Source organism: Gluconobacter sp. DsW_056, assembly GCF_002153595.1.
In the GTDB taxonomy this organism is placed as follows: domain Bacteria; phylum Pseudomonadota; class Alphaproteobacteria; order Acetobacterales; family Acetobacteraceae; genus Gluconobacter; species Gluconobacter albidus.
On the sequence record NZ_JOPF01000010.1, the window covers coordinates 344149 to 392557 of the forward strand.

Sequence of the window (48409 nt, forward strand, 5' to 3'; positions counted from 1 at the left end):
CCGATGACCAGAAAACCAAGCTGGCCATGATCGAGGACACCGCCTCCATCCTCCTGCCGACCATCACGGTGGCAAGCCCTGAACCCGCGCCTGACGCCGCCGCCATCCGCGCCGCCGCCATCGCTGCCGTGCAGAAGCTGGACGCCGTAAAGGAGCAGCTTCCCGCACCGCTGGAGAAAATCCGTCAGGCGCTGCACACGCTGTCCACAGCTCCGGACAACACACTGCTTCAGGCCAGCACCGCCCTGACGCGGTTCCTGCCGGACGAGCTTTCGATGCTGCGGATGGCGCTTCAGCCCACGCCCGTCACGATGGAGAACATTCCGCAGGATGTGCGCCAGGATTACGTCCTTCCGGATGGCCGTGCACGGCTGACGATCCATCCCAAGGGCCAGATGTCCGAAACGCCGGTGCTGCACCGCTTCGTCAGCGAACTGCGTTCGGTCAATCCGGATGTCGCCGGCCCCGCGATGGAAATCACGGAAAGCGCCAATACGATCGTGCATGCCTTCAAGGTGGCGGCCATCTGCGCGCTCATCATGATCGCCATCATCCTGCTGGTCGTGCTGCGTCGCCTGCTGGATGCAGCACTTGTCATGGCGCCGCTGCTGATGTCGGCGCTCCTGACCGTCATCCTGATCGTCACGGTGCCGGAGACGCTGAACTACGCCAACATCATCGCCCTGCCGCTGCTTCTGGGTGTGGGTGTGTCGTTCAACATCTATTTCGTCATGAACTGGCGTGAAGGCGTGAAGGGCCCGCTGACGTCCCCGACGGCGCGCGCGGTGCTGTTCTCCGCCCTGACAACCGCCACGGCTTTCGGCTCGCTCGCCCGCTCGGGCCATCCGGGGACCGCAAGCATGGGGCGGCTGCTTCTGATGTCGCTTGGCTGCACGCTGCTCTGCACGATGGTGTTCGTCCCGGCCCTGCTGCCCAAACGCCCCACCGACGAGGCCTGAACACAGGCCCCCTCTGCTGACACGGTTTGCCGTAATGTGACGGACATTCTGGCAACCGTGCGTTTCCTCAGGGGTTGAGATCTTCTGCAACGGAGGATCTTCCCTTGACCACAGAACATTCAGGTCTGCCGCGTGGCATCGACCATGTTGGCGTCACCGTCCCGGACATCAACGCCGCCATCCGCTTTCTTGAAGAAGCGTTCGGCGCAGTTGCCCTCTACCGGAACGTCACCCGCACCGCGCCACAGCAAGGCCCGGAGACGGAAAAAATCCTTGGTCTGCCGCAGGGCACCGTCGTCATTGAAATGTGCATGATGGCGCTCGGCCAGGGCCCGGGCATCGAACTGTTCGAAATGAAAGGCCCCGACCAGCACGAGGCCGCACGCCCGTGCGACTGGGGTCTTCAGCATTTCGCGGTCTATGTCGATGACATCCAAGCCGCCTGCCACCGTTTTCACGAAGCGGGCGGCACGCTCCTGACCGAACCACAGGGCCAGCCCTCGCTCGAAGCAGCGCCGGGGAACATGTTCTGCTACGGCCGCACGCCCTGGGGCATGATCGTGGAACTGGTTTGCACGCCGCATCAGGAACGCTTCAACGACATCGCTCCCATGAACCGTTATCAGCCACCCCCGCTTGAAGGATGAGACGCATGACACGACTTCTTCCCCTTGCTGCGGCACTCCTGTCGGTCACGGCCTTCGGTGCCGCACACGCCGCTGATCCCACCCCGCCAACAGCCTGGTACTGGCACAACTGGACGGATCATGACGGCATCAGTCACATGACCCGCTGCCCGTTGCACAACTACAACCTGAAAACCATGTCCAAACCCGCCGGGCCGCAATGGCAGGATCATGTGCATGAAGGCAACGCACAGATCATTTCCACCGTGCAGCCCGCACACTGGGACGGAAGCTGGCATCCTGATCCCAAAGTCCAGTGGATTATCCCGCTGAAGGGCTCCTGGTACGTAACGGCCATGGATGGAAAAAAGGTCGTCATGGGCCCGGGCGACGTCTCCCTCGGCGAAGACCAGATGAGCCGCAAGGACGCAAAAGGGCATATCGGCCATTTCGCAGGTAATATCGGCGACGGCCCCGTCACTTTGATGGTTATCCAGACGGACGAACAACCGACCACGGATCAACCCTGCCGTTTTCATTGAGGTTCAGCAATGGTTGCCCCCTCTGGCATCAGGAGGGGAAACCACCCCTAAAGAAAGATCAGGCACATATACCTTAACAACTTTTATATTTCGTTATTAAGGCTGGAAAAATGCCTCCCGAATCGTTTTCCCTTTGTTTTTCATGGGATAAAGACGACGAAAATTTTCAATATGAACTATTTTAAATCGCTACTAAGTTACTTTTCAGATTTTGCGATAAATTACCAACGGCTTTCAGGGATCAAAAAAGAATTTGAGAGATACATGAGGATTTTTTCAAAGTACCAAAAAACAAAAATACAGATTTATGGAATATTTTTAATTTAATGATTATTAAAATTTTTACCATACAAATTCAGAAACACGATGATGTTTCTTTGTTTATTTAATTATTCCCAGTTTTTATGTTTGTCTTTTGTATTTATATTTACTTTATTCTTTTTGAATTTATTTGAAACAAAACTTTGAAATTCAAGAATGTGACATAAGCGCAACGCCTTTCATGACATGTGTCAAACATGTTGCATTTTCGTAGCAGAAGCATTGCACACCGTTTCGATTTTCGATGAACATGTCGCCAGAGATACAAAAATTTCATGCGACCTTATCAAGAAGGGACAACGGCCGCGATGACCACCTCTGTGCTACATTCATTGAAAAAGCGCACTCCTGCGCCCCGGACAGTCGTCCGGATGTTCCTGATGGCCGGCATTTCCTACAGTGTCCTGCCTTGCGTGAACGCTCATGCCCAGAGCACCACGACCGCACCCGCAAAGCACGTTTCCGCTCACAAGAGCGCAGCCAAGAAAAAGGCTCCGGTAAAAGCTGCCACGACAGCCAGAACTGCACCCATCGCAGCTCCGGCAGCCATTGCCGCAGCCCCGGTTGCAACCGCGACGGCGACGGCTCCCGCAGCCCAGTCGAACAGCAAGGTGCTGCAGCAGGGAACGGAAGCTGCAAACACAGCTGAAGTTGTCACGGTCACCGGTACACGCCTGTCCCAGACACGCCTGACAAATGTCATGGCTGGAACAACACTCAGCGCAGACCAGATCAAGAAGCGTGGTTACACCGATATCGGTATCGCGCTGATGCGTGAAAATCCCGCTTTCGGTGTCGGCGACAACACACCGATCGGTAGCCAGGGCAGCTTCGGTGCAGGTCAGTCCTTCACCTCCCTGCTCAATCTCGGCAGTGACCGAACCCTGACGCTGGTCGACGGTATGCGCATGGTGGGCGGGTCAACGGCATCCCTTTACGGTGCGGGATCAGGGTCGCAGGTTGATATCAGTGCCATTCCGACCTCAATCCTGAAAGGTGTGGAAACCAAGCTGGGTGGCGCAGGCGCAGCCTATGGCGCGGACGCTGTGGCTGGTGTGGTCAACTACCAACTTGACGATCACTTCACTGGCGTAGACTTCAATGCCCAGGGTAACTGGAGCCAGAAGCTCGATGCCCCCGGTGAAAAAATCACCTTCAAAGTTGGTCACGACTTTGATCACGGCAAAGGCGGCATGGTATTCGATGTTGAATACCGAAATAACGGCGGTATGGTCGACAATGACCGGCCTTATCTGACCGGTCGCAACGCCACCACATATGTTCGTCAGCCGATTGGCGGAACAGGAAAGTATACTTATAATCTTGCACAAGGTGCGCGTAACGTCATCGCATCTGTCACTGGCGTTCCGCAGTTGACTGCTGGAGATCCGCCGATCTACGGTGGTCAGATACTGAGCGGCATCTCCAATGCTGCCGGTCAGCCCCTGATGTTCAGTGGCAATGGCCAGTCCCTCGTCCCGATGACGTGGAACTATGCGACCAAAAGCCCAACTACGGTCGTGGGTGGCAACGGAACGGCACTTCAGGATTATAGCCAGCTTTACACCCCCACCAACAAGCTGAACCTGACGCTGCTCGGTCATTACGACATCACCGACCATATCCATGCAACATGGCAGGGTTGGTACGCTCGCGGCACTGCATCCAGCACCGTTGGGCAAGGCACCTGGAATACTCCGCTCTTTGCCTCAGACCCTCTGACACTGTCCAATTACCACAACAATGCTGAAGTGAACGGCGCTTATGCGCTGAGCACCAACAATCCGTATCTCTCTTCTTCTGCACGCAGCACGATCGTGAATGCCCTGTCCGCAGCTGGATTGCCGACTGACACGTTCTACATGTCGCGCCTGAATCAGGATCTGGATGCGGGCATGTATCAGACAACGATGCAGATGTATCGCTTCCAAGGGGGGCTGAACGGTGACTTCGATGCCGTCGGTCGTCACTTCAACTGGAAAGTTCGCGGAGAATACAGCCGCTATCTGAACGATACATGGCAGCCTTCCATCGTCACACAAAACCTCGTCAACGCGCTTAATGCCACGACGGACGCCAGCGGCAATATCGTCTGCGCCCCCGGCTACACCAGCGCCCCTATCAAGACCCGCAGCTCCACCTGCGCACCGTTCAACCCGTTCGGTACCGGTCAGTCCACACCTGCAGCACGGAATTACATCCTGGCTGATGCCCACCAGAAGAATGCCAACGCACAACGCGACATTCAGGCTGAAATTTCCAGCACGGTCATGCGCCTTCCCGCTGGCGATATCCGCTGGGATATCGGTTACGAACATCGACGCGAAGGTTATCGCTTCAATCCAGGCGCTTTCTCCCGCGGATGGGAACAGTCTGACGGTTCATATCTGCAGTATGGCAACTCAACCTCGCTGCCGCCCACAGGCGGCTCCTACCACACGCATGAAGTCTTCGGGGAACTTGAAGTTCCGCTGGTCTCACCCAGCATGCATGTGCCTGGCATCTATAACCTGTCCGCTTCAGCAAACGGTCGTTACATCAATAACAGCATGACCGGTGGCTATTGGACTTATATGTTTGGTGGTGCTTGGTGGCCGACACAAGACTTCGGCCTGAGCGGTAACTATTCCCGTTCGGTCCGTAACCCGTCCGTCACCGAACTGTTCGCGCCCAAGAGCACAGATTACGAGGATGGTATCGACCCCTGCTCGTCGGCTGGTGTCGATGCTGGTCCGAATCCCGCTGTGCGTGCCGCCAACTGCGCCAAAGCCGGGATCAAGCAGCCGTTCGAGTCAAACTTCAACAACTTCACTGTTCAGGGCACCGCAGGTGGCAATAACAAGCTGAAGAACGAAGTTTCCACCAGCTATACCGGCAACCTTGAATTCCACCCGCACTTTATTCGCGGCCTCGATTTTATGGGCTCCTTCGTAGACGTAAAGATCAACAACGCGATCACATATCTTGGTGCTCAAGATATCATGGACGGTTGCTACGACTCGACGTCCTACGGGCCAAGCAATACCTACTGCGCCGCTTTTACACGTGGAGCAGATGGCCAGCTCCAGAACTACCAGGCTGGTTATTATAATATTGCCAACTACGAGACACAGGCTCTGCAAGCTCATCTCGAATATAACAGCCCACTGTCGCGCTTTGGTCTGCCATCATCTTCGGGTGAGGTCGGCCTGACAGGCACCTATGTCCACTATCTCAAGAGCCAGCAGAGCTATCTGGGCAACACCTATCTGCTCAGCGGTACGACAGCAGCACCCAACGACAACTTCACGCTGAATGCGAACTATATCCGTGGTCCGTTCAGCCTGCAGTGGCAGACCCTCTGGTATGGCCCTTCGCACTACGCAGTGCAGGTGCCGGCCACCCAATACTTTGCCAACAAACGTCCGTCCTTTGCCATGTTCAACCTGACGCTTGGCTACGATATCACCAAGAACTTCAGCGCCAACTTCATGGTGAACAACATCACCAATGCGCTGCCGAAGTATCCCGGTACGGTCAGCCTGAATCGCTACTACGACGCGATCATCGGCCGTTCGTTCCAGATGAACCTCGGCGTTCATTTCTGATCTTCCAATCAGGCAGAACACTGAAAGAGAGGGGCTTCGGCCCCTCTTTTTTTGTCTGAAGTCCAGCGTTCACGCGCAAAAAAAAACGGGGCGGATTTTGATCCGCCCCGCTTCGGTTTTCAGTAACCCTGAAAGATTCAGCCCGTTTTTCTGGGCGTATGCTTGATCCTGATGTTGTAGCCCCTGAGCATTCCGTACCAGTAGAGCTTCGGAAACACTTCGGTCTTGAGAAACCAGGCGAAACGGCTGGGTTTTCGCTGGTCGTAGGGGAAGCTCGGCGCGACCTTGCCGCCGTAAAGGAACTCGGCCAGCACGACCTTGCCGTAGGACACCGTCAGCGGGCAGGCGCCATAGCCGTCATAGCTGCCTGTCTGCGGTCGGCCATCGAGTGAGGCCAGAAGGTTTTCCACAATGACTGGAGCCTGTTCGCGGGCAGCCGCGGCGGTCTTGGCGTTGCTGGTGCCCAGGACGTCTCCGGCACCGAAAATATTGTCATAGGTCTTGTGACGCAGACTGGCCGGATCGACGTCCAGCCACCCGGCTTCATTGGCCAGCGGGCTTGCCTTGATGAAATCCGGCGCACTCTGTGGCGGCACAACATGCAGCATGTCGAACGCACGCACGATGGTCTCGTCCGTCCCGACAATCTGGAACGTGGCTTCCCGCTTTTCGCCGTCCACCTTGATCAGGTTTTCCTGCTTGTGAAGGTTTACGCCGTAATAGTCGATCTGGCGCTGAAGCGACGGGACATAATAGGACACGCCGAACAGCGCATTGCCCTCCATCGAGAAATCGACCTCCGTGCGGTGCAGGGAGCCTTCGCGGCGCCAGTGATCGCAGGCCAGATAAACGATTTTCTGCGGTGCGCCCGCGCATTTGATGGGCATGGGCGGCTGCGTGAACAGGGCCTTGCCGCCATCGAGATGGCGGATACATTCCCATGTATAGGCAGCCGTCTCGCGCGAATAGTTCGACGTCACACCATTGCGGCCCAGCGTTTCGGGCAGACCTTCGATCTTGTCCCAGTCCAGCTGAAGACCGGGGCAGACAATCAGGCGGCGGTATTCGACAACGCGGCCGCCTTTCAGTGTCACGGTATTGGCTTCGGGCTGGAAGCTCTCAACGCTGTCCCGCAGCCATTCGACATTGCGCGGGATCAACCCGCCTTCCTGCCGGAGTGTTTCGGGGAGCGTCATCACGCCGGCACCCACCAGCGTCCAGCCAGGCTGATAGGCATGGGTCGTGGACGGTTCGATAATGGCGATCGAGAGATTGGCGCGTTCGCGTCTGAGCTGGGCTGCGATGGTGATGCCAGCGGCACCACCGCCGACGATGACGACTGAAAAGCGGTCGGACCGGGTCGGGTCGAGCATCGGGTCTGCCATGTTCGGTTCCTCCAACGTCATTGTGCGACGGCAAAAAGTCTAGACCAGAAGGGCAAGTCTTTCCGTCAGCAGGGAATAGAAGGCATCTGCCTCAACGTCATTGACCCATAACGCGTTCGGAACGCGATTGGTTACGTTCCACAGATCCACCACACTCTGGCCCACGCACAGCGGCGCGTCGACCTCGATCTCCACATTGCAGCGCAGTCCCGAGAAAAGCTCCGGCCACAGCAGGAAGCCGATGGTGAGGGGATCGTGCAACGCACCGCCCTCCCAGCCATATTTGAACTTCTCGAACCTGTCTTCCGCCCCCAGCATCCGGACGACCATGTCCGTCACGGGCGAGCCAAACGCCGCAATCGGCTTCAGGCGGGCCGGTGTGGCGATGGCGCGATGCGTCACATCCAGCGGCAGGAGCGTGATGGGGATGCCGGAACGCATGACGATGCGGGCGGCATGAGGGTCCACGAAGAAATTGAATTCGGCGGTCGGCGTGATGTTGCCGCCCTCGCGCTGTGCACCGCCCATGGCCACGATCCCCGCGATCCGGGGGGCGATGTCCGGTGCATGGGTCAGGGCCAGCGCCAGATTCGTCATGGGGCCGAGGCAGACCAGCGTAATCGTGCCCTCGGGCTCACGCCGCAGCAGGTCCACGAGATGCGTTGCAGCATCAATTGCCTGGGGACGCAGCGTCGGTTCCGGAAGATCGGCTCCCGCCATGCCCGTTTCGCCGTGCACATGCTCGGCGCTGATGGGCGCGCGATGCAGCGGACGGGCCGCGCCCGCGAACACCGGAATATCGGTCCGGCCCGTCAGTTCGAGCAGGGCGCAGGCGTTTTTCGTCGTCAGAGCGACGGGAACATTGCCGGCGACGGTCGTGATGGCCTCGACCGCCAGTTCCGGCGAGGCCAGCGCCAGCAGGATGGCCACGGCATCGTCCTGACCCGGATCGGTGTCGATAACGATGCGGCGGGGTGCGGTCCCGGTGGAGCTGGCATGTGTCATCATGCGTCTTCTTCGGAATCCTTGATCCAGACCTCGACCGGCCCCGTGACCTTGATCGTCATCGGGCGGCCACGGCGGTCCATGGACTTGCCAACGGCCAGACGCACCCAGCCTTCGCTGATGCAGTATTCCTCGACGGTGGTGCGCTCTTCGCCCTTGAAGCGGACACCGATGCCGCGCGACAGCAGCTCTTCGTTGTAATACGGGCTGTCGGGGCTGGCGGAGAGACGATCGGGAATGGTGTCGGTCATGGCTATCCTCGTTGTATCAGATCCGATCAGGTCGGACCGGCGCGTCAGAGGTCTTCTCTGTAGCGCCGGATGGGCGGCTCTCCAAGTCCGGCCCCGGAGACAACACCGGATATGGCTCCTCCCACAGGACGCGGAGCACTGCTATGAGAGACGCTTCTTGTCGGAGACAGACCGCCCATGCCGTACCGCTCTTTTCGCCATAAACCGCTGACCGCCCTGACATCGCTCGTCATGCTTCTGACGGCCGGAGCCGCCCTCTCCGGCTGCGCCTCGGATGACGACGGCGACAACTGGTCCATCAGCGCGCCCGTCTCGGCCGGGCAGGCGATCCGGCTGGATTCCGTGCCGTCCCATGAGCCTGCTTCCGTCTATCGTCTGACCTATCGCAGTACGGATGCGCGCAACCCGCATCAGCTCGTGCGCGTCTCGGCACAGGTTCTGGTCCCGCGCGGTCCGGCTCCGGCGGGGGGCTGGCCTGTTCTGGCCTGGGCGCATGGAGAGAGCGGCCTGCACCTGACCTGCGCGCCGTCCGTGATGGGAATCGGTACCGTTCAGGCCCGTTTCTATGACGGATGGCTGCGTCAGGGCTTTGCGATCGTCGCGACCGACTATCCCGGCATGGGCGAGCCCGGCGCACCGCTTCTGCTGAACGCGCGTTCGGAAGGCATGAGCGTGCTGGATTCCGTGCGCGCGGCCCGCGAACGCCTCCCGGACCTGTCAGACAATGTGGTGCTGAATGGTCATGCACAAGGTGGGCAGGCGGCTCTGGCGGCTGCGGCCATGGCTTCGACCTATGCCCCGCATCTGCATATTCTGGGCACGATTGCTGCTGCCCCGCCCTATCTGGACGAACAGACGGCGCAGGAGCTTCTGCATCCCGCCAATCCGCGCAGCTTCTCCCCGGCCGTGCCTGAACTTTTGACACTCGGGCAGTCGCTGGTCGAGGCTGATCCGTCCACCGACATCAACGAGGCTTTCACGCCCCGTGGGCAGCGCCTTTTGCGTGATGCAGGCTCCATGTGCGCTTCGGATTTCTTCCCGATCGCCAAACGCTCCGGCCTGACACCCGCGACCCTGCTCGAACCCGAAGCGGGGCGTGTGCTGGCGCCCGTGTTCGACTGGGCGAAATATCCGGGCTTCTCCCTGCCCTCACCTGTTCTGATCGAATCCGGCGCACAGGATCTGCACACATCCACCGGCCAGCAGAAACGCCTCGTCGCGCGTCTCTGTGCCGCTGGAACACCCGTGACACACCGGATTCATGATGCCAGCCACAACGGCACACTTGCCGCCATGGTCACGGAAGCCCACAGCTTCGCCGGACAGCTTCTTGCGGGCACAAGCCCCCGTTCGGACTGTAATTCCCCGAAGTAACCTCACGGAGAAGAGATGTTTTCGCCCCTTCGGGGGTCGCATCGCGGAAACACTCTGTTAGACTCCGCCCCATGAATATCCTGATTACAGGGGCCGCATCCGGGATCGGACGCGGTCTTGCCCTGAAACTGGCCCGTCCGGGCGTTTCCCTGCATCTGTGCGATCACGCTGAAGACGGCCTGATGGAAACGGCCCGGCGCTGCGACGGACAGGGGGCCAGAGCGGTCCCGGCCGTGCTGGACACGCGTGACCGTCAGGGTATGGTAGAGTGGATCGCCGCCGCGTCGGAAGACCGGCTCGACATGGCGTTTCTCTGTGCAGGCATCACGGGCGGCCTGCCTCATACGGCCAGCGACGGTCTGCTTCTGGAGCGTGAAGAGCGCGTCCGCGACATGCTGGACATCAACCTGACTGGAACGCTCAACACGTTCTTTCCGGTCGTCAAGGCCATGCGTGGGCAGGAGCGGAATGGCGAAGACCTGCGCGGGCGGATCTGCGTGATGGCGTCCGTCGCGGGGTTCGTGTGCTACCCCGGCACGCCATCCTATTCCGCTTCCAAGGCCGCTCTCGACCGCTTCATCGTGGCCAATGCAGCCCGGCTGGGCGGTTTCGGCATCAGCCTGACCAGCGTGTGCTGCGGATTTGTCGATACGTCCATGGTGAAGGGAAACCGCTTTGCCATGCCGGGTCTGGTGTCCACGGAAGAAGCCGTGCGCCGGATCCTGCGCGGAACGCTGCGCCAGACGCGCCGGGTGACCTTTCCGGCATGGCTGGTCATGGGATCCCGCCTGATGGATCTTCTCCCGCCCCGCCTGGCAGAACGCTATTACGTCACCCAGCCCTCCGCCCAACCGGCAGGCATGCCGGACTTCTGACGGCCCGCACACTGAAGAACTGACATTTTGTGTCCTATCAGTAATGACCTGAAACGCGGTTTTGTGGATAAACTGACCGCATGAATTTCTGCCGCCTGTTCATAGACCGCCCGGTCGCGACGACACTGATGTCCATTGCCATCTTCATGGCGGGACTGATCTGCTATCCGCTCCTGCCCGTCGCCACGATGCCGGACATGACCACGACATCCATCATGGTCGTGGCGACCCAGCCGGGCGCTGACCCGCAGCAGATGGCAACCTCCGTCACAACGCCTCTGGAGCGCAGGCTCGGGTCGATCGCGGATCTGGAAAGCATCGAATCCGACACCAGTGCCGGACAGGCCCAGATTTTTCTGGAGTTCTCATCGTCGCGGAACATCGACGGCGCCCTGCGTGACACGCAGGCGGCCCTGCGCGCCGCGCGCGCCGACCTGCCGACGGGGACCATGGATGCCGATCCGCAGGCCTTCAAAATGGATGGCGGCGGCTTCCCGGTCTATCTGATGAGCCTGACCGGGGACCAGAAAACACAGCCCGAGCTCTACGATATCGCCAATATCCGCATCAAGCCGCTGCTCGCCGAGGTGAAGGGCGTGGGGCGTGTGGAAGTCGTGGGATCGACGAATCCCGCCGTGCGCGTCGAACTCAATCCCAATCCGCTTTATAAATGGGGCATTGGCTTGGAGGACATCCGTACGGCTCTCGCCTCGGCCAATGCCTTCACACCCAAGGGTTTCATCGACAGCCACGGCCAGCGGATGATGCTGTCCACCAACGATCAGGCCATCAACGCGGCCCAGTACCGGGACCTGATCGTCGGCTACCGCAACGACTTCTATCCCGTCCGTCTGAGCGACATCGCCACCGTCACCGACAGCGTTCAGGACGTCTACCAGACCAGCTACATCAACGGACATCGCGCCGTCACGCTGGTCGTCACAGCCCAGCCGCACGCCAATACCGTGGCTATTGTGGACGGCATCAACGCCAACCTGACGCATCTGCGCGATGCCCTGCCTGCGGACGTCAATCTGGTCGTGGGCCTCGACACGTCCCGGTCCATCCGCGCGTCTCTGGCGGATGCGCGGCTGACGCTGATCCTGTCTGTCGTGCTGGTCGTGCTCGTGATCCTGCTGTTCTTCCGCAGGATGATCACGACACTGATCCCTGCCGTAACGGTCCCCATCGCGCTCTCCGGCACACTGGCGGCGATGGCAGCATTCAACTTCACGCTCGATGTCCTGTCGCTCATGTCCCTGACCATTGCGGTCGGTTTCGTGGTCGATGACGCCATCGTCGTGCTTGAGAACATCGCGCGGCACATGGAGGAAGGAAAGGACCGTTACACGGCCAGTCTGGTCGGCTCTTCGGAGATCGGCTTTACGGTCCTGTCGATCAGCGCCTCTCTGGTCGCGGTTTTCATCCCGCTGCTGTTCCTGCCGGGCGGAGCGGGTTCGATCATGTTCGAGTTCTGCATGACGATGATTTCCGCCATCGTCATCTCCATGTGGCTGTCCCTGACGCTGACGCCGATGATGTGCGCACGGATGCTGGAAATCGACCATGGCGATCAGCCCCGCAAAGGTGTGGTCGGCTCCATCGCTTTCGTGACGGAAGCCTCTCTGGACTGGACGCTGAAGCAGTATGGCCGCTCCATGCACTGGTGCCTGCGCCATCCCGTCCTGATGGGCCTGACCCTGCCGCTGAGCTTCGTGGTGCTGATCGGCTCCGTCATGCTGATGCCCAAGGAATTCATCCCGTCCCAGGACATGTCGCTGCTGGCAGGACGCATCAAGGGCGACCCCACGATGTCCTTTCAGGAGATCGACCGGCGCCTGAGAGAAATCGGCGCCATCGCCCAGACGGACCCCGATGTCACGTCCACCACCATTTTCAGCGACGACAAAAACAGCGGCGAGCTTTACATCCATCTGAAAGAAAAAGACGAGCGCGCTTCCGCGGAGACCATTCTGGACCGCATCCGCAAACGCCTGCCCACCGAGCCCGGAGCGGACGTGTCGTTCTGGAGCGTTGGGGGAAGCAGTCAGGGCGGCAGCAGTTCCAAGAATACCGGCAGCTATCGCTACGTCCTGCGCGGAGACAACGTCTCGGATCTGTTCGGCTACGTTCCGATCCTGCTGAACGCCCTGCGCGCTTCGGGCAAGCTGGTCAACATCTCCTCCACGACCGAGGGGCAGTCCGCAGCCGCCTACATCACCGTCCAGCGCGATACGGAAGCACGCTATGGCGTTACCCCGCAGTTGATCCAGAACGTCCTGTACGATTCCTACGGTCAGGCCATCGTTTCCACGATCCACCTCCCCACGACCGAACACCGCGTAGTCATGGTGCTGGCGCCGAAATACCGGATGGACCCAGAGACGCTCCGGCAGGTCTGGATTTCCACCTCCGCAGGCACGGCAGCCGGTGGCGTGGCCTCCAACCTGATCCGCGCCCACAGCGACGCCAGCACCTCCGCCAGCAGTTTCACGTCTCTCGCGACAGCCTCCATCCAGAACTCGCTGGCCAACCAGCTTTCCGGCAATACCTCCAGCGGTTCCGCCGTCTCCTCCGCGATCGAGACCATGATCCCGCTGATGAACGTCGCGTCCATCCTGTGGAAACCGCAGCCCTTGGATATCACCCATCGCGGCAATTACTATTCCGCCAACATCTCGTTCGATCTGGCAACGGGCGTGAGCTACAACGATGCGGTCGCCCTCATCAAACAGACCATGCAGAGCACGCACGCTCCCGATGGCGTGCTGGGCGACTTCACCGGAACGGCCGGCGACACGCGCAAGCTCATGATCAATGGCGCACTGGCGTTTCTCGCCGCCATTGCCGTGATGTATATCGTGCTGGGCATTCTTTATGAGAGCCTGATCCATCCCATCACGATCCTTTCCACCCTGCCCTCCGCCGGGATCGGCGCGGTTCTGGGGCTGTGGATCGCGGGAGAGTCTTTCAGCATCATCGCCATGATCGGCATCATCCTGCTGACGGGCATCGTCAAGAAAAACGCCATTCTCGTCATCGACTTCGCCATCCATGCCGAGCGTGTCGAGAAGCTTTCCCCGAAGGATGCCATCTTCAAGGCCTCCATCACCCGTTTCCGCCCCATCCTGATGACATCCCTCGCCGCCGCACTCGGCGCGGTCCCGCTCATCATCAGCAATGGCTATGGTGCGGAAATGCGCCGTCCACTGGGTGTCTCCATCCTCGGCGGCATGGTTGTGAGCCAGCTTCTGACGCTTTACACCACGCCGATCGTCTATCTGTGGATGGACGCCATCGGTACGAGAACGAAGCGTCTGTGCCACTGGCTGCTCGGCCTGCTGCGCCGCCACAACACCTCCGCCCCTTCTGCCAGACGGACCTGAAAACCATGATCCTTCCCCGTCGCATCGCCCTGCTGGCCGCGCTGTTCCCCCTGACGGCTCTGGCCGCCCCCGTGCAGCTCTACACCCATCTTGCCATCTCCCCGGACGGAACACGGCTGCTCTCGCTCGAACACCCTGCCGGACAGCCGGGTCAGGACGTGCCGTCACAGCCGGTCCTGTATGCCGTTCCGTCCGGAGCCCGCAGTTCCCTGCCTTTGTGTCATGGCTGCGTGGCCAACTCCTTTGCATGGCGGCAGGACGGACAGGCGATGGCCTATGTGCTGAAAAATCCGTCGGCAAAAGCCCTGTCGATCTGGCAGGCGGACCGCGACGGCCATCACGCCGTACAGATTCTGAGCTTCACGGGCACGCTTCAGTCCCTGTCCTATGGACCGCAGGGACAGCTTGGCGTTCTGGCGATCGAGAACGCCCATCGTCAGCCCGGCGCGCTGGAAGCCGGAGCGCCGCCGTCCGGCGAAATCAATACGCAGGTGGACGAACAGCGGATCGGCGTCATCGAAAACGGACGCCTGAACTGGCAGTCCCCGGCGGATCTGTATGTTTACGAATATGACTGGCGACCGGATGGGCGGGGTTTCGTCGCCACGGCCGCTCCCGGTAACGGGGACGATCACTGGTGGATTGCAAAACTCCATGCCTTCGCAAACGGCACGGACAGCGTCCTCTACACCCCGCCCCAGCAACAGCAGCTCAATCTGCCCCGCGTTTCCCCGGACGGAAAACAGGTCTCCTTCATCGGCGGCCTGATGAGCGATTATGGAGCAATCGGCGGAGACGCCTTTACTCTGGATCTGACGAAGCCCGGCGCCCGCCCCGTCAACCTGACACCAGACCTCAAAGCCACCGTGACCGATCTGTCCTGGGCGTGCGGTCCGGGTCTGATCGCCGCAGGCATCAAAGGCGACCGGAGTGCGATCTGGTCCTTGCAGGGCGGCGTGCGATCGCTCTGGGAAGATCCCACCATGATTTCGGATGGCCGGTCCGAACCCAGCCTGTCCTGTGCGGGACAGCATACCGCCATCGTCCGGCAGAGCTTTGAAAAGGCGCCTGAAATCGCCACAGGCCCCATTACGCTCTGGAAGCCCGTCAACCGCGACAACGCCGCACAGCTGCCCCATCTCAAAGCCCGCAGCCTGACATGGAAAAGCGATGGCTATTCCGTTCAGGGCTGGCTGCTGGAGCCTCTCAAACGCAAGCTTGGCATAGAGCAGAACGGGAAGGTTCCGATGATCGTCTCTGTGCATGGCGGACCGTCCAGCGCGTCCGGCCCTCGCTATCTGCACGACCACGGATACATGGCGATGGCGCTTGTGGATGCGGGCTATGACGTCTTCATGCCCAATCCGCGCGGCAGCTTCGGACAGGGCGAAACCTTCACTTCGGCAAACCGCAGGGACTTCGGACATGGCGATCTGCGCGATGTGCTGCGCGGGATTAATGCGGTCGAGAAGATCGCTCCTGTCGACGACCATCGTCTGGGCCTGACCGGATTTTCCTATGGCGGCTACATGACGATGTGGACTGTCACCCAGACGGATCGCTTCCGGGCAGCCGTCGCCGGAGCAGGAATTTCAAACTGGCTTTCCTATTACGGGGAAAACAACATCGACAGCTGGATGCTGCCTTTCTTCGGAAAATCCGTCTACGACGACCCCGACATCTACGCCCATTCCTCTCCCATCCTCTATATCCGGCAGGCCCATACCCCGACTTTCATTTTCGTCGGCTCTGCGGATGAAGAATGCCCGATGCCCCAGAGCCAGGAGTTCTTCCATGCGCTCCAGACCCTGCATGTGCCCAGTTCGCTCGTCATCTATCCGGGACAGGGCCACGGTATGCGCAACCCGCAGGCCTGGGAGGATGCCGTACAGCGGACCATCCACTGGTTCGACACCTATCTGACGAAATGAAAAACCGACCTGACGGGTGGCGGACGCTGCCCGTCAGAGAGACGGGAGAGCCGTCGTCTGCTGATGGAGTCTGTTGTCGGCGGAAAGCGGCATGATGCCAGGAATGACTTCCACTTCCGTCCGGTCCACGACACGCCCTGTCAGGACCATGTGACTGCTGGCATTGTAAACATGCACGGTATCGCCCTTCCCGCCTGTTTCCAGAACGGTTCCGGACACCGTCAGATGAAGGCTCTGGCCGGAAAACGTCGCCACGACGGGCGACCCACGATGCACAAGCTGGGGATGGGCAAGTTCCGAAACGCTCAGAACCTGACCGGCCGCAAGCACACCCCGCGCCTCCAGACCAACCGCATCCTCAGGGTTCTGTAACGCATCATCCGGAATCAGACCGACCCGGACAAACGTCATGCTGACATCATCCGGCAGAATGGGCTGCCCCAGATGCATGGCGTGGCGCAGGGTCACCGCACGCACTTCCATGGTCGCCGTTCCGCTCACATTGAAAGCCGTTCCCTGCCCGCCCTTGGCGGAAGGAACCTCAAGCCGTGCCGTAAAGTGCTCGCTGCCATGCGGCGGGCGGTCAATATGCAGGATGGCAGGCGCGCCCTGATCCGCAACCGGAACCGGTACGGGCTTGAAGCCAATCAGCGCCACTTCCACCCGCGCATCGGACGGCAGTTCCAGCCCCTCGCGAATGACAGGCAGCACATCGTCCGCCGTAATCATGCGCGCCGTATGTGTTACAGTCGTGGACACCAGAGGCGAGGCATCCGGCCAGTCCACGCCGAACTGGGCGGCAATGGCCGTCAACTGCGGACCACCCACCACGTAACTCGCCCCAAGCGCGGGAGCATCGCCGATATCGGTGTCCTGTCCTTTGCCCAGATCGGCAAACAAATCGGACAGACGCACGCGCGGATGATCGACATTGACGGTCGTTCGCAGCGTCGCCGCTGACACAAAGGAAAACGCACCGCACCCCGCCAGCAGCAGAATGCCACCCGTCACCAGGCCGCGGCTCATGTTTTAAGCGCCGCCCAGATTGGTGACGGTTTTCAGCATGTCATCGGACGCGGTGATGACCTTGCTGTTCATCTCATAAGCGCGCTGTGCCGTGATGAGATCGGTGATTTCGGTCACGACATTGACGTTCGAGTTTTCGACATAGCCCTGCATGATGCTGCCGTAACCGACAGCCTCGGGATTGCCCATCATGGCGTCGCCTGAGGCCGTCGTCTGCGTGAACAGGTTTTGGCCCATCGCGGCCAGACCATTTTCGTTGGTGAAGATGCCAAGCTGCAGCTGGCCGACGAGCGTCGTGTTGTTCTGGCCGGCGATCTGCACACTGACCTGACCGGACTGGTCGATCGAAATGCTTTGCGCATTGTTGGGAATCGTAATTGTCGGGCTGATGAGATAGCCATCCGCAGTTACGAGCGAACCGTTGTTGTCCATCGAAAACGTGCCGTCGCGGGTATAGGCAAGCTGCCCCGAGGGAAGCTGGACCTGAAAATAACCGCGCCCCTGAACCGCCAGATCAAGGGAGTTGCTGGTCTGCTCAAGGCTGCCCTGATCGTTGATGCGATAGATCGCCGCCGTCTTCACACCAAGGCCGACCTGTGCGCCGGCCGGAATGGTTGTGCCGGTATCGGACGAACTTGCGCCCACGCGACGGAGGTTCTGATAGATCAGATCCTGGAACTCGGCGCGGGAGCGTTTATACCCCGTGGTGCTCATGTTCGCGATATTGTTGGAAATGGTTTCGACGTTGGTCTGCTGGGCCTGCATGCCCGTTCCGGCGATGTCGAGTGCGCGCATGGAAAGTTATCCTTGTCCCGTCCGGGGAAATAATCAGGCCGAGACCTGAACAATCTTGTCGATGGCGTTTTTCTGGCGCGTGGCTTCAGCATCCACGAACTGCGCCATGAACTGGAAATTCCGCTGAATTTCCATCATCTTCGTCACTTCGGTCATCATCTGGACGTTGCTGCCTTCCACCATGCCCTGCACGATGTTGGGCCGCTCCACAGCGGTTGTGGGCTGATCCGTCCTCAGAAGCCTGCTGCCTTCGGCCTGAAGCCTGTTGTCGTCCTGTGCCGTCACGATGCCGATCTGACCCTGTTCGCCGGTTTCGGTCGAGATCACGCCATCGGCGGAAATGGTGATGCGGTGGTCGGTCTGGGGGAGGACAATCGGCTGCCCGTCGCGGTCCAGCAGGGCATTGCCGCTTTCATCAACGACAGCGCCGTCCTGCTGTTCCTCGAAACGTCCTGCCCGCGTCAGGCGCACACCATTGGCAGTGCGGATCTGAAAATATCCTTCACCTCCGAGCGCGAGGTCCAGCGGGTTGCCGGTGGACTGCATGTCGCCCTGCTGAAAGTCCCGGTATGTCGCACGGTCCTGCGTGTAGGATTCCGTATCCGCACCCTCGGCCTGTTTGGAGCCGTGCTGATGGGACAGGAAGTCACTGAAAAGGACATTTTCGCGTTTGTAGCCCACGGTCGATGCATTCGACATGTTGTCCGCAACCACGGACATGGCGCGCTGCTGGGCATCCATGCGCGAAAGCGCGATATAGGTACTGTTCTCCATGGGCGTTACAGGCTCCGGTCAATCCCGATTTCGGAGCACAGCGTAGCGGCACAAAGCTTTCCCAATCGTTAAACGAACACCTTCAACCCGACTCGCCGTGACGATATGGTGAAAGAGTCAGCAGTTCCGCCGCCTCTGCCTGCAGGGCTGTCCGTTCCTCTTCCACGAAGGCTGCGACAGCCTGTCGCAGACCGGGATCGAGTATGGCATGGGCCGAGTGGGTGAAACTCGGGAGATAGCCACGCTGGATCTTGTGTTCGCCCTGCGCCCCGGCTTCAACACGGGAGAGGCCGTGTTCGATAGCAAAGGCGATCGCACGGTAATAGCACAGCTCGAAATGCAGGAAGGGCCAGTCGCCCTCACAGCCCCAGTTCCGCCCGAACAGCGCGTCGGTCCCCATGAGATTCAGGGCGCCTGCAACGGCTTTTCCATCATGATGGGCCATCATCAGGACCACGCGGTCTCCGAGGCGCTCGGACAGCATGGGAAAGAAGCGCTCCGTCAGATAAGCGCTGCCCCATTTGCGGTCGATCGTGGACTGGTAGAAGCGGTAGAACGCTTTCCAGTCTTCCGGCGTGATGTCGTCTCCGCGGAGCGTGCTGAAGGTCAGACCACAGGACTGGGCAGCGCTGCGTTCCTTGCGGATGGACTTGCGTTTGCGGGAGGACAGCGCGGCCAGGAAGTCGTCGAACGTCGTGTAGCCGTTATTCTGCCAGTGATACTGAAGGCCTGTGCGTGGCAGATAGCCAGCCCCGATGAAGGCATCGAGCGAAGCCGCGTCGCAGAAATTGGCGTGCAGGGAGGACAGGCCGAGTTGCGCCGTCGCCTGAATCAGCGCGGCGGCAAGGGCCTGCGCCACGGCCTGCGGATCCGGCAGATCCGGACGCAGCAGAAGCCTCGGGCCGGGCACCGGAGAGAACGGAACGGCGCAGACGAATTTGGGATAATAGCGGCCCCCCGCGGCTTCATAGGCGCGAGCCCAGTTCTGGTCGAAGACGTACTCGCCCCAGGAATGGGATTTTCCATAAAGCGGGGCGAGGGCCGCGATGGAGCCGTCCGGCGCGCGCAAGGCGGCATGACGGACCAGCCAGCCGGAGCGGTCCGCAACGGAACCGCTGTCTTCAAGGGCGGACAGGAAACCGAAGGAGACGAACGGATTGTCCGCTCCCGCACAGGCGTCCCAGGCTTCGGCCCCGATCTCGTGGATCGAGGCATGAAGGCTCAGGCTCCAGTCGGGGGACGGCATGGTCTCCGCTTCTCCCATTCGGTTTCTCCCGTATCAGGCGATTTCGAACAGCGCCTCGACCTCGACCGGCGCATTCACGGGCAGGCTCGGCACGCCGATCGTGGAGCGTGCATGGCGTCCGGCGTCACCGAACACGTCCACAGCCAGATCGGACGCGCCGTTCATGACGGTGGCGTGGTCGGTGAATTCCGGCGTGCAGGCAATGAAGCCGCCCAGACGGACAACGCGCGTGATACGGGAAAGATCGCCGTCGAGCGCGGCCTTGGCCTGCGCCAGAACATTGATGAGGCAGGCGCGGGCACAGGCCACACCGGCATGGGCCGAAACTTCGTCACCCAGCTTGCCGGTGATAAGCAGCTTGCCGTCCACCAGCGGGAGCTGGCCGGACACGACGAGCAGGTTTCCCGTCCGTACGGTCGTGACGTAGTTCGCAACCGGAGCGGCTGCGACCGGCAGCGTGATGTCGAGGGCGGCGAGGCGGGATTCGGGGGTCGCGGTCATGGGAAAATCTCCGGTTGGGGCGCCCGGAACGGGCATCTGACAGGGCCATATGTTGAAGCGGGAACGGCCCGATGCCAAGGGGGCAAGCCGGAGGCGGGTCAGGTTGGCAGGCTGTCGTCACCCGCAAGGCTTCTGCGGCTGCGTTCGAGTTCTTCGGCATAGCGGCGCAGGGCGTGCTGTTCGGTCAGGGTTCCGATCACCTGCCGGGACTGGGGGTCCTCGACGACGACAAGCGCATCGGCCTCTGCTTTTTCGAACAGTTCGATCGCCTCGCGGATGTTCATAAGCGGTGTGAGCATGGCGTTACGGAACAGGGCCAGCGTTCTGATGGATGTCTGGTCGGCAGGGGCGGCGTGCAGTTCCGCCAGATGAACAATACCGTCATAGTGTCCCGCCTCATCAAGCAGCACGATCCGCTGGGCCGAGCCGAGCGGAAAGAGGGTTTGTGCCCGGTTCACGGACGTCTCCGCCGGAAGGGTCCGGACCTGTCCGCGCATCATGCGGCGTACATTGAGTGAGCGCATCCAGCCGATATCGACAGCGGAACGGATGGATTCGCCCCGCAGATGGAAGCGCCATGTCGCGAAGCTGTAGCCGAACAGGCGACGCACGGTCAGGAGAGACAGGACCGCAGCCACCAGCGTGGCACCGCTCATCGACACGCTGCCGGTCAGCTCCAGCATCAGGCACACCATTGTCATGGGGCTGCCGATGACGGCCACGGCCATCGCGCTCATGCCGATCAGCGCGCAGGCCGTGACGGAATCCGGCGCAATGCCCAGCGGCGCCAGAAGTGTGCCGTAGATCGTCCCTGCCAGAGACCCGAGATACAGCGACGCGAAAAACAGCCCTCCGCGAAATCCGGACCCAATGCACAGGCACGACGCCAGCGCCTTCAGGAGCAACAGAACGACGGCCATTCGCGCAGTGACATTGCCTGCGAAGACGGCGCGCATCGCATCGTGCCCCGCTGACAGAACGGACGGATGAAGCGTTGCCAGCCCTCCCACAATCAGACCGCCAACCGCAGGCCGCAGCCAGACCGGTCCGGGCATCCGGCGGAACAGCCCCTCCGTCTGGGTGACGCAAAACATCAGCCCGATGGCCGTCAGCGCCGTGAGAACACTGATAAGGACTGCCCCGGCCGTCCCTTCCCAGGACAGCGCTCCAGGAGAGGGAATAACAATGCCGGGCGGAACGCTGCCCAAAAAGCGTGTTACGCCCACGCCCGCCAGCGCGGCGACGGCCACGGGAGACAGGCTGCCCAGCGAGTAAGAGCCGATCACCAGTTCAAACGCATAGAACGCGCCAGCCACGGGGGCATCGAACGCTGCCCCGATCGCAGCCCCGGCCCCGGCCCCCACCAGAACGCGCAGATCCTCACGACGCACCCGGAATGACCGGCCGATCCGGGAGCCGAAAGCTGCCGCGATCTGGGTAAACCCGGCTTCAAGCCCGATGGAGCCCCCCACACCGTTGGACAGAACCGTCTGGCAGACAATGACCAGACTGTCCCGCACCGACATGCGCCCGCCATGCAGCGCATTCGCCTCGATGGGGTCCACCGGGCTGCGCGGCATGATTTTTGCGATCAGCACCCCGAACAGGCCGATTGTCAGTCCACCACCACCCAGCACAACCACTGTGCGGAGAGGCGGCAGAGCGTTCAAACCGGACAGATGACCGCCGGACACGCCCGAAACGCCAAAAAGCAGTCTGTGCATCCAGAATGTGAGATGGGTCATGACGACCACACACAACCCTGACAGAATGCCGACAAACCCCGCCAGCACGCTCAGCCAGATCTCGTTGCCACGCACCAGCGTGCGCAGATTTGATGGCGCATGGGGAAACAGCCGCGCCTGAAAGCGGTTCATCCCCTGTCGCAGCATACGGACGCGGCCCGGAAAACGGCTTGCAGAACCGTCAGGGGACGCAGGCGGACGGGGTGGCGAAGGGGCGGGACTGGTGGACAAGCGGGCTCCCGGGCGGCAGGTGTGATCCTGTTTGACGGCAAGCGGGCTGCCGATCAACAGCTGTCATGGAAGGATCACTGATGAAACTGAATGTCATCGAACGCGGCGAAGGCCCGGAGACAGTCGTTTTCCTGCACGGGCTGTTCGGGCGGGCCCGGAATCTCGGCGTCCTCCAGCGCGGCGCCGCTGCGACCTTCCGGACGCTGGCGCTGGATCTGCGCAACCACGGACACAGTCCGCACGGCCCCGCCAGCTACGCTCTCATGGCGCAGGACGTGCTGGAAACGCTGGACGATCTGGGAATCGGTCGTTTTGCGGTCGTCGGACATTCCATGGGCGGCAAGGTGGCCATGATGCTCGCCTTGGCCGCCCCCGAGCGCGTCACGAAACTGCTGGTGGCGGATATTGCGCCCGCACGAACGGGACATGGCCACCGCGAGATGATCTCGAAGCTGGACACCCTCACATTCCCCGCTTCGCTCGAACGCCGCGAAGGGCTGGACCTTCTGGAACCTATCACGGGCAGCAGACCCGTCGCCGAACTCCTGCTGCAGAATATACGGCTGGGCGATTCGCCGGGCTGGAGCATCGGTTTCGACGACCTTTCCCGCGACATTCATGAGATCGAAAGCTGGCCCGACCTTCAGATTGCGCCTTACGAAGGGCCTGTCCTTTTTCTGCGTGGGGGTGCGTCGCCCTATGTCCGGCCCGAACATCACGATCCGATCCGGGTGCTCTTTCCGCAGGCGCTGATCCACTCCCTGCCTGATGCCGGACACTGGCTTCATGTGGAACAGCCCCGCGCGTTTCTTAAGGAAATGATGGAATTCCTTCAGGCCCCGGCCTGAAGGAAGACGTTACGATATCAAACCAGATGAAAAGGCGGCAGTTTTGCGCGAATCATATCATTACGATTAAGCAACATAATGAGAATCTAATATATTAATATTTTGATAATTTAATAAAACTCAATTAAAATTAAAGTAAAAAAGTTACTTTTCTGAAAATTTAACGACTACAACATCACTGCCGGAACGGCGCATGTAATAAACTTCTTCAGGATTACGCTGATGTACGCTCTACTGTTCTCCGAGCCTTTGGTAAATCGTGCCGAAATGCGTGTCTTTACACGAGAGAAAATCTATTCTTCCGCGCTGGCCCGGGGCGCAGCTCATGGCGATAAAGAGACTATTAAAGCCATGATGATCGGCTGGTGGCCTTTTATTCAGGCTTTCGAGCGCGCTATTGACGTACGCGTCGGCCATCTTCCCATCAAACCGCTCGTCCAGCGTTTCGGACAGGCCCGGATCAAGACCTTCTTTTCAGAAGCGCGTGAAGCCGTGCGGGAAATGAAGGAAGAAGAGGGCTCACACGCCATTCTCTGGGCTGACGGCGCAAAAGAATTCGGCCTCGATCTGTATGGAACCCACTACGACACGCTTCCCACGGTCCAGAAGCTGATCGCCAATGCAGACAGCGAAGATCCCGTGGTCTTCTTCTCCTGGCTCGCAGCCGTCGAATACATTGCCGAAGAACTGGCTGCCTATCTCTGCCATGCTCCGAAGTTCACCAGTCTGTTCGCGAAGAAGCACTGGACCTGGGGTCTGGCGCATGACGAGCACGAACATGACGGCCCGTCCCATCTGGAAATCGATGAGGATCTGGCCCGCGGATATTATCCGTCCAACGATCCGGAGATCACTCGTGCAGCTCTGACGGCCAATATGCGCGAATGCATTGAAATGTTTGAAAAAGCCAGCCACGAGATTTACGCCACGACGCCGGAAATGGCGCACTAACGAAACCTTAACCATTTAACAGCTATCTCCGTGCCCGGGGCGCCATACCCGAGGCGCGGAGATGTTGTCTGCAACAGATTCGCTGTCTGCAAAGAAAAACTTCATAAATTCCTGTCATCGTGGCACCCTCCTCCGCTATTGGGAAGGTTCATGATGTCTTTGCCTGTCTCACCGGCTTTTGTTGTCGCCTCCTGGTCATGCGCGACATAATGACAGCCGTCCTGACCCTGCTCAAACAGATGCGGCTTGCCCGACTTTTCCCCTTCCGGGCCGAAATCCCGGCAGGAGCAGAGGAAGAAATCCGCCTTTCGCGCTGCCGGGTCCTGCGCGGTCTGAACTTCTTCCATTTTGTTCCCCAGATCAGCGGCGGCCCGATCGCATGCCTTTGTCTGATGCGGAATTATCCGACATACGGCGTGATGCTGTGTGGAGCAGTCCTGCTGTTGCTGGTACTCTACAACATCTGCTTTTACATGATCCCCACCGAAAAACTGGTCGGCAGCAGGCAGTCCTGGATTCTGAAGGGTATTAATTTCGCCTTCGCCGTGTGCTGGGCAACCCTTCCACCGGTCGTGTTCCCATATGGCGATGCGAATGACCGGGTTCTGGTCGCAGGCCTTATGGTCGGTCTGACCGCAACAACCATCTCGCTCCTGCCCCTGACCGGGATTGGAGAAGTCACTGCGTCCATGCTCATCCTGTCGTGTTGCAGCGCTCTTTTTGAAGCATGGGCCATTGATCACGGAATTTTCTATTTTTACGTCGCCATCGAAATGGCGGTCTATCTGTTCTTCGTCCTATCCCTCACAATGGCGGTCCGGACCCTGTTCACGGCATTTCTGGTCAACCGGTATTCTCTCCAACAGCGCAACAGTATCGTCCAACTCCTGCTCCGGAATGCCGATGACGACACCGGCGACTGGCTGTGGGAAACCTGCGCGTCCGGAAGGCTACGCAATGTCTCAGCCAGCCTTGCCTCCGCTTTTGGTAATAGCCGCGAGTGGCTCGAAACCCGCATTTTCTTCGACATCCTGTCCGATCTGGCAGGTCCAGCCGCTTTTGACGGCGACGAACGGACGGGGCTCGGGCGGCTGCGACAGTGCCTCGACAACCGGATCTTCTTCCGGGACATCGTGGTCTCCGGAACCCTGCAGGGTCAACAGCGCTTCTGGTCGCTGAGCGGACGCCCGGTTTTTCAGGACCGCACCTTCGTCGGCTATCGCGGCGTCGGGACGGACGTGACCCAGACGCACTGGGCGCAGGAAAGTGCCTCTTTCAGAGCGCGGCATGACCTGCTGACCGGCCTGCCCAACCGCGGCGCCTTCCTCGACGACATGGAAACCTACCTCATCGAGGCCGCACGCACCGGAGAGGCCTTTGCCCTGCTCAACCTCGATCTGGACGGCTTCAAACAGATCAACGACCGGCACGGCCATTCCGCCGGCGACGAGATGCTCCGGAAAGTCACGGTCGTCCTGAGCCGCACCCTGAGCGAACGTCACAGACTCTACCGTTTTGGCGGCGACGAATTCATGCTGCTCGAACGCCAGACAACACCGGCTCAGGCTTCCGCCACTGCGTCGGGTCTGATCAATGCGCTGACGAACGTGCCCATCCGGGTTGGCGAAGGCGTACGCTGTGCTGTTGGTCTCAGCGTGGGAATCGTGCTGTCGATTGGCGGATCGGAACGCGTAGGCAGCCTGCTGGAAGCCAGCGATCTGGCACTTTACGAAGCCAAGAGCCTCGGAGGACACACGCATCGCTTCTACAATCCGGAACTGCGGACTGTCGCCAAGCGGAACCGGGATTTGATCCGCGCGCTGCCCGAGGCACTGGACAAAGGAGAGCTGGGCATTGTCTACCAGCCTTTCTTCAACACCCAGAGCCAGAAGCTCTGCGGATTCGAAGCGCTGATCCGCTGGTCCCATCCCGAATATGGCCGCGTTCCCCCCGAGCGGATCATCCAGCTTGCCGAAGAGGCCGGCCTGATCCAGAAGCTCGGCGTCTATGTCATGGAACGGGCCTGCCTCTTTGCCCGCGAATGGGAAGAGGGGCTTGTCCTGTCGATCAATGTCTCGGTCGGGCAGCTTGAGGCCCCAACCTTCCTCAAGGATACGTTCCGGGTTCTTGAAAAAACCGGCTTCCCGGCCCGCTGTCTCCAGATCGAGATGACCGAAAACATCTTCATGGAGCCGGATGCCGCAACCTTCACGCTGCTGAGCCGCCTTCAGAGCGCCGGGATTTCCATTGCGCTCGACGATTTCGGCAAGGGCTTCTCATCGCTCGGATATCTGCGCTTCTTCCCGTTCTCGAAAATCAAGCTGGACGGTCTGTTCGTCAGAGACATGCTGCGTGAGTCCCGGGCAGCCTCCATCGTGCGTGCGGTGGTAGACCTGTCGATCGACCTGGGTGTGGCTGTGACCGCGGAAGGCGTGGAAAGTCAGGAACAGCTTTCCTACCTGCGGCGCCTGGGCTGCACGGAAGTTCAGGGTTATCTGCTGTCACGTCCTCTTTCGCCCGAAGACACCCGTCAGTTCATGGCGACGGCCCCGGCTGTCATGGAAGCGTCCTGATCCGATTCAAGCCGTCAGGGGGTTGGGAGCCGTTTTCTTTCCTTCTTCCGCCATACGCCAGCAGTACCAGGCCAGTGTTGAACGATAGGGAGAGAAACGCGCCGTTTCCTCTTTTAGCGCCTTTGGCTTTGGGGGCAGTTCCAGTCCGCGCAGACGACGCCAGCCTTCCCGGACACCGAAATCATCAACAGGCATCACGTCCGGACGGTTCAGCGTGAACATCAGCAGCATCTCGACGGTCCAGCGCCCGATCCCACGCAGGGTCACGAGGCGCACGATCAGCTCTTCATCCGTCATGGTCCGGGCATCGGCACGGCTGGGAACGGTTCCATCCAAACGGGCCTGTGCCACACCCCGCATGGCCAGAAGCTTGTTTCCCGAAAGACCGCAGGCACGCAGGCTTTCCTCGGACAGCTCCAGAAGCCTGCCGGGAGACGGCGGTGCCCCGTCTACCGTACCCTGTTCCCCGAGCAGACAGAGGCGCCCGAAAATCTTTCGCGCCGCGGCTCCGTGAAGCTGCTGTCCGGCAATGGCGCGCAGAAGGGCATCATAGGGTTCCTGCCCGTCGTCACCACGCAGGGTGCAGGGGCCGATGCGCGCAATGGCCGCCGCCAGACCGGGATCGGAGCCAAGAAGTGTGGCATAATCAGCCATCGGACATGCGCCTTTCCGGAAGTTAAGGTTCGGGTGACTCTTTGTGTCTTTCGTGGGTCTCGCATTACTGCCATGATATGCCAAGACAGACGCCCACCCTCAGCCCCGGATAACCAGCCTGCCGGATGACAACCCCGACCGCCCTGGTGCAAAAGGTCTGGCGATGATGCGACGCCACCTTCTCCTTGCCGACCGGCTGTTTTCTGCCAGGTCCTTTCCCGACGGACGGTCCCGCCCATGAGCGGAACAGCCACTGTCACGTCCGGAAAGCCCCAGAAGCGCGAGCCGCAGCTCTTCGCCCCCTCGGCGCGGACTGCTCCCACGCGCCCGCAGCACGCCCCCGCCGGGACGCGCGAACGTCTAAGGGATTACGTCCCGCCAACGATCCCGGTACGTCCGGTGCTGACGCCGATGATGCGTCCGCAGACCATTGTCGAGAACGGGCCGACAGTTCCGTTCATTTTTTCGGCCGGGCTCCACGTAGCCGTTCTGGCTTTCCTGCTGATGCAGCATCACGGCATGCACGGCTCGCCTGCGGGGCAGGAGCAGCCGCAGGTGGAAATGGTTTTCGATACACCGCCCTCCAAAAGCAGCATGCGTGGCCCGCGGGCCCATGAGGAAGGCGGCGCACCCCCTCCCCCCTCGGCCCAGAGCCCGCAGGAAACACAGGAAGACCAGCAGCCGCCGCAGAAGGAGCAGTCCACTCCGACACCGGCCGTCCCGACACCTGAAACGCCGTCCGCGCCTGACGTGCCCGAAGAGCCTTCGGCAGAGCTGCCCAAGACCGCCCCCACACCTGCGCCGATTACACCGGGAGCAGCGCCAAGCCGCCGCAGCCAGCAGACGTCGCCGCACGCTCATCACGCACAACGGTCGGTCCACTCCGACCGGAACAATCCGTTCGCACACCCGATGGATCTGTCTTTTGGCGAGCAGCCCTCTCCCTATCGCCGTCACCGTGGTCGGGCCTCAGGGTCCGGCGGCCCGATCGACATGTCTCTGGGTCCGCTCAGTATGAACGGTGCCATCAATGCCCCCTACCAGACCCGCACGAGCGTCAAGGGCGTCAGCGAGGATTACGGCGGGGAAATCGACCGCTGGATCCGGGCACATATGTATTATCCGGAAGAGGCTGCCCGTGCGGGCGAGGATGGTCCGTCCTCAGTGCATGTGGTGCTGGACCGGTCGGGCCATGTAAAATCCGTCCGGCTGATGAGCCAGTCCGGCTCCTATTCGCTGGATGCGGCAACGACCGGCATGTTCCAGGGGGCGCATCTGCCGCCGGTCCCGCCGGACATGAAGGGTGACCATTTCGATATTGACGTGACGATCAACTACATCCTGATCCGCCGGTAAGGACGCGGCCCCATGCGGGGGGCGGCTTCGACATCGGAGCCGCAATCCCATACAGTCCGTCAGGTCACCGTCCTGTTGCCGGAGCCCCGATGCGCCGTTTTCGTTCTGCCCTGCTGTCTCTCTGTCTTCCGCTGGCCCTCCCGCTGGCACTGGGAGGCTGCTTCAGTCTTTCCCGGCCCTTCGCCGACCCTGGACAGCAGGCCCGATACCTTACGGCAGCCAATCTTCCTCCCGCACGTCTCGCGGTCCCTACTCCGCCGAACGCACTGCTGTCCGACGATGCTGCCACACTCTGGGCCCATGACGTGGCGCAGGCCATGGTCAACCAGTCCGTTCCCGCCATCGCACAGCCCCGCAAAAAGGGAGACTGGTGGCTGAAGCTGAATGCGACGACCCACGGGAATACGGTCGTCCCTCACTACGTCATCATGACTCCGGAAGGGAAAATCCGTGCGGAAACGGACGGTCCTGCCGTGGATATGGCGGGATGGAGCGCGGGCGACAGGCTGACGCTTCAGGACGCCGCCATGCAGGAGGCGCCCCAGCTTGCGAACCTGCTCACAGGTATTCAGGCGAACATGATGCAGCAGGACCCGCACAGCCTCATGAACCGCCCCGCGAAGATCTGTTTCAAGGGCGTCACCGGCGCCCCCGGAGACGGAAATGTGGCCCTCGCCCGTGCCTTCTATTCGTCATTTCCGGACAAAACCAACACGGTGACGACCACGGAAAAAGGCGCGGACTTTATTGTACGCGGAACGGTTGCCCTCAAGACGGGCACCGCGGGCAACACCGGTCATCCGGTCGATCATATCGAGATCGTCTGGCATGTTCTGACACCGGACGGAAAGGAGGCGGGCGCCGCCACCCAGTTGCACGACATTGCCCCCCATTCCTTGGACGGTGCATGGGGCGATACGGCGGACATGGCTGCCGAAGAAGCTGCACAGGGCGTCCGGACCATCGTCACCAACTATTCCGGTCGCGAGCATGCCCCTTTGCCGGAGACAAAAAGCAGTCCGAAAAAAGCGGCCTGATACAGAAGTTCCATTCCGTTAATGTAACTCTGAGTATCTTTATGTAATACGATTTGTTACAAATCTCCGGCCTTTTCATCCGGAGTGTCCGATGCGTTTTTCATATCGTTTGCTGCTGTCCTGCCTGAGTCTCTGTGCGGGACTTGCTCCTCTTGCATCCGCCTTTGCGGACCCGGCCCCCGTCATCGCCGTAAACCGTGAGATCGGTCTTTCGATGACAGGCACGTTCCGCAACAGCGTCAGCGGTGCCAGTTCCAGCGTAACGGAGAATGGCGGTTCCGGATTTATCACACAATCCGCAAGTGCCTCGCGCTACCGCACCATCGGCTGGACCCCCGGCTTTCAGGCCGATGCATCGGTCATGTTCAATGCCTTCGGGATCGAAAACCTTTACGGCGCCCTGCATTTCTCGCTTGAAGACGGCCAGAGGAACTACAAGTCTCATTATCGCAGCTACTCCAGCAATTCTGCGCCCTTCGGATTTTCAGCGGGCGGAAACGACAGCTCCAATGGCACGGACAATCGGGGAGAGATCGGCAAGGGCTTTCTTCTGCTCTCCGATACCTTTCTGCTGACGCCTTTCATTCAGGGCGGATATGTCACGAGCGGTGGTGACGGAGATTTCGGCTACGGGTCCGGACGTTACTTCGCCGGTGCTGGCCTGAAGGCCGATTACGCCCTCACATCCCGCCTCGTCCTGCGTGGACGGTTCGGATGGGCGGAAGTCCTCAATTCCGGCATTTCCTACAACAACCAGCCACGTCCCTTGTGGGAAGGTGGCCTTGGCATGGATTACCGCATGACGCGGCGTCTCCATCTGACGGCGGGAGGAGACTATTCCTATATTTCCTACGGCCATGACCGGAACGTCGAATCCAGCACTGAATTTGGAACAGCCTATTCCTATTCGGGCGTCTCAAGTGCCCTGAGCAACGGTCTGAAGCTGCATGCGGGTCTGGCCTGGCAGTTCTGATCCCGACCGACAGACCGCGTCCGGTCGGCACGGCATGCAGTGACCGGCCAACTGGTGCGCGGAAAGAATGAAACAGGACGGATGACAGGGGGGCGCTGCGCTGTTAGAAGGCCAGCAACTTCCCTGTCGGACACCGGACGAGGCCGTTTTCATGAAGATCGTAGCCTGCAACAGTAACCTGCCGCTGGCCCGCGCGGTCGCCCATGAACTCCGGATGCCTCTGTGCAAGACCGTGGTGAAGCGCTTTGCCGATGGCGAAGTCTTCGTCGAGATTCAGGAAAATGTCCGCGGTGAGGACGTCTTCGTCGTGCAGAGCACCTGCATGCCGACAAACGACCACCTTATGGAACTGCTGGTCATGCTGGATGCGCTGCGCCGTGGATCGGCCAAGCGCGTCACGGCCGTCATGCCGTATTTCGGTTATGCCCGGCAGGATCGTAAATCCGGCCCCCGTACACCCATCAGTGCCAAGCTGGTCGCGAACCTTCTGACGGAAGCCGGTGCGAACCGCATCCTGACGATGGATCTGCATGCCATGCAGATCCAGGGCTTTTTCGACATCCCGACCGACAACCTCTATGCCGCGCCACTGTTCGTGCGCGACCTCAAGACGCGCCTGCCGGACCGGGAACTCATCATTGTCTCGCCGGATGTTGGCGGCGTGGTCCGTGCGCGCCAGCTCGCTCAGCGTCTGAACGTGGATCTCGCCATCATCGACAAGCGGCGTGAACGCGCCGGCGTGTCGGAAGTCATGAACGTCATCGGTGACGTCGCCGGTCGCTATTGCGTCCTGGTGGACGATATCGTCGACAGTGGCGGATCGCTGTGCAACGCCGCCAACGCACTCATGGCCCGTGGGGCGGAAGGTGTGGAAGCTTACGTCACTCACGGGGTTCTGACTGGCAATGCCTGCCAGCGCGTGAAAGACAGTCCGTTGAACATGCTGACGCTGACGGACAGCATTCCGGCGACCGAGGCCCTTCTCGAAACCCCGAATATCCGCCAGATCACGACAGCCAATCTCCTCGCCCGGGCCATGAGCGCCGTGGCCGATGAAAGCTCGGTTTCCTCACTGTTCGACTGAGCATCCACCGGCCTGCGTCACGGTCCCCCTTCGTGAACGGACTTGCTCATGACCCAGATTATTCCCAAGCCCTACTGGTACCTGCGCCATGGTGAGACCGATTGGAATACACGGGGACTGGCTCAGGGCAGGACTGACATACCCCTCAATGAGACGGGCATCGAACAGGCCGTGCGCGCCGGAAGAACTTTGGCCACGCTTTTCCAGAACAACGAACGCCCTTTTGACCGCATCGTCTCGTCGCCTCTCAGCCGCGCCATTGTTACAGCAACTCACGTCCGCAATGAAATCGGCAGGCGGGCGGGCGTCAGTCTGCCGTTACAGGTTGAAGAAGGTCTCTCCGAAGTCTGCTTTGGCATCCATGAAGGAACGTCGATGGGCGACTGGTATCATGACTGGATCGCGGCGGGTACACCGCTTGAAAACGGCGAGAGCTTCGCCAGCCTGACCCAGCGCGCTATTGCAACCATCAACCACAGCCTGACATTCGAAGGCACACCTCTGTTCGTTGCTCACGGTGCCTTGTTCCGTGGACTACGCGCCGGTATGAATCTGACTGTAAACGAACGTCTGGCAAATGCCGTACCTCTGCGAATTACGCCAGACAATAAAAATTGGATATTGCAGACTTTAGAACGTTAAAATTGATAGATTTTCAGGGACTAAAATGATTACAAAAATTATTCCAAATGAAATCTCAAATAGAGTTTTTTCATATACATCAGAGATTTATCATTACAATAATGCTCTCCTCATTCCCCAAAGCCCAATTGGAATAGATAAAAAAAGTGGTCTTTATGATACTCATGGGAATCTTATAAATCAGGCTGCAATATTTTCTGGAGAATCCAATAATCTACATATTCATGTACAGGAATATAAAACCAATATAAATTTTCATGATGAACATCCAGAATTTGATAGTCTGTTTTGGGGGGGGTATTTTTCAGACCACTACGGACATTTTCTAATAGAAACTCTTCCACGCCTTATTCGATATTCTTTCATTAAAAATGAGAAAAGCGTAAAAATTGTATTTCTAAGCAAAAAATCAAAAGAGCATTTAGCGTCAATTAGCTGGATTAGATTTTTCTTTGAAAAACTTGGAATAGAATTAGAGGATATTTTTATTCCTTTATTCCCAATAAAAATAAAATCGGTGCTTTTTTGTTCTGATTATATCTCTGAACAAAACTATATCAACAAAGACTGTAAAAAATTATTTAGTGTTTTCAGAAAAAAAGATGAAAACAAAGAAAAAACACAAAAACCTTTTGCTTATATAAGCAGAAAAAATCTTAAGTCTGGAACTCACAAAATACTTAACGAATATTTGATAGAAGAAAAACTTTCTTCTCTAGGTATAATTATATTTTACCCTGAAGAAATGTCTATAGATGAACAAATAAATATAATTAACAATTATAAAATATCTGGGTTTTTAGGGTCATTTTTTCATAATTGTTTATTTTCTTTTGGAAAATGTGAATTTTTATGTCTTTCATATGGTGAGAAATTAAACTTAAATTATTCTTTGCTGGATTATGCAAGTGAGAGCTCTGGTGATTACTACGTTCCCGAGCTTGAGGTGGTGGGTAGTAGCGATAAATTTTATGAAAATAGTCTAATCAAAAACATTGATGAGACGTGCGAATTTATTATGGAATGGTTTTTGGGGGGCGTTGAGAAAAGCCCTTCATATTTTTTACAACACAAGATTCATTCTTACACAAATCAAAAAGTCATTGTGCGGTACCAATTTTTTGATTTTTGGGGAAGGATAGCGAAACTGTCCCCCCACTCAGGCAAGATTATCTTTTCAGAATCAGGAACAGAAAACGATCAGTTGGTAGACGTCGTAATAAATCAATGCTCCTCTGGAAATTTTTTTATTAGTGCAAATTCTGATTATTTTCCTCCGATAAAAGTAGGAAAACAAAGCAAATTAGAAAAATTTATTCCTGTTTCTCTTAAACAAAAAGAAAAATATTTTTATATAAATATTTCAGAAGATATATATCTGACAGCCATTCCGAAAGATGGATATTCAGTCTCTGAAGTAAGGCATTCTCAACCTGATGAATGGGAGCAATTTTCTATAAAAGAATTAATCAGGCAGTGAGATAATTTTCACTGCCCGACGTGAGTATTATAGATCTCTAGACTCTTTAATTCCATTTTCTACATAATGAGCAAAAGCATCCCAGCCACTCAAATAAACATCTTCATGCTTTTTATAATAACTATCGATATCGAATGTTTTTTCTTTGAAAGGAGGATCATTCATTTCGGAAAAACCAGAACCAAATTCAGCCCGAAATTCGACCATTTCCTCCTCGTTACACCAAGGCGTTCTATAAACAGGCTCCTTCTGAAGCTCATTCAGCAGTCTGGCATTATTTTCTAAGTCGTCATGAGAAGACGAACTTATCGCATCAAGCAGTTTGATGCCGCTATCAAGAAGATAAAAACGGTTGTGCAGTTCATCTCCCACACGGCAGCGGACACCACCGAAACCTGCGCGAAGAAACCGAATGGAAAAATCGCTATGTTCGTGGCCGTAACGCCCGAAACGCGTATCCATATACCCAACACATGCGAGAGCTTCGATAGTCTGAGCAAGAACCATCCCGCCAACAGTAGGACCTACACCCAGATTTGTTGCGGTCATTGGGCGGTCAGGAGAATAGCGCGTGTAACTTGAGGGAATATAATTAACGTGTCCGACACGAGAAGCAGCTAAAATCCATTCCTGCTCCCATCCTGCAATTTCAGGCCAGACATCATCGTCAAGAAGAATAACCGTCTTTGCTCTGCATATATTTGAAAAATAGAAGAGACCGCGATTTTTATTCCAAGCGATCCCCTTATTCTTACCACCTAGGACCGTGACGCCTTTTTTGCGCAACTCTTCCACGGTTCCGTCAGAAGACCCATCATCGCAAACGACGATCTTGTAATCGCCACATGTCAGGGCCCGTATTCTTTCTACCAGATTACAGACCATATCTTTTCTGGAATACGTTGTGATCGCAATTCCAAGTTCACATGAATTTTCGCTCATTTTCTACTCCATATTAATAAGATTTTCATTATTACATACCGACGTCAGTGATTTTTCTATTGATGTAGACTGAGTATTTTTTCATAGACTCATCCAGAATTTCATTTCTGTCAAAATATTTGAACTGCTCGATTTTTCTGATTGCATCTTCATCAAAATATCCTCGATGCAACTTTCGCTCCCAATGAGCATATGATCTCGTAAAATAATGATTAACTCGTGCCGTGCTCCAATCAGCGTCCTGTGAAACAACTCCTGGAATATGGGCATTATTTTCAGGAATAAAGAGCCAATTCAGCGTCCTATTGGCTGTATCAACATATCCTCTGCTCATATCATCTTTCAGAGCGAAGGCATGTGGATTGATACAGTTTTGTATACATCCCGGTCGGACTATTGATTTTATATGTTTGTTATCCCCAAAATTCTGGGGCGCGCGATGAAGAAAATTTTCCGTCACCAACCCGTCCGGAAAAGAGACATGCCCGGATGCACCATAAATTGCCCAGTTGATCCCAATCGCAGGAGCATTTTCAAATCCTGCCAACCATTCTTTTAAAGGGGTGCCATCATTTATTGAAAAAAATTCATCTGAATCGAAAAATGCTATCCAGTCAAACTCATTGCCATATTTTTGAAGGGCATTTTCGTAAGCCGCATTTTGACAGTGATGTTTGTCATGCGGGAAATAATTATATCTTATATCCATCTTTTCGGCGTAATGTTTTATTATTTCTGCCGTACTGTCAGATGATTTATTATCAAATATAATCTGCGTATCAAATCCTATCAGGCTATAATATGCCATCCATTCTCGTATGTCTCTTTCTTCATCTTTTACTATAAGAGCAACAGCGACCTTCATCTGGGCGTCCTTTGAGGCGGTATACGTCTACAGTATTCTTTTATACCTGCCTGTGTAAAACAGCTTAGAGATTCATGAAAGAACAACTCATCTTGCCTCCCTCTTCCATCACGGTTACGCGTGGTAATATCTCATTTATAACCGGAAAATCTGATGTCCCTTCTGCGCCCTCTGATTGCACTGACCGTGTTCACAGCGCTTGTCTCCCCAGCTCTCGCGCAGTCCCAGCCCATGCCGCTGCCCATGCCGGCGCCCATTCCTGAGCCGCAGGACCGGGCTTTCCCCGGGGCCATGACGGTCTCGGTCGATGCGACGGACACGCTGCATCATGTGATGTCCATCCACGAGACGGTTCCTGTGCCGAAGGAAGCGCAGCAGAAGGGGGAGATGGTCCTTCTGTATCCGATGTGGATCCCGGGCGATCATTCACCCACTGGTGTGATCGAGCAGCTTGCCAGCCTGCATGTACAGAGCAACGGCCGCACGCTGGAGTGGAAGCGCGATACGGTTAACGTTGCAGCCTTCCATATCCCGGTCTCCACGAGCACGCCGACACTGGACCTTCACTTCCAGCTTCTGACACCGATTTCGCCGGGCCAGGGCCGCGTGGTCATGACGCCGTCCATCGTCAATGTGCAATGGGACCAGGTGTCGCTCTATCCGGCCGGATATTTCACCCGTGGGATCACGGTTCAGCCCTCCGTGCGTGTTCCGCATGGCTGGCAGATCGGCTCGGCCCTTCGCGCCGGGATCTATGGTGACGAGACGCATTTCAACGCCACGACCTTCAATACGCTCGTTGACTCCCCGATCTATGCCGGACGCTATTTCCGCAAGTTCGATCTGACCGGCCCGGATCACGTTCCCGTCTCGCTGGATGTCGTCGCTGACGAACCGGACTCGCTGGACGCCACACCGCAACAGATCGCAGCCCATCAGAACCTCGTCCGGCAGGCCACGGCGCTGTTTGCCTCACATCACTACGACCATTACGATTTCCTCCTCGCCCTGACAGATGAGCTTGGCAGCATTGGCCTCGAGCATCACCAGTCCAGCGAGAACAGCGCCGCTCCGGGCTATTTCACGGAATGGGACAAAACCTTCCCCGAGCGTGACCTGCTGGCCCATGAATACACCCATTCCTGGAATGGCAAGTACCGGCGCCCGGCCGACCTGTGGGCACCCAACTTCAACACACCACAGCGTGGGTCCATGCTGTGGGTTTATGAAGGTCAGACGCAGTACTGGGGCAATGTTCTGGCTGCGCGCTCCGGGCTCGTGACGAAGGATCAGGGTTTCGAGGCACTGGCCTATATGGCGGCATCGTATGACAACCAGACGGGCCGTCAGTGGCGTCCACTGGAAGACACGACGAACGATCCGGTCATTGCCCGGCGTTCGCCCCTGTCATGGCGCGACTGGCAGCGTTCGGAAGACTATTACGTCGAAGGTCAGCTTGTCTGGCTGGATGCGGACGCGCTGATCCGCAAGCTCTCCAACGATCACAAGTCGCTGGATGATTTCGCGAAGGCCTTCTTCGGAACGAACAGCGGCAGCTTCGTCGTCAGCCCCTATCAGTTCGACGATGTGGTCGCCACACTCAACAGTGTGCAGCCTTATGACTGGGCCAAGTTCCTGCACGACCGCCTGGACACCATCCAGCTTCATGCACCGCTCAACGGTCTGACCAATGGTGGGTACAAGCTGGTTTACACGTCCAAGCCAACCGCCTTTATCAAGGCCAGTGAAGCCGCGCGCCACACCACCGACCTGTCCTTCTCGCTCGGCCTGACGGTCAATGCGGCCGGACGTGTGGGACGCGAGCACTGGATGAGCCCGGCCTTCAAGGCTGGTCTGGTTCCGGGCGTGACGATCGTGGCCGTCAATGACATGAGCTTCACGCCGCAGCGTCTGCTCCATGCCGTCACGGACGCGCAGAAGGACCCGAAGCAGGACATCCGCCTGATCGTGAAGTCCGGCGACCACGTCACCACCGTCTCCATTCCCTATCATGAGGGTCTGCGTTACCCGCATCTGGAACGGATTGAAGGCACGCCGGATCGTCTGAGCGCGATTTACGCAGCGCGTCAGTAAGGGCGCATTGAGCTGATCTGATCCTGTGAAAGGTCAGGTCAGCCTATATGGGGCTCTGCTCCATACCCCCAAAGGGGATTCGGTCCCTTTGCTCCAAATTCCTAATAAGTAGGTTTCCAAAGGCCCCCGGCCTTTGGCGGGTTTCAGGGCAGAGCCCTGAGCCTTACCAAGGAACCAGAGACTTACCCAGCGCCTTCTGCGCCGCTGGCGTCATGCCCATGTCGTTACGGTTCCACCAGCCACCGCCGAGAGACTGGAACAGACCCACGCTGTCTGAGAAACGCGCGCCTTCAGCCTGAACATAGGCCAGACGCGCCTGAGCATCGGTCTGCTGGGCCTGAAGCAGCACGAGTTCGCTGACATCTCCCAGACGCAGCTGCCCGCGGGCAATTGTCATGCTCTGCGTCGTTGCCTTCAGAAGATCCTCGTCGGCCTTCAGGGTATCGGCGTCGAACGTGACGGCATGCAGACTGTCCGCCACGTCCTGAATGGCGGACAGGACGGTGGCTTTGTAGGTCTCGTTGGCCTGAAGCAGGTTGTCGCGCGCCTGACGCTCGGCATGCAGGAGCGAACCGCCCTGGAAGATCGGCTGCATGACGGTCGCGGCGATCGTCCAGTTTCCATAGCCGGGCTTGAAGAAATCACTCATCACGCCCACGGCCTGCGCCGGTGTGGCGCTGAGCTGCACGTTCGGCAGACGGTTGGCGATGGCCACACCGATCTGCGCGCTGGCAGACTGGATCTGGGCCTGAGCCGCGCGGATATCGGGGCGCTGGTTCAGCAGGTCCGCCGGCAGCGAGACCGGGAGCGTCTTTGGCAGGGTAAACTGTTCCAGACGAAACTCGGGCAGCGGCGTGTTGGGCGTCACGCCCACCAGAACCGCCATCTGGTCCCGCGTCTGCGCCAGCTGCAGGCTCAGACCGGGCAATGTCGCCTCAAGCTGGGCCACGGAGGCCAGCTGCTGCGCCATGTCCTGCCGGGATGCGTTTCCAATCCCCTGCTCGGCCGTCACCGTCTTGAGAACGGCGCGCTGGCTGCGGATCAGTTCGTTGGTGGCGTCGATCTCGGCGCGGATCGTGGCTTCCTCGATCGTCGCATTCACCAGATCGGAAATCATGGTCAGCGCGGTGGCTTCGAGCTGGAATTTCTGCAGGTCCGCCTGCGCTCCGGCCGCTTCGATCGCCCGGCGCGTTCCGCCCCACAGATCCGGCACATAGCCGATATTCAGCTGCGCGGTGTGGACATTATAGAGCCACACATTCGAGTTCGGAACAGGGGAGTAGACCTTGGACGTCTTATTCCTCGTCGGATTGAACGAAGCGGAGAGCGTCGGATACAGGCCCGCACCCTCGATCCGCCGCTGTTCCCACGCGGATTTCAAGCCCTGCTGCATGGCGCGCAGCGACTGGTTGTTGGCCAGCGCCTGATCGACGAGCGCATTCAGGGACGGATTGCCGAACACCGTCCACCACTGGCCCGGAATATCCACGCCCGGCTGGAACTGCTGGGGCACGGTCGCGCCCGCAACACCATGCCCGGCGGTCGCGGTCAGAGGCTGGCCCTCATAGGCCGCGTTTTTCGGCAGATCCGGGCGATGGAAATCCGGACCGACCGCACAGGCGGAAAGCGCCGTCAGACACAGCAGGAACGACGCGTGGCGGGACACCAGAGAGCGCATCTTCATGATCCGGCTCCCTCTGTGGCAGATTGCGGACGCTTCTTCGCATCCCGGCGTTCAACCCACATTTCAAGCTCGCTGAAATAGACCGGCAGGGCAAACAGCGTCAGCAGCGTGGCGATCCCCAGACCGCCTACCACGACCGTCGCCAGTCCGCGCTGCACGTCCGTGCCCACACCCGTGGCAAGAGCTGCCGGGAGCATACCAGCCGTGGCCACTGTCGCGGTCATGAGAACCGGACGGAAACGCTCGGCGGCCCCGGCGATGGTGGCATCCCGAACCCCCAGACCTTCCACGCGATGACGGTTGATACTGGCAATCATAATGATGCCGTTCTGCACGGCCACACCGAACAGCGCGATGAAGCCCACGGCGGTCGCGATATTGAGTGTCTCGCCGCGGACATGTAGCGCGATCAGGCCGCCCAGCGTCGCCAGCGGCACCACGCTGAGGATCAGGAGCGCCTGACGGATCTTGCGGAATTCGGCAAACAGCAGAACCAGCATCACCGCGAACATCACGCCTAGCGCGATCATCAGACGCTTCTGGGCGCGTTCTTCCTGCTGGAAGGAGCCAGCCCATTCGAGCGTATATTTTTCCTTGTCGAAATGCAGCTGCTGGTCGATCCGGCCCTGCGCATCAGCCAGATACTGCGACAGCGGACGCTTGCCGTTGTCCACGCGAATGGTGACCTGACGATGGCTCATTTCGTGGGCAATGTTGCTCTCGCCCATATGCAGCCCGACATGCGCGACCTGAGACAGCGGAATATAGGCGCCTTCCGCATCCAGAAGCGGGATCTGCGACAGGGACTGCATGTCCTGCAGGTCCTTGCGGCGGATATGGAGCGTCGCGTTATAGAAGCGGTCCCCCACATAAACGGTCGTGATGGGCGCATCGCCAATGGCGTTCGACACGACATCGGAAATATCCGAAATGCTGATGCCATAGCGCGCGGCAGCCAGACGATCGGCCTCGACTTCGATCTGCGGGATGCGCGGTTCCTGGAAGATCGACGCTTCCGCCGTCCCCGGAACCTGATGGAGAATATCCACGATCTGCTGACCGATGCGGCGCAGTTCCTGAAAATCATTACCATAGACGCGCAGGACGAGCGGACTGTGCGCTCCGCCGACCAGATCGCTCATATTGTCCTGGATCGGCTGGCTGATGCCAAAGTTGATCCCCGGAATCTGCGACAGACGCCGGCGCAGACGCTCGACGAACTGCGCCTTGGTTTCGCCGGACGGCCACTGGTCATAAGGCTTGAGGCCAACCGGCATTTCAATATGTGACGGCGTCCAGGGGTCGGTTCCGTCATCCGAGCGCCCGAGCTGCGTGATGGCATAAGACGTTTCGGGGAACTCGCGGACCGCATGGCGCAGTTCATTGGCGATGGACTCGCCTTTCTCCAGAGAGATGCCGGTCGGCATCTGCACCTGAAGCCAGAGCGAGCCTTCATCCAGATCCGGGAGGAACTCGCGCCCGATGGACGCCCCAAGAATCACGACTGCGACCATCGCCGCAACACCGGCGCCATAGGCGATCAGCGGACGGTCGATGAAATGGCCGAGCCAGTAGGTATAGCGGGCATGCAGCCATTCCAGCGGGCGGTTGTGCCAGATGTGCTTGGGCTTGCGCAGCGCCAGATAGGTCAGGGCCGGAATGAGCGTCAGGGCGCAGAGCAGCGCGCCCAGCAGCGCGAAGCTGACGGTATAGGCCATCGGGCGGAAGAGCTTGCCCTCGCTCCCCTCGAACGCAAACAGCGGGCTGTAGGCCACGATGATGACGAGCGTGGATGAGAAGATCGCCCGCCCCGCACGCTGCGCAACCGGCAGGACCTCGACGGGATCGAGCGCCTCGGTCGGGCGTTCCTCGCGGATGCGGAGGATCGTCTCGGTAATGACGATGGCGCCATCCACGATCACGCCGAAATCAATGGCGCCGAGCGAGAACAGGTTCGCCGACATGCCGAAGCTGTGCATCAGCACGAATACCACCGACAGTGCGAGCGGAATCGTCACCGCCGTGACAATGGCGCTGCGCGGACTGCCAAGGAACAGCGTCAGGATGACACCCACGAGGACGATGCCCTCGATCATGGTTTCCGTGACCTTGTGTGTCGTGGAAAGCACGAGATGGTCACGGTCCATGTACGGCACGATGCGGACATGACTGGGCGCAAGCTGCTGCTGGAGCTTCGCGATCGTAGTATGAAGGCCGTCGAGCACGAGTGAGGGGTTTTCCCCGCTCAGCATCGTCACCACGCCTTCAATCGTATCGGGATTGCGGTCCTTGCCCAGAATACCCTGTCGGACCTGATGCCCGAACTGGACACGCCCCAGATCCTTGACGAAGACCGGCACACCGCCATGACTGGCAACGACGATGTTCCCCATGTCATCCAGATTATGGATCATGCCGATCCCGCGGATGATGTAGGACTGCTCACCACGGCTCACGCGGCCACCACCGGCATTGGCGTTGCTGTTGCGGATGGCGGTAAGTACGTCTTCGAGGCCAACATGGTAGCGCTGCAGGGAATCAGGATCGAGAACGAGCTGATACTCACGTGTCAGGCCGCCGAAATTGTCCACATTGACGACGCCTGGCACACGCTGGATCGCCGGAATGATCGTCCAGCGCTGGAGATCGGACAGCTCCAGCAGGTTCTTGTCGTCGGATTCCAGCGTATAACGATAGATCTCGCCGCTCGGCCCTGAAATCGGACCCAGCGAGGGCATGGCGCCATTATTCAGCGGATTGTTGGCGAGCTGCGTCTCGACGAGCTGACGCGCCGCATAGACATTCGTACCCTCACGGAAAATCAGCGTAATCAGCGAGAGGCCGAACGTGCTGGTGGAGCGGCTGTCCGTCACGCCGGGAACGCTGGCCAGCGTCCGCTCGAGCGGGATCGTGACCTGCTGCTCCATTTCCTCGGCGGCCAGACCTTCCTGCTGGGTCGTGATCGACACGCTGACCGAGCCCAGATCCGGATAGGCCTCGACCGGCAGGATCTTCCACGAAAGACCACCGAGAAGCGCCAGGATCAGGGCGGAAAAGAAAACGATATTCCGGTGATTGAAGCACCAGGAGATGAAACGCTCGATCATCAGCTCAGGGCCACCGGATCAGTCATCATTCAGGAGAATGGCACCGCTCGTCACGATGCGCTCCCCTGCGGAAATGCCCTTGAGCACACGGACGTTTTCACCTTCATCGTAGCTGATGGCGATATCGCGCCGCTGGAACGTATGCGGCGCGGTCTCGATGAAAACGGATACCTGATCGTTGTTCATCAGAAGGGCAGCCTTGGGAATGATGATCTCGCTGGGCTGCGGGATGTTGAGCGTCGCATTCACATACATGCCCGGACGCAGGGCGCCATCGGTATTGGGGCAGGCGACATAGGCGTTCACCCGACGCGTATCAATATGAAGCGCGGGATCGAAACTGATGACCCGTCCGGAACAGGTCCGTCCCGGGAATTCGTCGAAAGTAACCGACAGCACGTTGCCATCCCCGATCTGCGACAGATTTTCCTGCGGAATGGCGGCAGCAATCCAGACCTGCGACAGGTCCAGAACCGTCATCTGGATGGCGGTCGGATCGGTAATGTTTTCCCCCGGTGCCATGATTGTCGTGGAGACGACACCATCCACGGGGGACACAAGCGGAGCCTGACCCTTTGCGGAATAGCCGGGTCGCGCGCCCAGCACCTGAAGCCTGCGCTGCGTGCGCTCGGCTTCCGCCTGCGCCTGCGCCAGATCATTGCGGGCGGCTTCGATGTCCTTGACGGCATTCCCGCCGATCGCCTGAACCCCCTGCGCGCGGGCATAGGCACGACGCGCGAAATCGAGGGCGGCACGGGCACGGGTATCGTCTGCCCATGCCTGATCCAGATCTCCGGCGGCAATCGTAGCCAGCACCTGTCCGCGCTGGACCCGCTGACCCAGATGGACCAGAACATCCGTGATCCGGCCCGCTACGGGCGCATACACATTCACCTGCCGGTCCGGTTCCGTCATGACCTGTGCCGGAAGCAGAATGCCGTGATCACGGGACACGCTTGCAACGGTCTGCATCGTCAGACGTTTCTCGAGCGGACTGCCTTCCCGGACGACCAGACCATCCTTCGACTGCGTCACCATAGGAGGTTCGGCCGCTGCAACGGGCGAATGCGGGGATCGAAATCGCAGGACGGCGACGAGAAGGATGGCCAGGCAGAGCAGGCCAATGGCCAACGCGCCGACGCGGGTAACGCGCATGCTGATAGAAAACCCCGTAACTCTGTCAGGACAGACGTCCCGTTTTGACTGAAACGTCTGGACAATGACCTGTCGGCCAGCGTTCGGACGTTTTCATATCCCATGGAAGGACGCCAGACGTCACATACGGAAACGAAAAGATTTTTGCACTGATCGAATGACCGGATTGCAAAAGTTTTATGTGATTGCCACAAAAATGCAAAAAAGCGGCCCTTCGGAGAAAGGCCGCTTTCCTGATACGCCGGTTTCTGATCTGAAAATCAGAAGCGGTATTCGATACCTGCGCCAACAACGGTCGGATCGAGGGAATCATGCGCCGTGATCTTCGTGGTCTCGGCATTGTTCTGCGCCCAGGCATGGACCCGCATGAACATCTGCTTGACGTCGAAGTTGAAGAACCAGTTGCCGACGACCTGATAGTCGAAACCGACATTGACGGACGGGCCGCCCGTCACGCCGACATTGAGCTTCTGCGTGAGCGGACCGCCAGCGGGGGACACATTGTGGAACCAGGCCAGCGTTGCACCGACACCCGCATACGGGTTGAAGCGCTTGTGCGGGCGGAAGTGCCAGGCGAACGTGACGGTCGGCGGCAGAACCCAGGCGCTGCCCACATCAACCTTGCCCAGACCCGGAACGCCTTCAGCAGCGATTTCATGACGCGTGCTGGCTGCGATCAGATCAACCGACACGTTGTCCGTGAAGAAGTATTCGAACGTCAGCTCCGGCATGACCTGACGCGTCGTCTTGACGCGGCCGCCGAGATGCGCGCCGTTCAGCCGAAGGCTGCTGTCACGGTCTTCCGGCATGACGCCGAGGGCGGACAGACGAACGATGAAGTCGCCCTTGCCCAGTCCGATGCGCGTGTTGGCGCAGGTCTGGAACAGGCCGCAATGACCGGAAGCAGGCGCATGGATGTTTACGGAAGGCACGGGAGCCGCCGTCATGGGCGCACTGACCATAACCTGGGGTGCAGCAGCCGGAGCAGTGACCTGTGCAAACGCGGGAGTTGCAACGGCGCCGACTGCGGCGGCCAGCGCGAAAGCGTTAAATTTCATCTGGAATTTCCATCACCATTCGTTGAGCCTCACAAAGCACTCCTCCCCGCCCATCACCTTGACCTGAATCAAGTCTGGTAAATTATGTGGTAGTGTGGCTGAAAGTCTTCAGGCTGCGGTCAGCACAACGGGAACAGGATTCATCATGTCTGCGTCACATATTCCAGAGGATGTTCATGATCGTTGCGCCCATTGCGTAGGGCGACGTCTGAGTGTGTGCAGCAGCATTGACGACTGTGATCTTGCCATTCTTGCCAACGAGTCTTCACGAATGACCGTTGCCGACGGTCGATCCTTTATAGAAGAGGGCGCACCGGCCAACGATTTCTTTGTCGTGACCGGTGGCAGGGTCAAGCTTTTCACCCTTCTTCCGGATGGGCGGCGCCAGATCACCGGCTTTGCGGAAGGCGGGGACTTTCTTGGACTCGCCGCCTCCACGAGTTACGCCTTCGGCGCTGAAGCGCTCGGCGGGGCCACGCTGTGCCGCTTTCCCCATGCCGGCATGCAGCGCCTGACCGAACGCTTTCCCAGTCTCGAGCACCGCCTGCGCGAAGAAGCCTCCCGCGAGCTGGCCCTGATGCAGGCCCGCATGACCCTTCTGGGGCGCAAGACGGCCCGCGAACGCGTGGCCACATTTCTGATCGAACGCTGCCAGCATCTGGAAAAGCCCGACATCTCCCATCCCGTCGAACTCGACCTGCCGATGCCCCGGACTGATATCGCGGATTATCTCGGACTCACTATTGAAACGGTCAGCCGGATCCTCAGCGCCTTCAAAAAAGAAAAGCTCATCAGTATCCGAAGCATTACCCACATCACGTTACTGATGCCGGAACGGATATCGACGATCGCCGAAGGCATGGAATAGGACCCTTTTCAAAAAGCCACATTCCCGCCATCAGGACGCTCTATGTTTTACTGACCCGTTTACAGGAGATGTCATGATTTTCATCCGCTTCCCCCGCACAATGCTTGCTGTCGGACTGATTGCCGGGGCTGCGTCCCTTGCTCCGCAGGCTTATGCGGCGGACACAACCGCCTCCAGCGCCTGCCAGCAGACTGGGCAGAATGATGTCGTCGGACGTCTGGCGCAGCGGGAAAACTGCCTGAACAGCAAGGTCCAGAACTATCAGAAGCAATCCCAGGATGCGCAGGCCGCGCGCGAAAAGCGCATTCAGGACCTGAAGGACAAATACACCAACGCTCCGGCCAGCGAAAAAGCACGCCTTCAGAAGCAGATCACTGGCGAACAGTCCAAACTGACCAACCTGCGCGATCAGGAAAACCAGCACCTGCAACAGCTCAAGAATGCTCCGCAGGAACAGCGCAACCGCCTCAATGCCCTAGGCAGCAAGACCCGCGGCGATGTCAGCAACTTCCTCAACGGCGGCCTCTGATCCGGCCGCTCCGGCCCCCCTCGCGGGGCCGGAATTTCAGTGCCTCAAAGCGCCCTGAAGGCCTGAAGGGCCCGATCCCGCCCGTCTTTCAGATCAACGATCGGGCGCGGGTACGTTCTGCCCAGCACAACACCTGCCTGCCGCAGATCCGCTTCTTTCGCGGCCCAGGGTTCAAACAGCGCCTTTCCTGACAGACGACGCAGCTCAGGCACCCACTGGCGGATATAATCGCCATCCGGGTCGAACTTTTCGGCCTGTCGCGTGGGGTTGAAAATTCTGAAAAACGGCGTGGCTTCGATGCCCGTCCCCGCGACCCACTGCCAGTTCATGGCATTATTGGCAAAGTCCGCATCCACCAGCGTCTCGCGGAACCAGGCCTCCCCTTCCTTCCAGTCGATCAGCAGATGTTTCGTCAGGAAAGACCCCACAATCATGCGGGCCCTGTTGTGCATCCAGCCGGTCTGCCAGAGCTGGCGCATCCCTGCATCCACGATTGGCACCCCCGTCTGCCCGCGCTGCCACGCTTTCAGATCTGCGGTATTCTTGCGCCAGTGCATCCCGGAAAATTTCGGACTGAGGTTTTCGAACGGCAGTTGCGGCAGGTGATACAGCGTGTAGCGGGCAAATTCCCGCCATCCGAGTTCTGACAGAAAAATCCGCGGGCCATCCGTATGCGCGCCATGCTTCTGCAGCGCTGCCCAGACCTGCCGGGGGGAGACCGCACCGGAAGCAAGATAGGGCGACAGACGCGATGTTCCCTCCTCCGCCACCCTGTCCCGCCCCCTCGGATATTCCGCAACGGCGTCTTTCAGAAAATCCTCAAGATGCTCCTGCCCTTCCGCCTCTCCGGGCTCCCATGTCGTGCGGAACCCTGACGCCCAGTCCGGCGCCTGGGGACAGAGCTCCGCTTCGTTCAGCCGCACATCCTGCAGGACGGACTCCGGAACATCCTGAAACGACGACATGTCGGGAATGCCCAACGGCTCCGGTACGGCGTGGGTCTGAAGCGCCTTCCAGAACGAACCGCAGACCTTGTAAAATCCGCCCTGCTTCGTGCTCACCAGGTCCGGATCGAGCAGGACCGTGCCCCAGTGCGTCCGAACCTCACAGCCCTGCTGTTCCAGAGCCTGCCGGATCCGGTCGTCCTGTGCCCGTTCGCGCTCATGCAGACGATGATGCCAGTACACTGACGCAGCATCCATGTTCCGCGCGAACTTCGGAATCAGGTCCTCGGCAGAGCCCGCGAGCGTCAGCAGCGTTCCGCCCCGGCTTTGCAGTCGTGCCCGCAGATCGGCCAGTGCTCCATGAAGCCACCATCGCAATGCCGCTCCAGCCGGGTGCAGGGCCGGGGTTTTGTCGTCGAGAACATAAAGACAGATCAGCGGCCGGCCAGATGCTACCGCCTCATGCAGCGCAGGATGGTCGGCCAGACGCAGATCGTCCCGAAACCACACGATGGCTGGTTGGGTTGAGGCCTGGCGGGCTGGGGTACATGCAGTCCGGGAAGTGGGCATGGATCCTCACAAAAAGGGGAGATTCTTCATAAAGCGTCCGACACTGCCGATCGTTCAGAAGGGATGAAACGCCTTTCAATCCTGACCGAAGGCAGGCTGAAAAAATTTCACCCGCAGTCATGAACCATTGTCATCAAATGTCGTTTAATGGCCGAAACGCTCTTTAAGAGGATTTTTTCTATGTCCACCAAGTCCATCGCACGCATTGCCCTGTCCCTGGCTCTTCTTTCGGGCTCGGCCGTCACGCTGTCCGCCTGCAACACCGTGCGCGGCGCTGGTCAGGACGTGAGCTCTGTTGGACACAATGTCTCCCGCGGCGCGAATGCAACGCAGGGCGCAATCGAGCGCCACACGAACGCTTCTCCGAACTAAGTTTCCCGAAAACCCGTTCCGGGCTTTTCAGAACCGCCGGTCCTCGACCGGCGGTTTTTTTTT

Annotated in this window: 38 protein-coding genes (1 of these 38 cut by a window edge); 21 read left to right on the forward strand and 17 right to left on the reverse strand. The window is 58.8% G+C overall.

Going from position 1 to position 48409, the window contains the following annotated elements:
- The 4 genes from HK22_RS11305 to HK22_RS11320 all read left to right on the forward strand — a co-directional run.
- Positions 1 to 959, forward strand: the final stretch of a protein-coding gene (locus HK22_RS11305; RefSeq protein ID WP_086649307.1) for an MMPL family transporter. It extends 1630 nt beyond the left edge of the window; 959 of the gene's 2589 nt are visible here — the last part of the coding sequence; its start codon lies off the left edge, out of view; it ends in the stop codon at positions 957 to 959.
- A gap of 104 nt (positions 960 to 1063) precedes the next feature.
- A complete protein-coding gene (locus tag HK22_RS11310; protein ID WP_198945540.1) occupies positions 1064 to 1606 on the forward strand; it encodes a VOC family protein in 543 nt (180 codons plus the stop codon).
- 5 nt (positions 1607 to 1611) lie between these two features.
- A complete protein-coding gene (locus HK22_RS11315; RefSeq protein WP_369827259.1) occupies positions 1612 to 2127 on the forward strand; it encodes a cupin domain-containing protein in 516 nt (171 codons plus the stop codon).
- Positions 2128 to 2828: 701 nt separating this feature from the next.
- Positions 2829 to 6035: a TonB-dependent receptor domain-containing protein gene (locus tag HK22_RS11320; protein WP_233142581.1), complete on the forward strand. Its 3207-nt coding sequence runs from the start codon at positions 2829 to 2831 to the stop codon at positions 6033 to 6035.
- Between the two features lie 137 nt (positions 6036 to 6172).
- Here the strand turns inward: HK22_RS11320 and HK22_RS11325 are convergent, their stop codons facing one another.
- From HK22_RS11325 to HK22_RS11335, 3 genes are read right to left on the reverse strand one after another with little or no spacing between them, the layout of a single operon-like run.
- Complete coding sequence (locus HK22_RS11325; protein ID WP_086649359.1) at positions 6173 to 7408, reverse strand: FAD/NAD(P)-binding oxidoreductase; 1236 nt, start codon at positions 7406 to 7408, stop codon at positions 6173 to 6175.
- Between the two features lie 51 nt (positions 7409 to 7459).
- Positions 7460 to 8428 (reverse strand): nucleoside hydrolase, encoded by a 969-nt coding sequence (locus tag HK22_RS11330; protein ID WP_086649310.1) that lies wholly within the window; start codon positions 8426 to 8428, stop codon positions 7460 to 7462.
- On the reverse strand, positions 8425 to 8676 hold the full coding sequence (locus HK22_RS11335) for a DUF3297 family protein (RefSeq protein ID WP_062027925.1): 252 nt from the start codon (positions 8674 to 8676) through the stop codon (positions 8425 to 8427). Before HK22_RS11335 ends, HK22_RS11330 begins: the two co-directional genes overlap by 4 nt.
- Before the next feature lie 177 nt (positions 8677 to 8853).
- Between HK22_RS11335 and HK22_RS11340 the strand changes: the two genes are divergently transcribed.
- From HK22_RS11340 to HK22_RS11355, 4 genes are all read left to right on the forward strand, one after another.
- Positions 8854 to 10050, forward strand: coding sequence for a lipase family protein (locus HK22_RS11340; RefSeq protein ID WP_086649311.1), 1197 nt, complete (start codon positions 8854 to 8856; stop codon positions 10048 to 10050).
- Positions 10051 to 10121: 71 nt separating this feature from the next.
- Positions 10122 to 10925: an SDR family oxidoreductase gene (locus tag HK22_RS11345; RefSeq protein ID WP_086649312.1), complete on the forward strand. Its 804-nt coding sequence runs from the start codon at positions 10122 to 10124 to the stop codon at positions 10923 to 10925.
- Positions 10926 to 11005: 80 nt separating this feature from the next.
- The gene (locus HK22_RS11350) at positions 11006 to 14311 is read left to right on the forward strand and encodes an efflux RND transporter permease subunit (protein WP_086649313.1); all 3306 of its coding nucleotides are present in this window, start codon (positions 11006 to 11008) and stop codon (positions 14309 to 14311) included.
- 5 nt (positions 14312 to 14316) lie between these two features.
- A complete protein-coding gene (locus tag HK22_RS11355; protein ID WP_086649314.1) occupies positions 14317 to 16242 on the forward strand; it encodes a S9 family peptidase in 1926 nt (641 codons plus the stop codon).
- A 33-nt stretch (positions 16243 to 16275) separates the two neighbouring features.
- Here the strand turns inward: HK22_RS11355 and flgA are convergent, their stop codons facing one another.
- The 6 genes from flgA to HK22_RS11385 form a co-directional block, all read right to left on the reverse strand.
- On the reverse strand, positions 16276 to 17268 hold the full coding sequence (gene flgA / locus HK22_RS11360) for a flagellar basal body P-ring formation chaperone FlgA (RefSeq protein ID WP_086649315.1): 993 nt from the start codon (positions 17266 to 17268) through the stop codon (positions 16276 to 16278).
- Positions 17269 to 17271: 3 nt separating this feature from the next.
- Positions 17272 to 18063 (reverse strand): flagellar basal-body rod protein FlgG, encoded by a 792-nt coding sequence (flgG, locus tag HK22_RS11365; protein WP_062027937.1) that lies wholly within the window; start codon positions 18061 to 18063, stop codon positions 17272 to 17274.
- Positions 18064 to 18096: 33 nt separating this feature from the next.
- A complete protein-coding gene (gene flgF / locus HK22_RS11370) occupies positions 18097 to 18837 on the reverse strand; it encodes a flagellar basal-body rod protein FlgF (RefSeq protein ID WP_062027939.1) in 741 nt (246 codons plus the stop codon).
- An 82-nt stretch (positions 18838 to 18919) separates the two neighbouring features.
- A complete protein-coding gene (locus HK22_RS11375; RefSeq protein ID WP_086649360.1) occupies positions 18920 to 20083 on the reverse strand; it encodes a GNAT family N-acetyltransferase in 1164 nt (387 codons plus the stop codon).
- Between the two features lie 33 nt (positions 20084 to 20116).
- A complete protein-coding gene (locus HK22_RS11380; RefSeq protein ID WP_062027944.1) occupies positions 20117 to 20584 on the reverse strand; it encodes a RidA family protein in 468 nt (155 codons plus the stop codon).
- A gap of 98 nt (positions 20585 to 20682) precedes the next feature.
- The gene (locus HK22_RS11385) at positions 20683 to 22461 is read right to left on the reverse strand and encodes a chloride channel protein (RefSeq protein ID WP_077803975.1); all 1779 of its coding nucleotides are present in this window, start codon (positions 22459 to 22461) and stop codon (positions 20683 to 20685) included.
- A gap of 179 nt (positions 22462 to 22640) precedes the next feature.
- Between HK22_RS11385 and HK22_RS11390 the strand changes: the two genes are divergently transcribed.
- The 3 genes from HK22_RS11390 to HK22_RS11400 all read left to right on the forward strand — a co-directional run bounded on the left by HK22_RS11390 (position 22641) and on the right by HK22_RS11400 (position 26932).
- Entirely contained in the window at positions 22641 to 23408 is a 768-nt protein-coding gene (locus HK22_RS11390; RefSeq protein WP_086649316.1) for an alpha/beta fold hydrolase, read from the forward strand.
- Positions 23409 to 23630: 222 nt separating this feature from the next.
- Positions 23631 to 24359 carry a hypothetical protein gene (locus HK22_RS11395; RefSeq protein WP_062107726.1) on the forward strand — a complete coding sequence of 243 codons (729 nt, stop codon included), beginning with the start codon at positions 23631 to 23633 and terminating at the stop codon, positions 24357 to 24359.
- A 209-nt stretch (positions 24360 to 24568) separates the two neighbouring features.
- On the forward strand, positions 24569 to 26932 hold the full coding sequence (locus HK22_RS11400; protein WP_086649317.1) for a bifunctional diguanylate cyclase/phosphodiesterase: 2364 nt from the start codon (positions 24569 to 24571) through the stop codon (positions 26930 to 26932).
- A gap of 6 nt (positions 26933 to 26938) precedes the next feature.
- Here the strand turns inward: HK22_RS11400 and HK22_RS11405 are convergent, their stop codons facing one another.
- Positions 26939 to 27586, reverse strand: a complete 648-nt coding sequence (locus HK22_RS11405) for a DNA-3-methyladenine glycosylase (RefSeq protein WP_086649318.1) — start codon at positions 27584 to 27586, stop codon at positions 26939 to 26941.
- A gap of 237 nt (positions 27587 to 27823) precedes the next feature.
- Between HK22_RS11405 and HK22_RS11410 the strand changes: the two genes are divergently transcribed.
- The 6 genes from HK22_RS11410 to HK22_RS11435 all read left to right on the forward strand — a co-directional run bounded on the left by HK22_RS11410 (position 27824) and on the right by HK22_RS11435 (position 34158).
- Complete coding sequence (locus tag HK22_RS11410) at positions 27824 to 28942, forward strand: energy transducer TonB (RefSeq protein ID WP_086649319.1); 1119 nt, start codon at positions 27824 to 27826, stop codon at positions 28940 to 28942.
- An 89-nt stretch (positions 28943 to 29031) separates the two neighbouring features.
- Positions 29032 to 29979: a hypothetical protein gene (locus HK22_RS11415; protein WP_062027862.1), complete on the forward strand. Its 948-nt coding sequence runs from the start codon at positions 29032 to 29034 to the stop codon at positions 29977 to 29979.
- Positions 29980 to 30070: 91 nt separating this feature from the next.
- Positions 30071 to 30952, forward strand: a complete 882-nt coding sequence (locus HK22_RS11420) for a hypothetical protein (RefSeq protein ID WP_086649320.1) — start codon at positions 30071 to 30073, stop codon at positions 30950 to 30952.
- Positions 30953 to 31103: 151 nt separating this feature from the next.
- Positions 31104 to 32036: a ribose-phosphate pyrophosphokinase gene (locus tag HK22_RS11425; RefSeq protein WP_062027866.1), complete on the forward strand. Its 933-nt coding sequence runs from the start codon at positions 31104 to 31106 to the stop codon at positions 32034 to 32036.
- A gap of 48 nt (positions 32037 to 32084) precedes the next feature.
- Positions 32085 to 32678: a histidine phosphatase family protein gene (locus tag HK22_RS11430; RefSeq protein WP_086649321.1), complete on the forward strand. Its 594-nt coding sequence runs from the start codon at positions 32085 to 32087 to the stop codon at positions 32676 to 32678.
- Positions 32679 to 32703: 25 nt separating this feature from the next.
- Positions 32704 to 34158 carry a DUF563 domain-containing protein gene (locus HK22_RS11435; RefSeq protein ID WP_086649322.1) on the forward strand — a complete coding sequence of 485 codons (1455 nt, stop codon included), beginning with the start codon at positions 32704 to 32706 and terminating at the stop codon, positions 34156 to 34158.
- A gap of 27 nt (positions 34159 to 34185) precedes the next feature.
- Here the strand turns inward: HK22_RS11435 and HK22_RS11440 are convergent, their stop codons facing one another.
- Together HK22_RS11440 and HK22_RS11445 are read right to left on the reverse strand one after the other, a co-directional pair.
- Positions 34186 to 35100 carry a glycosyltransferase family 2 protein gene (locus HK22_RS11440; RefSeq protein ID WP_086649323.1) on the reverse strand — a complete coding sequence of 305 codons (915 nt, stop codon included), beginning with the start codon at positions 35098 to 35100 and terminating at the stop codon, positions 34186 to 34188.
- 31 nt (positions 35101 to 35131) lie between these two features.
- Entirely contained in the window at positions 35132 to 35965 is an 834-nt protein-coding gene (locus tag HK22_RS11445; protein ID WP_086649324.1) for a glycosyltransferase family 92 protein, read from the reverse strand.
- A 153-nt stretch (positions 35966 to 36118) separates the two neighbouring features.
- Between HK22_RS11445 and HK22_RS11450 the strand changes: the two genes are divergently transcribed.
- Positions 36119 to 38059 carry a M61 family metallopeptidase gene (locus tag HK22_RS11450; protein WP_086649325.1) on the forward strand — a complete coding sequence of 647 codons (1941 nt, stop codon included), beginning with the start codon at positions 36119 to 36121 and terminating at the stop codon, positions 38057 to 38059.
- Positions 38060 to 38222: 163 nt separating this feature from the next.
- On the opposite strand, the gene HK22_RS11455 is transcribed toward HK22_RS11450, so the two are convergent.
- From HK22_RS11455 to HK22_RS11470, 4 genes are all read right to left on the reverse strand, one after another.
- Complete coding sequence (locus HK22_RS11455) at positions 38223 to 39743, reverse strand: efflux transporter outer membrane subunit (protein ID WP_231877988.1); 1521 nt, start codon at positions 39741 to 39743, stop codon at positions 38223 to 38225.
- On the reverse strand, positions 39740 to 42850 hold the full coding sequence (locus HK22_RS11460; RefSeq protein ID WP_086649326.1) for an efflux RND transporter permease subunit: 3111 nt from the start codon (positions 42848 to 42850) through the stop codon (positions 39740 to 39742). The genes HK22_RS11455 and HK22_RS11460 overlap by 4 nt, the downstream gene beginning before the upstream one ends.
- Before the next feature lie 18 nt (positions 42851 to 42868).
- Complete coding sequence (locus HK22_RS11465) at positions 42869 to 44005, reverse strand: efflux RND transporter periplasmic adaptor subunit (protein WP_086649327.1); 1137 nt, start codon at positions 44003 to 44005, stop codon at positions 42869 to 42871.
- Positions 44006 to 44265: 260 nt separating this feature from the next.
- Positions 44266 to 45063, reverse strand: coding sequence for an OmpW family protein (locus HK22_RS11470; RefSeq protein WP_062106522.1), 798 nt, complete (start codon positions 45061 to 45063; stop codon positions 44266 to 44268).
- Between the two features lie 271 nt (positions 45064 to 45334).
- On the opposite strand from HK22_RS11470, the gene HK22_RS11475 reads away from it, so the two are divergent.
- The gene (locus tag HK22_RS11475; protein WP_062106540.1) at positions 45335 to 45931 is read left to right on the forward strand and encodes a Crp/Fnr family transcriptional regulator; all 597 of its coding nucleotides are present in this window, start codon (positions 45335 to 45337) and stop codon (positions 45929 to 45931) included.
- Positions 45932 to 46004: 73 nt separating this feature from the next.
- Complete coding sequence (locus HK22_RS11480; RefSeq protein WP_086649328.1) at positions 46005 to 46460, forward strand: hypothetical protein; 456 nt, start codon at positions 46005 to 46007, stop codon at positions 46458 to 46460.
- Positions 46461 to 46504: 44 nt separating this feature from the next.
- Here HK22_RS11480 and HK22_RS11485 read toward each other — a convergent pair whose 3' ends face one another.
- Positions 46505 to 47974 carry a deoxyribodipyrimidine photo-lyase gene (locus tag HK22_RS11485; RefSeq protein ID WP_086649329.1) on the reverse strand — a complete coding sequence of 490 codons (1470 nt, stop codon included), beginning with the start codon at positions 47972 to 47974 and terminating at the stop codon, positions 46505 to 46507.
- 180 nt (positions 47975 to 48154) lie between these two features.
- Here HK22_RS11485 and HK22_RS11490 point away from each other — a divergent pair, with 180 nt between their 5' ends.
- The gene (locus tag HK22_RS11490) at positions 48155 to 48346 is read left to right on the forward strand and encodes an entericidin A/B family lipoprotein (RefSeq protein ID WP_062027319.1); all 192 of its coding nucleotides are present in this window, start codon (positions 48155 to 48157) and stop codon (positions 48344 to 48346) included.
- The last annotated feature ends 63 nt before the right edge of the window (positions 48347 to 48409 follow it).

Excerpts from the sequence above, each read along its gene's own strand:
- HK22_RS11440 (WP_086649323.1), bottom strand. The coding sequence starts at position 35,100 with ATGAGCGAAAATTCATGTGAACTTGGAATTGCGATCACAACGTATTCC.
- HK22_RS11355 (WP_086649314.1), top strand. The coding sequence starts at position 14,317 with ATGATCCTTCCCCGTCGCATCGCCCTGCTGGCCGCGCTGTTCCCCCTG.
- HK22_RS11390 (WP_086649316.1), top strand. The coding sequence starts at position 22,641 with ATGAAACTGAATGTCATCGAACGCGGCGAAGGCCCGGAGACAGTCGTT.
- HK22_RS11335 (WP_062027925.1), bottom strand. The coding sequence starts at position 8,676 with ATGACCGACACCATTCCCGATCGTCTCTCCGCCAGCCCCGACAGCCCG.
- HK22_RS11425 (WP_062027866.1), top strand. The coding sequence starts at position 31,104 with ATGAAGATCGTAGCCTGCAACAGTAACCTGCCGCTGGCCCGCGCGGTC.
- HK22_RS11435 (WP_086649322.1), top strand. The coding sequence starts at position 32,704 with ATGATTACAAAAATTATTCCAAATGAAATCTCAAATAGAGTTTTTTCA.
- HK22_RS11490 (WP_062027319.1), top strand. The coding sequence starts at position 48,155 with ATGTCCACCAAGTCCATCGCACGCATTGCCCTGTCCCTGGCTCTTCTT.
- flgF (WP_062027939.1), bottom strand. The coding sequence starts at position 18,837 with ATGGAGAACAGTACCTATATCGCGCTTTCGCGCATGGATGCCCAGCAG.
- HK22_RS11420 (WP_086649320.1), top strand. The coding sequence starts at position 30,071 with ATGCGTTTTTCATATCGTTTGCTGCTGTCCTGCCTGAGTCTCTGTGCG.
- HK22_RS11455 (WP_231877988.1), bottom strand. The coding sequence starts at position 39,743 with ATGAAGATGCGCTCTCTGGTGTCCCGCCACGCGTCGTTCCTGCTGTGT.
- HK22_RS11345 (WP_086649312.1), top strand. The coding sequence starts at position 10,122 with ATGAATATCCTGATTACAGGGGCCGCATCCGGGATCGGACGCGGTCTT.
- HK22_RS11465 (WP_086649327.1), bottom strand. The coding sequence starts at position 44,005 with ATGCGCGTTACCCGCGTCGGCGCGTTGGCCATTGGCCTGCTCTGCCTG.
- HK22_RS11330 (WP_086649310.1), bottom strand. The coding sequence starts at position 8,428 with ATGATGACACATGCCAGCTCCACCGGGACCGCACCCCGCCGCATCGTT.
- HK22_RS11340 (WP_086649311.1), top strand. The coding sequence starts at position 8,854 with ATGCCGTACCGCTCTTTTCGCCATAAACCGCTGACCGCCCTGACATCG.
- HK22_RS11325 (WP_086649359.1), bottom strand. The coding sequence starts at position 7,408 with ATGCTCGACCCGACCCGGTCCGACCGCTTTTCAGTCGTCATCGTCGGC.
- HK22_RS11395 (WP_062107726.1), top strand. The coding sequence starts at position 23,631 with ATGTACGCTCTACTGTTCTCCGAGCCTTTGGTAAATCGTGCCGAAATG.
- HK22_RS11315 (WP_369827259.1), top strand. The coding sequence starts at position 1,612 with ATGACACGACTTCTTCCCCTTGCTGCGGCACTCCTGTCGGTCACGGCC.
- HK22_RS11430 (WP_086649321.1), top strand. The coding sequence starts at position 32,085 with ATGACCCAGATTATTCCCAAGCCCTACTGGTACCTGCGCCATGGTGAG.
- flgG (WP_062027937.1), bottom strand. The coding sequence starts at position 18,063 with ATGCGCGCACTCGACATCGCCGGAACGGGCATGCAGGCCCAGCAGACC.
- HK22_RS11480 (WP_086649328.1), top strand. The coding sequence starts at position 46,005 with ATGATTTTCATCCGCTTCCCCCGCACAATGCTTGCTGTCGGACTGATT.
- HK22_RS11320 (WP_233142581.1), top strand. The coding sequence starts at position 2,829 with ATGGCCGGCATTTCCTACAGTGTCCTGCCTTGCGTGAACGCTCATGCC.
- HK22_RS11475 (WP_062106540.1), top strand. The coding sequence starts at position 45,335 with ATGACCGTTGCCGACGGTCGATCCTTTATAGAAGAGGGCGCACCGGCC.
- HK22_RS11415 (WP_062027862.1), top strand. The coding sequence starts at position 29,032 with ATGCGCCGTTTTCGTTCTGCCCTGCTGTCTCTCTGTCTTCCGCTGGCC.
- HK22_RS11445 (WP_086649324.1), bottom strand. The coding sequence starts at position 35,965 with ATGAAGGTCGCTGTTGCTCTTATAGTAAAAGATGAAGAAAGAGACATA.
- HK22_RS11460 (WP_086649326.1), bottom strand. The coding sequence starts at position 42,850 with ATGATCGAGCGTTTCATCTCCTGGTGCTTCAATCACCGGAATATCGTT.
- HK22_RS11405 (WP_086649318.1), bottom strand. The coding sequence starts at position 27,586 with ATGGCTGATTATGCCACACTTCTTGGCTCCGATCCCGGTCTGGCGGCG.
- HK22_RS11485 (WP_086649329.1), bottom strand. The coding sequence starts at position 47,974 with ATGCCCACTTCCCGGACTGCATGTACCCCAGCCCGCCAGGCCTCAACC.
- HK22_RS11450 (WP_086649325.1), top strand. The coding sequence starts at position 36,119 with ATGTCCCTTCTGCGCCCTCTGATTGCACTGACCGTGTTCACAGCGCTT.
- flgA (WP_086649315.1), bottom strand. The coding sequence starts at position 17,268 with ATGAGCCGCGGCCTGGTGACGGGTGGCATTCTGCTGCTGGCGGGGTGC.
- HK22_RS11400 (WP_086649317.1), top strand. The coding sequence starts at position 24,569 with ATGACAGCCGTCCTGACCCTGCTCAAACAGATGCGGCTTGCCCGACTT.
- HK22_RS11375 (WP_086649360.1), bottom strand. The coding sequence starts at position 20,083 with ATGCCGTCCCCCGACTGGAGCCTGAGCCTTCATGCCTCGATCCACGAG.
- HK22_RS11470 (WP_062106522.1), bottom strand. The coding sequence starts at position 45,063 with ATGAAATTTAACGCTTTCGCGCTGGCCGCCGCAGTCGGCGCCGTTGCA.
- HK22_RS11350 (WP_086649313.1), top strand. The coding sequence starts at position 11,006 with ATGAATTTCTGCCGCCTGTTCATAGACCGCCCGGTCGCGACGACACTG.
- HK22_RS11385 (WP_077803975.1), bottom strand. The coding sequence starts at position 22,461 with ATGAACCGCTTTCAGGCGCGGCTGTTTCCCCATGCGCCATCAAATCTG.
- HK22_RS11380 (WP_062027944.1), bottom strand. The coding sequence starts at position 20,584 with ATGACCGCGACCCCCGAATCCCGCCTCGCCGCCCTCGACATCACGCTG.
- HK22_RS11410 (WP_086649319.1), top strand. The coding sequence starts at position 27,824 with ATGAGCGGAACAGCCACTGTCACGTCCGGAAAGCCCCAGAAGCGCGAG.